Source organism: Nocardia sp. Root136 (genome assembly GCF_001427185.1).
Taxonomy (GTDB): Bacteria; Actinomycetota; Actinomycetes; order Mycobacteriales; family Mycobacteriaceae; genus Nocardia; species Nocardia salmonicida.
Genome location: NZ_LMFE01000003.1, coordinates 111301 through 162343 on the forward strand (window position 1 = coordinate 111301; position 51043 = coordinate 162343).

Consider the following 51043-nt stretch of genomic DNA (forward strand, 5'->3'; position numbering starts at 1 on the left):
GAGGTAGCAGCGAAAACCCCGATCGAGGAAGGAACACAAGGATGACCCTCACTGCTGACGCTTCCACTACCCGACACACCACGGGACGGGTGTCCGACCGTCTGCTGATCGCCGGCGTGGCCGCCGGACCGCTGTTCTTCGCTTCGGCGATCACTCAGATGCTCACTCGTGACGGCTTCGACATAACCCGGCATCCGATCAGCCAACTCGCCACCGGAGACCTCGCCTGGATCCAGATCGCGACCTTCGCGATCGCCGGTGCGGGCGCGCTGGCGCTGGCCGTGGGCCTGGGCCGCACCATGTCAGCGGGGACCGGCAGGCTTGCATTGCCGATCCTGGTAGGAGTGTTCGGGGCGGGGCTGATCGCAGCCGGGGTGTTCACCATGGACCCCGAAAATGGCTTCCCGGCTGGAACTCCGGATGAGCCGGCAGCACAGATGTCTTGGCACAGTATCGCCCATTCAGCCGCTGCCGCAGCGGCTTTCACCGCGCTGGCTATCGCAGCTCTCGTGCTGAGCGTGCGGTACGCCCGCCGCCGGGCGGCGTTGCCCGCGGTAGCGAGCGGGTTGGCCGGGCTCGTTCTGCTGATACCGATCTCGCCCGAGTACATGAGCATCCAGATCGCGGTCAACGGCCTGGTCGCGTTCACCTGGACCACCGCGCTGGCGATCTCCCGGCGCCGCGTCGCCTGACCGATCGCCCCGCGATACCGTCACCACAACCACCTATCGGGAGGACAGAACATGAAATATCTACTGCTCGGCTACACCCCCGCGACCGACTGGGACGCTGAAAATGCCGACAGCCCCTCGGCGGAAGCTTTGGCCGCTTTCGCCACCTATCAGCAGCTCGAGCAAGAACTGATCGCCTCCGGGGAATTGGTCGCCACCGAGGGTCTGGGCCATCCGGTGGTGAGCACCACTATTCGCAAGACCGCCGACGGCGTGATCGCCACCGACGGACCCTTCGCCGAATTGAAGGAGGTTCTGGCCAGCTTCGCTGTCATCGATGTCGCAGGCCACGAGCGCGCTGTCGAGATCACCTCCCGAATCGTCGAGGCCCTCGGCGAACCGATCGAGATCCGCCCGATCATGGGTGCGGAGTTCACCGCGTGACCCCCGCGATCGAGGACCTGCTGAGAGCCGAAGCACCGCAGGTCCTCGGGGCTGTGGTGCGCCGATTCGGGCACTTCGACATCGCCGAAGAGGCGGTGCAGGAGGCGCTGCTGAGCGCGACGCGGTCGTGGCCGGTCGATGGTATTCCGGACAACCCACGCAGCCGCCTCATCCGGATCGCTTACCGGCGGATGATCGATATGCTGCGTGCGGAGCAGGCCCGCCGCCGCCGGGAAATCCACGCGGCGGCCAAGGCCGAGCCGCTGCAGACCGCGCACCCCTCGAATGTCGACGACAGCTTGACCCTGCTGTTGCTGTGTTGTCATCCCGCGCTCAGCCACACCGCCCAAGTAGCCTTGACGCTGCGTGCAGTCGGTGGACTCACAACGGCCGAAATCGCGCACGCCTACGGCACGACCGAAGCCACCATGAGCAGACGGATCAGCCGCGCCAAACAACAACTCGCCAAAGCCGGGGCACGGTTCACCCCACCGGTCGACGCCGACCGCGACAGGCGCTCGGCCGCGGTCCGGCGTGTCCTCTACCTCATCTTCAACGAGGGCTACACCGCCACCACCGGCGGCGAACTGACCCGGGTAGACCTCACCGCCGAAGCCGTCCGGCTGACCAGAATGCTGCTCGACACCGGCCCCAGCGACGCCGAGACGACTGGCTTGCTCGCGCTGATGCTCCTTACCGAATCCCGCCGCGCGGCACGCACGCACGCCGGAGAACTGGTGCCCCTGGACGAGCAGGATCCCGCTCGCTGGAACCGCGATTTGATCGTGGAAGGCACCGCACTCATCGACAGCGTCTGGAATCGCGGACCGGCAGGCCCCTACCAAATCCAGGCCGCCATCGCCGCGCTGCACGCCGCAGGCGAGCCGGGCGGGACCGACTGGCCCCAGATCGCACTGCTCTATCTGTGGCTCGAACGACTCACCCCGACCCCGTCCGTTCAACTCGCGCGGGTCGTGGCCGTCGCCCGCGCACACGGCCCCGCGCGCGGGCTGGCGCTGCTCGACGACCTCAACCGACACCACAACCTGGATTGCAATCCACTCACCCGGCAGCGTGAACACGCTGTTCGCGCTCATCTTCTCCAGCTAACCGGCGACCGCGGCCCCGCGGCCCGGCTTTTCCGCCAAGCCGCCGACCTCACCAGTAACCAGGTCGAACAACGGTACCTACGCGCTAAAGCCGATCACCTCGACTGACTGCAGTGTGCTCAGGTGAAACCACCAGACGGACGCCGCACGTAATGCGAACGCATCCGCCCATGCTTATGGCGCATGCACTCTCATGCCGATTACCGTATAGATGTCGAGCGATGCCGGGTGACGGGAGGGCGAAGTCTGGTGATGGTCCGGGTTGCGAGTCCTGCGCCGCGCATCAGCCATTTGAAAGCCGTGGTCGAAGGCCCCGGTACGATTCCGGCCAGTTGAACTCCGTCGAGCAGGTCGTAGAGCGTTTCGCCTTCGTACATCAGGTGTTCGGCGTTGAAGTGATACCGGTCCACGGCGGTGCACTGGATGAACGCGCCGTTGCCAGGGATCGCGGGGGCGTCCGCTCCGTAGGGATGAAGCTTCAGCGGCCCGACGATGTGACCACTTCCGTAGTAGCGCACGACCATTCTGACCTCACCGTCCGGTGACAGGTCGATGTAGCACTGTCCGGGTATCGGGTCGTAGCGCCAGTCGGGGATGGCATCGAAGAACGCGAAGTTGTAGGCCACGAATTCGTCGAGGCCGACCATGGTCGCGCCGAGAGTCGTCACATCCTTGTACCTGAGATCGTGTGTGTAGAGCTCGTGGTTGTGGCTCATATCCCGGGTCTGCCAGCTCCACCAGTACTTCTTCGCCCAGTCGAGGGTCCAGGCGATATCGAGGCCGTGGTCGGCATAGAACTCGATCTTCTTCTCGTATTCGTCGAACCACGTCTGCGTCATGACGGTCAACGCGGCCTCATCGAGAACTTCGACCGGCTCGGCGCGGTTCGTCAGCACTGTCGGTATCGGCTGCGTCAGGCGCGGCTGTCGCAGCGACAGTTGGAACTGCTCGTCGGTGAACATCACCCTCTCCATCCGGAAGCAGATGCTTCCTGATGAATAATCGTTGTTGTAAAGTGTTGCCGTGTCAAGGAGTTACGGAGGGCAGACGGCTGAGAGCCGCGCCGCCGACCGACGGGCGCGGCTGATCGATGTGGGTGTCGAAATAGTTGGCACGCAAGGTGTTTCCGCCCTGGGCATGAGGTCCGTCTGCCGGGCGGCGGGCCTGAGTCAGCGGTTCTTCTACGAGAGCTTCGCCGACACAGACGTGCTGCTGCACGCGGTGTACCGGGCGGCGCTGTCTCGCCTACAACAAGCTGTTGCGCAAGGGGTGGCATCCGAGGACCTGCACGCGGTGTTCGAGGCCGCCGCCCGCCTGATGGAGGCCGATCCTCGTGTCTGCCGCATCCTGTTGGTCGAGCCGGTGGCGGATGTGCGACTGCGGGGCTATGTGCGAGAAACCATTCCGGCTATCGCGACAGCCGCACTGGGTGATCGGATCGTGGGTTCCCCTGACGATCCCAGTGTCCGCATGCACTTTTCGGCACTCTTCGGCGCCTTGATTTCACTGTTCGTCGAGTGGACGGAAGGCAGTCTCGGCACCGACCGGAATGCCTTCGCCAGCCATGTGACTACCGTCGCGACACAACTCATAAGCGAGATCAGCTCAGCCGAAACAAAGCGCCGATCATGACGCGAGCCTCGTAGATCGCAAGATGGGCGTGTCTCGCGGGCTGGGCGTCTCAGCTGAACGTCCGCTCGCGGGCGCTTATTGCGCAGTCACGAACGTCCACATCTGCCGAATTTCATGCTTAGTGGTCGACATTGAGCCCTCGCCCAAGGAGTTGGCCGACGGCTCGACATGAACACCCGCTCCCGAGGGCGCAGCACCTCACATTCCGGGCAACGTCTGTACTCACCCGAAACAGGATCCGACCAGGGCACACCCGGAACGATGAATCGTGTGGTGGTTCCACAAACGGGAACGCCTCCGGGCGGAGCCGCAGCATGCGCGAGCGGCTCGCCCTCCCTGACGAATCGCACACCGGCATACAGGTTGTCCGGGTCATCGCTGCCCTCGTCCACCGCGTGATAGATAACCGAGTAGACCGCCTCGTACTCCACACACACCGAGCCTATTCGCGAACGCAGCTATCTGCCGATGCATCCACCTTGCGGGATGGGCGAGTGCTGGATACGTTAATGCCGTGATTCTTTCAACTGAGAAGGGCGTCGTGCGCCTCGGGCGGTGATCCCCGTAAGAGCCCAGACACCCTACGCGCGCCGTCGCGCGGGTATTGGGCGGATCGACCGCGACCGGAAGCGCGTGCAGCGCAGGCGTTTGACAGCCATCAGCGAGATCGGGTTCGAATATCGGCCAGGACCGCCCGGACGTACCGACGTCCACCGGATCATGCCCCACATCGACACCATCCCTCTGACCGATCTCATCGATACCTTCGAAATCTGCGCTGGTATGGAGCCTGCGGGTGACGCGTATGGAGGCCTTGTTCCCCTATTCTTCCGGTTCGCGTCGGCGACCGACCACTTCCACGGTTCCTCTTCCCTCAGGGGAGAGAAGACCCCCGTACTTGCCTGCAGTTGCGGGGAATTGGGCTGCTGGCCGCTGCTGACGCGCATAAGCCTCACCGGCGACCTCGTCGTGTGGGACTGCTTCGAACAGCCCTATCGCACCACTCGTGACTACACCGCATTCGGCCCATTCCTGTTCGACCGCGATCAGTACGACAATGCTGTCCAGGTTCTCGACGCCGCAGTCACCGCCCACGACACGCCCGAGTCGCAGCGGACCGTTGGGCAAGCGCATCACCGAGACCGCTCTTGAGAACACCCTGTTTGCCACTCCCGTGCGGTTCGTCCGGCCGGACCGAGGCTCGGCCCGACGCACGATACCCGCAGCTCACCAGTCTCGCCCGGCGATCAGTTCCTCGGAATCCGCCTCCGTGAACCCGTAAGCCGAGGCGATCAAGCAGAAGTCGGCGGCGATCGATTCGCGCGCGACCGTCTCGATTTCGCTACCGGCCGCCTCGAACTCGGCCTGCAAGTCGTTGAACTCCGCCGTCGCTGCTCGGGTAAGCACGTACAGGGTCGCCAGATCAGATGGCCGCTCCGACTCGATCGTCTCGCACAGCCGATGCAAGACCGCCCTGCACTGGTCGAGCACGGCATCGGGATAGTAGGGGTCCTCGTACATCTCTCGCAGGAACGCATGCCCTGCGGTCTGGTGGTTTGTGATCGGCATGGCACTTCTCCGTCTCTCGGCGTGACGCGTCGATCATGTATGACACCACCGACAGTTGCGCGGTCACCGCCGCCCTCTGACCCCGCTGCCCGAACTGACCACGAAGTGTCAGCGACGTGCGCATACGGACGAAGCGCACCTGGCTGCTCACAGCTGCTGACCCCAATCGGGCTGACCAGGTGAACCCGACGTCCCGCCGAAGTACCGTTCCGGCGGGGGCGTTCTCCCCGACTACTGGAGGAGTTTGGCCCGCAGTGCGTCGACGACCTCAGGGCGCAGGCCCAGACCGTCGCGCAGGTACTTGTCGACGGTGCCGTAGTCCGAGTTCAGCTGGGCGATGCCCGCCTCCAGATAGGTGCGGTCCACCACGAGGAACGGGCGGTAGACGGCCGCCGCCTGGGGTCCGCGGGTCGCCGAAATCTGGGCGATCGTAGCCTCGATCGAGGCTGCGGAGTACTCGTTGGTGAGCAGGTAGTCGTTCATGCTCGTGTCCGCGTCGACGCCGACCAGGCTCTGCAGCAGGTACGCCGTCCAGCCGGTGCGGTCTTTGCCCGCGGTGCAATGGATCACGACCGGACCCGGCTGCTCGGCGATGCGAGTCAGACTCTGCGCCAAGCCTTCTCGGGCTGCGGCATCGGTGACGAACATCCGGTTGGCGGTGCGAAGCAATTCGGCTGCCTGCTCGGGACTGGTGATACCGCCCGGGATCTGGCTGACATCGCCGGCCAGGATCGGAATGTTGACATACGACGCGCCCGGCGGGACCCGGTCGGGAGCCTTGGCGATCTCCGAAGCATTGCGCATGTCGATCACATCGGCGATGCCGAGCCCCTTGACCGCCGCCAAGTCGGCGTCGCCGAACGTCAACGCGTTGGACCGGTAGACCGCGCCCTTGCGCACGCGGTGACTGCCCTGTGCCACGTATCCCGCACCGGTGCCCGCTATGTCGCGGAAGTTGTCGGCGCCGGCCAAGCGCGGCGCGTCGGCGGCGACAGGCTGTTGCGGGTTCGCGGCGGTGCAGGAAATCGCGGCGAACAGGCCGCAGCACAGCGCGAGAGCCACGATGGCACGGCGAATAGTTCTGAACATCTGGGGCTCCTCATCGAGAACCGATCAAGCGATTGGTCATACGAGGTAACCACTCAGTAGACATTGAGTCCAGCGAATCGGTGGGTAACGTTCGGTAAACGGAGTAGTCGTCTGAACGACAGGCCGTGCCCGATCGGCCTTTCGGAGAACAGAAATCCGGTGCGAGTCGGCCGTCGACTCGCACCGGATTTCGTTGTCTACCAAGTTACTTCAGCTCTGATCTGGTTCTGATGTACTGCCTACAGAACCGCAGACGGACTCGATACCGATCAGTTGCGGCAGCATCCCGCTGCCTTGTTCCTTCGCGGGCGGCCGTGTTAGCGCGCCATGAAGCTGTCGAGCTGACGTGCGTGCTCACGAACAGTGGCGCTCCATTCGAACTCGCCGCCGTCGCCCGACAACGGACTTGAACGAACCTGCACGTCTTGCATCCCGCCCGTTCCGCCGTCGGCCAGAGCAGCCCAAGACATTGTGATGCCAGCCCGCTCGGCAATGACCAACAGCGTGGCGAGAAACCCGTCAGACAACGCCTGCACAACAGCATTACCAGTACGGCCACGCCAGGCTAGAACGGTCGCCAAAAACACTTCCAGCACAACAGGAGTGACCTCACACGCGTCCGATTCCATCGGGCCGATCCCTGAGGAAACACCGAGTTCCTCCTCGAAGAATCCCACCTGGTTCAAGAACAGCCGTGAAGCGCCGTTCGAGGGATTCCACAGTGTGGTCCCGTCCAGCTCGTAGTACTGACTCATCCGACCGCCTGTCTGCCACTGAACAACTCATGGTCTATCCAATTCGAAGCCGCTCACGGCAACAACTGGGCCGTACACGATCCCAGATTGCCGCACAGTCGTCTCGACTCGGACGTCCGCTTGCCGCGACTCGCGCGTTCGCGAACGCACTGGTCTGCCGAATATCGGATGTGCAGCCGATGTCATTGTCCTGCAGCTGACTACGAGAACGGAAGGATTCTCACCGCTGTGCCCTCACCAGGGCACTCCTCCAGCGTCGTCGAAGAATCCGCCGGTCGGTCCGTCATCGGGCAGGGTCGCGAGGTGAATCGCGATCGCCGCCCCCTGCTGCGGTGTACGGACCCCGCGCAAGCCGTTGAGGTCAGTGGCGGTGAAACCGGGGCAGCCGGAGTTGATCAGGATGTTGGTGTCGCTCAGTTCCTTGACGTATTGGAGAGTGACGGCATTGAGGAAGGTCTTCGACGCCGAGTACGCAGCGGGGACCGGGCCCATGTCGATGCCGGGCGTGGTCTGCAGGGCGAGCGAACCCACGCTACTGGACATGTTGACGATTCGCGGTGAGGCCGAGCCGCGCAGCATGGGCAGCATCGCGTTGGTGACCCGGATGACGCCGATCACGTTGGTTTCCACGACAGCTCGCACGGTCGCAGGATCGACCGCCGTGGGTGTCTGTGGCATACCGCCGGTGATCGCGGCATTGTTGACCAAGACGTCGAGCCCTCCGGCATAGTCGGCGATCAGCTCGGCCGCGGCAGCGACACTCACGTCGTCGTCCACGTCGAGCGGCACGCCGAACGCGTCGGTCCCCGCCGCGCACAGTTTCTCCACCGCAATCTCGCGGCGGTGTCGATCCCTCGCGCCCACCCCGATTCGCCAGCCAAGCGCGCCCAGACCTACCGCGATCTCGTATCCGATTCCTTTGTTCGCGCCGGTCACCAGCGCGATCGTCGGTTCACTCATGCCGTTGATCATGTTGCGAACTCGGGTGGGGCGTCCAAGACCGATCGGGTGGGCGACGATACCGCACGGGTATCGGTAGTGGTGAGCGCCGGATACGATCACCCGGTGGAGACGCGGGAGTTGCGATACTTCGTCGCGGTCGCCGAGGAGTTGCACTTCGGGCGGGCGGCACAACGGCTCGCGATGGCGCAACCGCCGCTCTCGCGGGCGATCCAGCAACTCGAACGGCGACTCGGAGTCGTTCTGCTGCACCGCAATACTCGCGCGATCACGTTGACCGAGGCCGGGTCGGTGCTGCTGCGGGAGGCCCGGATCGCTCTCGAAGCGGTCGAAGCCGCCGAGCGCCGCACCCGCCGCGCCGCTGCCGACCTGCCCGGTGTCGTGCTGGCCACCAAGGCGGGCGCCTCGCGCGAACTGTTGTCGAAGCTGCTGGACGCCTACGCCGCCGATCCCTGCGCTGTCGCAGTCGAGGTGGTGCTCTGCGGACCCGGCGAACCGGAGAGACTGCTACGCAACGGGAGTGCCGACGTTGCTCTGCTCCACCGGCCCTACGACACCACAACCGGATTCGACACCGAGGACTTGCACACCGAACAGCAGATCGTCGTCCTACCCGCGGGACATCCTCTCGCCATCCGACCCCACCTATCGATGGCCGAGGTCGACGCCCTGACCGACCTGCCGCTGCCGCGCTGGCCTCGACCGGATGGAAGTTATCCAGACGGCCCCGGACCACAGGTTCGCGACCACACCCAGTTGACCCAGCTGATCACACTCGGACGGGCCTGCGCGGTTATGCCTGAGTCGCTCCGCGCCCAGCTACGCGACGATCACGCCATCGTGCCGGTGCCGGACGCACCGGCCGTGACGACCGTCATCGCCTGGCCACCACAGAGCAGATCCAAAACCGTCGCCGCACTGGTCCGTACGGCGACACGCCTTTAGCGATAGCAGCCGCAAATTCCGCCTGTTACACGGTCACGAACGTCCACATCTGCCGATTTCAGTGCGGACTGCGGCGCGCGTGCCAGACGGATCGCGACGCTTCGAGCAATGATCTTTCAGGGAAGCGATTCACCAGACTGCCAAGTGATCGGAGAGGGCACCCTCGATTCTGCCGTTATCCGCGCATCATCAACCGAACGGTGCGGCCCGGAATCAGGCCAGAATGACGCATCGTTGCGGAGGGCTTTGAAAGACACGTAGTAGGCATGCCCGGCCGAATCAAGGAACGGCTCCTCATCTTCCGCGAGTGTGCCCGCGTCTCGGGCCACCTCGTACCAGAGGTCGTAATCGAGACGGACGACTAACACCGGCATGAGAACGACGTCGTCATACAACCACGAACCCGTAGCTACGATCTCCCTGCCGTCCATGATGACCAGATGCTACGCAGGGCTTGAGAGACACTCGATTCGGCGCCTGGCCAATGCCCTATTGCCGCCTCTCGTGCAGTTCAGCCCGGCCGGACGAAGGCTAAGCCGAACGCACCTAAATGCCGATGATCGGGCTGGCCCCCGATACACCGCAGGAACTCCGTACAGCGCGAAGCATTCCGGAGCTCCCGCGCGACGCCGTAAATTGGAGGACATACCCGGCTGATTCTGCTTCAGTGGCCAGGTGATCAAGATGCAGGCTGTCGTCGAGGTACCGAACTTCGACTTCGAGCCGCCACAACCATGGCCGGTCTCCTCGGCCGACCCCTATTCATGGGTGCCGATCAATGGTGGTTGCTCAGACGCTGAAGTTGGTTTGTTCGTCAGCGGGCTAACTCTTGGGCTAGAGGTCGCGGAACCGGGTGACCGAGAGGATGTCGTGGCGAACCTCCTGGCCGCGGAGACCCTCTTCCAACCTGGGGGGGTGGCCGTCTAAGCCCGCCCCGCAAAAGACTCTGGTCCGCGTGCTGGTGATGTGCAGCGGAACACCCGGACCTGCCTCATGCCGCTGTTCGAATCGACCATCCGGCAGGTCCGAAAGCCAACGGCCCGAGGTGATCTCGAGCGTTAGAGCGCGCAGGTGCTTGCCGCCGGCTTCGCAGCGAATCGGTCGCCGAGATAGGTCAGGGCCGTCGACAATCCCACCACAGCTTCGGTACCGTGCTCGCCGACCGAATTCTCCACCAGCTGCACCGGAACCCCAGCGGCACAATACTTTCCGGCCAGCGCCCGTGCCGAGCCGATGGGCGCGAACTCGTCAGCGACGGCGTGATGGAGCAGCACCGGCGCGGCGGGTACGCCCGGGCGGAACAAAGGACTGGCCATCCGAACCACCTTGCTCAATTCGGTGTTGTTCGTAATCGATCCAGGCCAAGCTTCCAGCGCCGCCGCATCGAGGAAGGGATACGCGATTGCGGCGTCGAGCAGGCAATCGCCTTGGCTTGCGGCCAACATTCCGCGGCCGGATTCATTGAGGTACTGAGCCACATCGGCTTCCGGATAGGATCGGTTCAACCCCACCAGCCCGACCACAGCCGCCCCGCCGGCGATTCCACCACTGAAGCCGGACATGGTGGCCTCCAGGTCGGCGACGATCCCGCCCAGCGCCACACCTGCCAATCTCAGATCCGGGGCGTAGGTAGTTTGCGCTTGCGCTGCGATAGCGGTGGCCTGTGCCCCGCCGGAATATCCCCACATGCCGATCGGCCCTGCGGGGTCGACATTCGCCGGCGCGAACGCTCTCGCGGCGCGAATGCCGTCCAGGATGCCGTGGACATAGCCGTCGGCACCGAACAGATCGGAGTCGGGCCCCTGATAGTCCGGCACGACCAGAGCCCACCCTTGTTGCAGTGCAAACCGAATCATGCCGGTCTCGGTATACGCGTTGCTCGGGACGCCCTCGATCCCACCGCGCAGCGCGTAGGAGGGTGCGCATTTCGAGCCGACACCGTCTTCGGCGACCTGGTACGACAGGAGCGGACGCGGACCGCCTCCGGTCCATTCTTGTTGCGGTACAAGAACTGTCGCGATGTAGGCGCGGGGTGACCCATGATTGTCGATCGTCTTGTACTGCACCTGCCACGCATCTGCCGGCAGCGGCTGCAGGAACGACTCCGGTTCGATCACTCGAGACGTGAGCACTGTCCCGTTGGGTAGGTCCGCGAGACCACTTGGCTCGGCGTAGAACGAATCCTGTTCCGGCAGTGGCACTGCCATTGCCGATCCTGCGCAAGCCGTTACCAGCGCGAAAACTGCGCCGACTACCGTCGCCCGCAAAGCCGCCACCGTCCGCATCCCACACTCCCACCCCGAGAACCTGTTCTAGTTTGCGTCCGCGAGCGTAGTGCATTCGACGGGATTCGATACCCGAGTTGCGGGGAAGTCCCGCCCACAAGGCCGGGTACGAACCCCTCCCCCAGCGATATCCCGATGGCCGGTCTGGCGCTACACAGAGTCAGCTACATCTTGGTGTATCGCGCCATGGCGAAACTGTAGAGGCCGTAGGTGATGATGCCCAGGCCTGCCGCGATCAACAGGGTCGCTCCGAAAGGCTGTGCCCCCAGGGTTTTGAACGCGCCGTCGAGTCCGCTGGCTTCGTTGGGATCGGATCGACCCACCGCGATGATCACCAGCAATCCGATGGCCGCGACGGCCAATCCCTTCGCGATGTATCCCACCGTGCCCAACCGACGAACCAGGTTGCTCGGGGAGCCGTGCAAGTCATCGAGGAAGCTCTGGGTCGCACCCTTGTACACGTGATAGCCGCCGATCGCGATGATGATCAACCCGGCGGCGACGAGGGCGATCGTACCCACGCTCGACTGCATCATCGCAGCGGTGATTCCCGTGCTCTGCTCGCTGCTGGATTTGCCCGCACCGCGAGCGAATCCGAAAGCGGAGATGGCGAAACCGAGGTAGACCACCGCCAAGGAGAATGCCTTGACGCGATTGACGGCCTCGGATTTCTTGCTGTCGGAGTCCGGTTTGGAGGAGCTGCCGAGTGCCGCTTCGGCGAGCCGCCACAACGCCATCAGCGAGAACGCCACGACTCCGATCCAGAGCGCGAGGACACCGCCCGGCTTGGCGGCCAGTTCGGCCATGGCCCCCGATTGGTCGGCTGTGCCACCCCCGCCGCCGAGGGCGAGCCGGATGGCGATGTAGCCGATGAACAGGTGCACGAGCCCGCTCATGACGAAGCCCGCGCGGGCGAATCGTTCGAAGATGCTGTTCTGGGCCACCTTGGCCACGGTGCTGGACGAGTTGTCGTACGACGATGGAGAGACAGTGTTGTTCGGCATGGTGATATACCCCCGTGTGATGGATCCGTCGAGGTGGTCCGCAACGGTCGGCGCGCGAGATCTACTGTGAGGTCTCGTTCGGGGGAAGCTAGTTCTTGAAGGCGTCTTTGATCTTGGCGGCGGACTGTTTCAGGTTGCCCTTGACCTGTTCGGCCCGACCTTCGGCCTCTAGGCTTCGGTTGCCAGTGGCGCGACCATACGCCCTCTTCATCCGCCCCTTGGTGGCCTCGACGGAATTCGCGATCTTCTTGCTCATGCTCATGGCGGTTTCCTAGCTGTGTGAGATCCAGTCAAGACAGGGATACCCCCGATCGAGGAGAGAGAACACACGTCGACCGGGGAGCCAGGATTACGGGCGCTCGCGGGGCGAGTGGACACCGACAGGTGGCGACTGACCGCATTCTCAGCCAGGGAAGATCGCGGTCTCAGACGCTGCATGTACTCCATCGCCGCGGTGAAACCCGGATCAGTGAAACGTCGCTCCAACTCCTCTGGCGACACGGCCCCGGCGGCCACGGCCTGCCGGTGCGCGGCGCGCGCATCCTCCACGTACAACCGCAGAAACGCCGGGGTCGCGGGCCAGCTCGTGTCACGGTCGAAAAGCATCACCACGGCATCCCCGATGCGCACCTCGGCATGCCCGCTGCGCCCGCGAGCGTCGACGACTCGCCCCAGTTTCTCGGCCCCGAAAGCCCGCGGGGACCTGTTCGACAGCCATGATTCCTCCTGCAGATCGGCCTACGACTCGTCTTCGACCACAGGAACCATGTAGGTCAGCTTCTGTCCTAGATTCACGCCGACGTCACCGGTAATCGACATCTCCGATTTCGCCACGGCGGTGGGTATGGCATGGCCGATCTGGATCGCCAGCAGTTCGACAATTAGTGACATGTCCGCGCTTGCCGCGAGGTTCGGCCGACCGGACCGAGGCTCAGCCCAACGCACGGTAGTGCCGATGAGCGTGTGTCGCGGAATGACCGATTGTGCCGTCCGATTATCGCCAGCAAGCCGTGGACAGCACACCGATAGTGATAGCCATGACCGCATCTTCCGAAGACTCGCCCAGGCTCGTCCTCGAGCGCATGTACCAGGCCGAGGCCGAGTATCTCGCTGCTGGTGGACCCGGCGCAGCTTCGTTTGCCACGCTTGCTCCGTTCTTCGCGCCGGCTGTCGTGCTGTGGCAGGCAGACGCTCTCCCTTACGGGGGAATCTGGCACGGCCATGACGGTCTGGAACGCTTCTTCCTTGCGATGAGCGCGACCTGGGACCGATTCGAATTGGCTGAACAGACGTTCCTGTCCGATTCCAGTCCGCTCGTCGTCCTGACGCACGTGCACGCCCGGTCCCGGGCCAGCGGTCAAGAGCTGGATTTCCCTATCCTGCAGACAATCACCGTGACCGGTGGGCAGATCACCGAGATCCGACCTTTCTACTGGGACACCGCGACAATCGCCGATGCCTGTTTGCCGTCTACAGGCGAGCTCGACAGCACGACGTAACCAAACACACGGAAATGCCGCTGGGCGAAGCGTTCACTCGAGGTGGAGACCGGCTGACCGAATCGCACTCCCCCGCCGACGCCGCGGAGAAACGGCGTCGGCGGAGTTCACGCGGTACGGCTACCGGTCATGATCGGGCTAGCCGTTGAAGACCACAGCTGCGACGAGAGGACCCGTAGTGGTTGTCATGTCCGGCTGGAGGACGCTGATGCGGCTGCCGCACGTCGCGTTCGAAAACAGTTGAACCACAACATCGGTCTGGTTGTCCATCTGCCGTGCCGGAGCCAGCAGTGGGATGCATTTTCCAGCAGGTGGGTCGATCAAGGCGCGCGTCAGTCCCTCGACGTTGAGGTCGCGGTAATCGAACCCGCCGGTAGCGGCACTGGCTGGGCCGCACAGCCCCACCACCACCGCCGTCGTGCTCGCCAGGACAGCAGCGAGAGATCCGTACCGCCGGACACCGCTAGTGATCGTCATGCCTGTTCTCCCATCGGTCGAATGGTCCACGGGGTATTCGAAGACAGCACAACTGGTGACAAGCACTCGGGCCCAAGCGCTGGATAAGTGTCCCACCTGGTATGACGCCGAAGCGGACTCGACCACAACCGGCCGCTGGTCCGGCGCGTCAGCCGAAATCGCTGAGGTGAGTGCGGTCGTGGCGCCCACTAGCCGAACGCACGGTCGTCAGTGCCAGGCGTGGCGGGTGTCGTACCACTGGTCACCGACTGGCTCACCGGCGAGGTTCCAACTCCAGGACTGCACGGGAGTTATTCGTAGATAGAAGCCCGGCCCCACCATGCCCACTCGCTCGACGGGCGGTTCGGCGCGACCGTAGACGCGGAGACCGCGGGCTATGAACGGATCGATCGAGATCACGTCATCGACGACCAGTGCCACCTCGACGTTGCCCGCAGCGACATTGCGTGCCTTGCGCGTCCCGGGGAACGTTGCACCACCGCCGACCCAGAAGCAGGTGCCGTCGAATTCGACAGCGACTGGCACAACGTCGGGCTGTCCATCCGCAGCTCGGGTGGCGAGGCGAGCGAGCGGCTGTGACCGGAGATAGTCGACTTCGGCATCCGTGAAGCTCATGCCATCGGATTATCCCCTATCGACCACGCATTTCGAATCAGTTGAGTTCGCTCAGGACATATCCGTCCTGAAATGCCGCGACCCCGAGCGAATCGGCCGATGTTCTGCGCCTCGTCGAATGCATGACTAATTGATCGGATATCGACGTCACCTTCGTCGGTGAGCCCGCGACCAACCGTTTGTCGGCGATAAACACGGCGGCGTCTGTGTTCATCCCAGCCATAATGGCCGACGTGAAAGAAGTCGAGGTCCTTGTCGCCCATCACGAGCGCGCGACCTTGCGGGTCGGCGATGTGTTCCTGAAGATCGATGCTGATCAGTCGAATACCGATGTCGAGGTCGAGGCAATGGCCATGGCGCCGATCCCGACTCCGGAGGTCTTGTGGCGCAAGCCGCCTGTGCTCGCGCTCGCCGCGATACCGGGGAAGGCGCTCGGTCGCCTCGGTGAGCCGTCGACCGCGTCGTCGGCGGCGTGGGCCGCCGCAGGTGCCGCCGTCCGTATGCTGCACGACGCGCCGCTCCCGCCGTGGCCCGGTCGCAGCGTCGACGAGATCGCGACGGAACTCGACCACGAATGTGCATGGCTTGCCGAGAGCAGGGTGGTTGCCGCCGACGTGGTCGCATACAACCGCCGAGCTGCCGAGGCTGCGCTCCGACCGTGGACACCCGCCTTCACTCATGGCGACCTCCAGGTCGCCCACGTGTTCGTCGACGGTGACGAGGTCACCGGCATCATCGACTGGTCCGAGGCAGCTCGCGGCGATCCCCTGTACGACCTCGCCACCTTGACACTCGGACACGAGGAACACCTCGGCGACGTGGTCGCCGGTTACGGCAGCGACGTAGACCTCGACGTGATCCGCGCGTGGTGGTCGTTGCGCAGTCTGCGCGGGGTCCGCTGGCTGGTCGAGCACGGTTTCGACCCGACCTCGCCAGGCTGCGAGGTCGACGTGCTGAGAACCCAAGCGATGCGAGGCTGACAGGAACGCCCCGCCCTGCAGATTCGATCAGGCACAAAGGTGATGCGCCGAACGTTCGACGACAGTGGGTCGGGTGCGATGCGGAGCAGTTGCTTGCCATGTTACGGCGCTGATCGGATCAGCCCGCGACGGCAATCAGCCGACACCGGGTTCCGTGTTCAGGAGCACCACGAGATCGCGGGGCAGACCGTGGGTATCGTGCAGGTAGTGGTAGTCGTCGTCGGTCAAGGGGCCGGTGAATCGGCGGTGGGACAAGACTTTTCGTCCGCGTTGGAGTAGTAGGTCGAATTTTCGTTCCTCGTCGAGCAGGACGGTGCGCACCTCGTGGGGGTCAACAGATTGCTGGAAATGCCCGAGGGTGTGTTCCACGAGCTCGATCGGTAAGTCGGACAGGGTGCGGGTCGGATCGTCGCGCCACAGCGTGGTCAGGGTGCGGCGGATCAAGCGGCGGAGTATGTGACCGCGGCCGGACGGGGATGGTGTGACGCGATCGCCGAGGACGACGATGCCCGATCGCAGATGGTCCGACAGCAGTCGCAGCGACCGCTCGTCCAGTGGGCCCCAGATTCTGGGCAGGGTGGTGAGCCAGGGCTCGAAAACATCGATCTCGAAGACGGACTGCGTGTTCTGCAGGATTCGCACCAGCCGTTCCACACCAAGGCCGGTGTCGATACCGGGTTGGCGCATCGGTTCGAGACTGCCGTCGGGATGCCGGACGTAGCGCATCATGACGTGGTTCCACACCTCCACCCACCGGTCATCGGATGTCGGTGTGCCCTGCGGTCTTTCGTCTCCCGTCCAGACGAAGATCTCGGAATCGGGCCCGCAGAGTCCGGTCGGGCCGTTGGACCACCAGTTCTCGTCAGTGGTCGGTTCGACCGGCAACCCCAGTTCATCCCACGTGCGCCACGACTCGTGGTCGGGCTCGACCTGGTCGTCACCGCCGTAGACCGTCACGTGCATCCGGCAGGGGTCGATGCCGAAGCCGTCGCGCAGCAGTTCGAATCCCCAACGCAGGCTCCGCGGGCCGCCGTAGTCGCCCAGTGACCAGGACCCGAGCATTTCGAACACGGTGAGGTGGGTGTCGTCGCCGATCTCATCGAGATCGGTGGTGCGCAGGCATCGTTGCAGGCCGGTGAGCCGCTGGCCGAGCGGGTGGGGTCGGCCCATCAGATATGGAGTCAACGGGTGCATCCCGGAGGTGGTGAACAGCACCGGGTCATCCGGCGAGGGAATGAGCGATCCGCCTGGCGTGATTTCATGCCCGCGTTCGCGGAAGAAGTCGAGGAAAGTCTGAACTGTTTGTTCTGTCGTGATCATGGTGGTTGCTCCATCGATGTGAAATCGACCGGAAGCGACCGCACACGGCAAGTCCGGCAACATGACCGACGCAAACCAGCGGACCGTTTCCGGCCGCCGGCGTGGAAGAAAGAGGTCAGGCAGCGACCGGCGAGCTGAGAGCTCGTGCGGTCGCGGCAGCGATTCGTGAAGTGACCTTCATGCTGTGACGGTAGCAACGGGGCTGTGCCGAGCACCACCGATTTATGGGCTGGAGGTAGTCGACGAAATGCGCCCGGCTCGGGCAAGGTGGCTGTATGGGTAACATCCTGACAAGCGCCACCCGCACCGTTGTCGAAGAGCTTCTGCGTCGAATCGGTTCGGGTGACCCGGACGCCACCTCATCGCTTTACGCTCCGGTCGTCGACTGGAAGTTGGATTGGCCGGAGGACGAGCACGGCCGGACCGAGACCCCGTGGATTCGGCATCGGTCCACGCGCGCCGACGTGGCTGAGCACTACCGCGAAATCTCGCGCTACCACGTGCCCGAACAGAACGGAACCGTGATCGAACGGATCTTGATCGACGGCACGGAGGCGGTGGTCCTGGGTGAAATCCGCCAAACCGCTCGACCTACCGGCCGCGCCTACCGTTCCCGTTTCGCGCTGCACCTCACTGTCGAGAACGACCTCATCACCCGCCACCACGTTTACGAAGACAGCATCGCCGTAGCTCAGGCGTTCGACCCACTAGCGGCGGAGCCCGGTGAGAATTCGGACCGGGCAATCTCTTAGCCCGCACTCCGCTACCGCAGCAGATCGACCGAAACCTCATTAACTGCCGTCTACTGACGGGCTCTTGTCGGGGGCATCGCGGGCATCAATCGTGGCACCGGCGGCAGCGGCACCGACGCCGGTGAGGCTTGGAACGCTTGGATCATGAGGGCGGCGAAGCGGCGGGAGGCCGCGATTCGTGCTGCCGGTGTGCCGGCATGGATGCCGTTGTTGGCCATGATCATGAGGATGAGGTCGTCCACCACGATGTCGGGGCGCAGGCGGCCGGTGTCCTTGGCGCGACGGATCAGTTCGGCGGCGCCGGTGAGCGAGGAGTTGCGGATCGCGGCGAAGTCCAGCGCATGCGGATAGGCGGACATGAAGGCCGCGGCGAACCCGTGGTCGCGGGCTTGCAGCTCGCAGAGCTTCTCGACAGTGCGGCAGAAGCCGTGCCAGGGATCGGGGTCGGCGAGCCCTTCGTCCACGAGCGTCCGGCAGGCGAGCATCTGATCGGTGAACGCCTCGGCGACCAGCATCTCCTTGGTCGGGAAATGGCGATACAGGGTGGCGGGGCCGACCTGGGCGCGCCGGGCGATCTCCCGCATCGGCACGTCCAGGCCGTCGATGACGAACACCGCGCGGGCCGCGTCGAGAATGCGTTCGCGGTTGTCGCGGGCATCGGAACGCAGGGTGTGAGGCAAACCAGTGGTCACCGCTCTCACTTTAGCTAAACGGACGGGGGTGTCCGTTACCGTCCCACTGGTCAGTTCCGCTCGAACAGAACATGGAGGCACCGATGAAGGCGGTCATGGTCCAAGCATTCGGAGGTCCCGAGGTCCTCGCGGTGGTCGAACTCCCCGACCCGAAGCCGACAGTCGGACAGGTGGTGATCACGACCGAGGCGATCGGCGTCGGCGGTGTCGACACCCTTCTCCGAAGTGGCGCGCTGGCCGCCTACGGAGCTACGCCAGGTCGCATTCTCGGCCAAGAGGTCGCCGGCACCGTGACAGAGGTCGGCGAGGGTGTCGACACAAGGTGGATCGGTCAGCGCGTGTGGGCGTTCACCGGCGAGGGCGGCGGATACACCGAGCGCGCCGTCGCCTCGGCCGAGACGCTCGTCCCCCTCCCGCAGACCCTGTCGGCTGTCGACGCGGTCACACTCGGCAGCTCGGCCATGGTGGCCCACTTCGCTTTGCGCCATGCGCATTTCGCGCGCGGCGAGTCGGTGCTGGTGCGTGGCGCGGCCGGCGGAATCGGAGTGGCGGCGGTCCAGCTCGCGGCTGGTGGCGGTGCCGGTGCGGTCGCGGTCACGACCTCCTCGCGCGAGCGCGGCGATCGCCTGCGCGAGCTCGGCGCGACACACGTGCTGGACCGCGCAGGTCGGGGCGCGGAGAACGCCCCGGCGGGCTATGACGTCATCATCGACATCGCCTCGGGCGCGGATCTACCATCGTTTCTCACCATGCTCGAGCCGAACGGTCGCATGGTGGCTGTCGGCGTGATGGCAGGCATGCCGCCGGCGGACTTCGGTATGGAAATGGTCAAGGCGTTCAGGAAATCGACGTCGTTCGCGACCTTCAGTGCCGATACCGTGCCTACATCCGACCGGCGGGCCGCGACCGCCGAACTCTTCGCCGCCTCGATTCGCGGCGAGCTGAAAGCAGTTGTGCACGAGACGCTTTCCCTGGAGGAAGCCGTGCTGGCGCACCGGAAAATGGAGGCCGGCGAGGTACTCGGCAGAATCGCACTCACCCCATCGGCGAGCAAGAAGCGCCAATGAGATCGTTTGCTACGTGATGCACCTGAGTGACCGAGCCGCGCTCGCCGCGGAACTAGAGATGGTCACTGATCTGCAACACTGGCTCGCGAGCCAATCTGGAACAGGCGCAAGCACTTTCGCCCGTTGTCATCGTCGATACAATGCGGACGACGACGAACTCCGCCTCTACGGTGGACCGATGGCATCGATCAAACAGATCCAAGTCACCTTCGACTGCGCAGAACCTGAGCGCCTCGCTCGCTTCTGGTCGGCGGTGTTGGGATACGAGCATCGGGGTTCGGCATGCGTTGATCCCTCCGGTGTGGGCCCCCGCCTGTACTTTCAGCGCGTGCCAGAAGGCAAGGTTGTCAAGAATCGGGTGCATCTCGACGTGCGGGTCGGTACCGGGCTCGTGGGGGAAGAGCGCGTCACCGCGCTCGAGACCGAATGCACACGACTGGTCGCGCTCGGTGCGGTACGTGTTCAACTAATTCGTGCCGATGGTGTCAACGAGTCGTGCCTGGTGATGCAGGACATCGAGGGCAACGAGTTCTGTCTCGACTGAGTGGCCGTGAATGCGGCGCTTTCGGGAGATCGTGGAACCGCTTGTCGTAAAAGGACTCTCGACTATTCCCGGCCCACGTTCAGAATACGGCCGAGGCCTTCCAGCACCGCGCGGGCATTCGCGATGCCGATGCGGGCGGCGATGGTGGGCGTGAGTAGTGCGCTGGGTTTGTCGACGAGTCCCATCACCCGGTACAGGGCGGTCGCGACCGCGGTGTCACGTTCGGCGGCGATCAGCACCGGATCGAGCGCCGCGACGGCGGCTCGGACCGGCAACGAGGCACTGGCGCTCACGTGTGGCATGGCGCCGTCGGCGATCACGGTGAGTTGCCAGGCATTGTCGATCTCGGGCTTGACCGCGCTGTAAAACCTTGCGGCAAGGTTGTTTTTACCCCGAGCGAGGCACTCGCGCAGCACGGCCATCTGGATCGCAGCGACGGTCATGCCCTGTCCGTAGACGGGGCTGAAGCTGCACAGGCTGTCGCCGACCGCGAGCAGTCCCTCGGGAAAACGATCGAGCCGCTCATAGCGGCGGCGCAGGTTGGCCTTGTACCGGAAGGTCGAGATGTCGCCCACCAGTTCACCGTTCTTGATGGCATCGAGTACGTCGGGCGGGGCGATCACTGCGGCGAAGTCGAGGAATCCGGCCGCGTCCTTCGGTGGTTCCTCGCCGTCGTGGCCGATCAGGGTGAGGATGTGGCGGTTGCCTTCGACGGCGAACAGGGCGAGGGCACGCGGGGGTAGGTCGCGTACGCCGATCGTGACCAGCTTGTCGTGGGGCAGTGCGTTCGGCGGCAGCTGGATGAGGGCGCTGCGGTAGATGATGTCGATCGTGGTGCCTTCTTCGACCGGGCGGTCGTAGCCGAGCTTGTCCAGCCATGCGGGAACGACACTGGCACGGCCCATCGATGCTACGACCAGGTCCGCGTCGATGGTTTCGCGCGCACCGTCCGAACGGTCCAGGATCGCGACGCCGGTGATCCGCGTGCCGTCGGCGTTGACGACGGGCGCCCCGGCGTCGCACCTGTCGCGAATGGTGACGTTGGGCAGCGCCTCCACTCGCCTGCGGAGCTGATGCTCGAGGTGTGGGCGACTTGCCTGAAAAGCTTTGTGCCCGGTCGAAACTCGCTTGAGGGTGCGGCCGGCCATGGTGAAGCGGACTTCGCGCAGCGCGTCGCATTCGACTACGCCGCTCGTTCGCATGTCGTCGCCGAACCCCGGGAACAGTTCCTCGAGGATGTCCTTGCCCCGCGGCAGCAGCCCGTGTACGTGGCGCCCCTGCGGGACGCCTTTTCGCGCCTCGGAATCCGGGAGCAGGGCATCTCGCTCGATCACCGTCACTCTCGAGTAGGTCTCGCTGAGCACCCGAGCGGCAAGTAGCCCGCCGATGCCCGCACCCAACACGACCGCGTGATCGCCGATTTTCGGCATGCCCGTACCTCCGAACGTCGATGTTCCGAGTCCTATACACGGATCGATTCGCGGATCCGTCACTGAGACTGAAATCGAATATAGTCTCAGTACCGACTCGACCGCAACCGGTCGTGCCGCCCCGGAGCGAGGAGCATGCAGAATGACCGGCATGACCAATGCGACACAGTCGTCCTCGTTGCTCGCGGACACCGCCTTGGCGATGATGGCCGAGACCGGCCTGGACGACCTGACGCTGACCGCGGTCGCTCGCCGGGCGGGCGTCTCACGCGCGACCGCCTACCGCGAGTTCGGAGACAAGAACGGACTCATCGCGGCCGTCAGCAAGATCGAAGTAGCCCGCATGATGAGCGCCGCCTACCAGGAGATCGACATCTTCACTCCGGTCCGGCAGTTGGCGAAAGACGCTGTGGTCTTTGCTATCTGCTACCTGCGCCGACACCCGGTGATCTCCCGGCTGCGCGACCAGGAACCCGGATGGCTGATCAATGTCGCGATCGAGCACGAAGGGTCCGAGCTCAACCTGATCGAGACAGTCGGCGCCTTCATCGCGCCGCTACTGGCGGCTCGCGACGACAGTGCGTCGCTCATGGTCACCCCGGCGCAGGCCGCGGAGATCGCCGTCCGCACCGTGCTGTCGCATGTGCTGATCAAGCGCAGCAGCCTCACCGACGAACAGGTCGGCGACGCGGTGGCCCGCGCCATCAGCCGCTAGCGGATCCCATACTGCGACGGTTTGCGCCATTCGTATCAGAGAATGACGCCCCGCCGGACGGAGTTCAGTGCTGGCAGAGCCATTCGGTGCCGTAGTGCCCGGCGTTGTCTCCGTCCAGGTGGACCCAGTGGCCGTCACCCTCGCAGGGTGCGCCTTCGACCTGTCCCGAGTTCTGCGGGGTGGTCGAGGAGACCTCGACCGTTGCGGGGGTTTCGGCGGGTGCCGTGGTGCCCGGGCCCGCGCCATGGGTTCGGGTTGGTGCAGATCGTTCCCTCGCAGGGCACCCAGGTACCGTCGCCGTTGGGGTTCTGCATGGCGTCGGGGCCGACGTAACTGCCGAGCGGGCAGCCCGGATCTTGGTTCTTCGCGCGATATTCGGCGCCCAGGTTGTTGCCGGTGGAGCCGTCGGCGCCACGTTGTCCCGGGTCGGTGGTCGGCCGCGACGGGACCGAAGTCGCCGAGGCCGGGCAGCCTTGGTCGATGAAGCGGCGGTCGTGGCCGACGGCGGTCGTGCTGCTGGGCGCCGGCGAGGGTGTCGAGTCCGTCGAGCATGCAGCGGAACCCAGATTGAGGGCCGTTCCGGCGAGAAGTGTCAGCGCACGCTTCATCGAAGCTCCGTTTCAGATGGTGTCCGGCGGCAGATATCCGCCAGTGGGGATGTGGTCCTGAAGGATTCGGCTCGGCAAGCCCACCCACTGACTTCACCCGGGCAACGGGGCGCGGTCAGCCGCGCTCGGCCCCGTGCGGCCACACCACATCGACTGGGACACCTCGCTCACGCGCCAGGGCGACGACGGTCCCGGTACCGGCACGCTCGCCGGCCTGGCCGTCCCACACCGCGATCATCCGGTCGGCCTCGCCGACGAGGACCTCGTTGGCGGCCTCGTAGGCTTCGCGGCCCGCAGTGTCGAAGTCCATCACCCGAACCGTCGTGGATCGCTCGATGAGCGTGTCGAACTGCGCCAGAGCGTCCGGCTTCACCTTCGCCTCTCGGTAATCGCGCGACGGCAGCACCACCTCGAGGCGGCCTCCCGCGTCGAGGACGGCTTCGGCGAACACGCTGTCGGCGCCGCGGGCGAGGCACGAGATGCCGACCGGATTAGGGGTGTCGGCGATCAGATCGGCGATTGCCGCGCGAACGATCGGGACCGTGTCGGCGGTGATGTTCGTGTGCCCGGTGACGCCGATTCGCAGTGCGCCATGGCGGCGGACCGGATCACCCGCCAGGCCCTCGATGTATTCGGCTCCCCATCGGTTCAATTCGGTGACGAAGCCGCGCAGCGCTTTCCCGGTGGTGGTGAGCGAATACTCCACGCGTGGTGGAACTTCGGCGAAGGCGTGCCTGGTCACGATGCCGTCTTGTTCCAGCTCGCGCAGTTGGCGGGTGAGTACGCGCGGAGTCACCTCGCCGACCTTGCGGCGTAGTTCGCCGTAGCGCAGGGGCTCGTCGAGGAGGTATTTGACGATGGTCATCTTCCACGCGCCGCCGAGCACGGCGATGCTCACCTCGACGGGGCAGCTCCGCATCGCTCGCACAATCGGAGCCCGAATTTCGTCCTCGTCAGCCATACGCCCGATGGTATCCAACTCGTCCATATGGACAATATTGTGCATACTGTCGATCCAGTCCAGTGGTTGATAGAAACGAGGGTAAGGACGTCGAGCAACGCGAAGGATTCCGGTGAGCATTTCCGAAGTCGATATCGAGCAGCGCGCGAACCGGCGGGTGCTCCGTGTTCATCCCGCGTGGACGATCGTGGCCGTGGCCGCCCTCGCGCTCATCGCAGCGGGGAGCTTCGCCACGATCGCGGGCCTGATCACCGAACCGTTGGTCGAGACGAAGGGGTGGACTCGCACCGGCATCGGTGCGGCCGTGGCGGTGAACATGGTGCTCTACGGGGTGGTCGGGCCGTTCGCGGCGGCCATGATGGACCGCTACGGCATCCGCCGCGTGACGTCGTACGCACTGCTCGCGCTGATCGCGAGTTCAGTTCTCACCGCGTCGTTCACCCCGTCGGTGATCTGGTTCGTTTTATGGTTCGGCTTCGCAATCGGTATCGGAACCGGGTCGATCACCACGGTGTTCGCCGCGACGGTGGCGAACCGGTGGTTCTACCGAAAGATCGGCCTGGCCACCGGAATACTCACCGCGGCAAGCGTATTCGGCCAGTTCGCGATGCTGCCCCTGCTGTCGGTACTGCTCGAACGGTCCGACTGGCGCGCACCCGTTCTCGCGTGCGGCGCCCTGGCGACGGTGGCCCTACTCGGTGTCCTGTTCTTCCTGCGCGAAAGCCCCGCCGCGGTCGGCGCCGTCCGGTACGGCGCGGATCCGGACACCGAACCGGTCGACACGGACCACCGAGTCAACCCGTTCGCCCGCACGATCGCCGCCCTGCTGCGCGCCGTTGGCGATACTCGATTCTGGGTTCTGGCCTCGATGTTCGCGCTGTGCGGGGCCACCACGAACGGCCTGATGTGGAGCCACTTCACGCCGGCCGCGCACGATCACGGCATGGCCGCCACCGCCGCGTCGGGCCTGCTGGCCATCATCGGCGTCGCCAATATTCTCGGCACCGTCTCCGCGGGGTGGCTCACCGACCGGATCGAACCGCGGCTGCTACTCGCGGTATTCTTCCTCGGCCGCGGCCTGTCGCTCGCCCTCCTTCCGGGGCTGTTCACCAGCGGATGGTCGCCGGACCTCGTCGTCTTCGCCGTGGTATTCGGCATCCTCGACGTCGCGACAGTGCCACCGACACTGACCCTGTGCCGCCGCTACTTCGGCGCCGACAGCGCCCTGACCTTCGGCTGGATCAGCGTCTTCCACCAACTCGGCGCGGGCGCGATGGCCCTCACGGGCGGCCTGATCCGCGATATCAACGGCTCCTACACTCCCCTCTGGATCGCCGCTGCCCTTGCCTGCCTCACCGCGGCCGGCCTCGGAACCGCCGGCTCCCGTTTCAGATGAGTCCCGAGGTCCATCAGGTTCACCAGCCTCTCACTGGGCGAATACTCAGTAACATAGGCCACATATAGTCGACTGCTACGCGACTTATGGCCAATAATTGGGATCCTCACACCAGAATGTGCATTAACTTTTTGGGGCTCGCGCCGAAGGTCGGCGCGTGCTGAGGAGGCCATGATGTCCGCAGTCTTCGTCGATGTCGACCGAACGCCGTCGGAGCGTGCGAGGTGGGCGACGAGCGCCTCGATCACCGAGCGGTCGAGATGACCGGCGACAGCGTGGCGACTGCGGTCGCTGATCTGACCAAGAAGACCAAGTTGCTGGTGCGACAGCTGATCTTGCCGGTCGAGGAGCAGCACGGCGGGAATGCGCACGACCTGCCCGGCGACGTGCGGCGCGCGTTGCAGACTGCGGCGAGGACAGCGGGGGTCTTCGCTCCCCAGGTGGGTGCAGCGTTCGGCGGACTCGGCCTGAACATGCGTGATCGCGCGCCCGTCTTCGAGGCTTCCGGGTATTCGCTGTTCGGCCCTATCGCACAGAACTGCGCAGCACCCGACGAAGGCAATATGCACCTGCTCGAACGAGTGGCGTCGCCGGATCAACAGGATCGATACCTGCTGCCCTTGGCATCCGGCCGAGTCCGCTCCTGTTTCGCGATGACAGAGCCGGTGCCCGGCAACGGGTTCGACCCGTCCACCCTGAGCACGACTGCCGAGAAGACCCGGTACGGGTGGGTGATCAACGGCCGGAAATGGTTCGTCACCGGCGCCGACGGCGCCGCGTTCGCCATCGTGGTGGCGCGCACGAGTGGCGAGCCGGATTCCCGGGGCGGCGCGACGATGTTCCTCGTCGACGCGGGTGCACCCGGTTTACGGGTTCAGCATGACCGGGCGACCGTGTTCGCGCGGGAGTCGGAGTTGATCTTCGAGAATCTCGAGGTGAGCGACGATATGGTCCTGGGCGAGGTGGACCGCGGATTCGACTACGCCCAGACCAGACTGTGGAACACCAGGCTGACCAATTGCATGCGCTGGCTCGGCTCAGCGCGGCGCGCTGCCGACATCGCGGTGGCGCGCGCCGCCACCCAGTCGTCGTCCGGGGGCAGGCTGGGCGATCTCGGCATGGTCCAGCAGTTGATCGCCGACAACGAGATCGACATCGCGGCGTCCCGCGGATTGGTGGACCGGGCGTGCCTGTTGCTCGACGCGGGCGAGCCGTCGGCGCAGGCGACCTCGATCGCGAAGACATTCGTTGCCGAGGCGGTGGGGCGGGTGGTCGATCGGTCGCTGCAGATCTGCAGTGCGCCAGGTAATTTCGAGGACGCGCCACTGTCGTGGCTGTATCGCGAGGTTCGGCTGTTCCGCATAGACGACGGCCCCTTGGAGACTCAACGGTGGGCGATCGCACGTCGGGCGCTTCGCGCAGCCGACGGACGGGCTTCATGAGCACCATGTCAATCAGGCAGACTGGGAGAATTGTCAGATTCCGAGATCTCTCTTCGATGCGATAAGTTACTATCTATTCCAGCTCTGAACAGCTAGAGTATCTAGTGCTATCTAGCCTAGATCACTACATATGCTGCACTGATGCAGCATGATGGCCGGGTTAAGTAATGGATCATTTTCAGCATACTCGGTGCAGAAACGCGGAGGTCACACGGTGTCGGCAGTCGAGCTATGCCTGCTACTCCCGAAGCCGTACCGCGCACACAGCCGCCCCGGCGCGATTGTCGACAGTAGAGGCTGATGCCACTGTCTCGATCGCCTCGCCCCGAGGAACCCGACACTCACCTGCGAGTGATCAGTGCCGACCTGGTGGTGGATTTCTGCGGTTGCCGCACCGCTGTGCGGAACTACTTGCGCGACAGGCTATCCCACCCGCATCCCTCTATCGTCGCCATAGAGATCAGCGATGGGTTTCTCCCGATCCGGCGAATGCCCTGCGAGGCGCTATGGCTGGACCCGTGATCGAATCCCGATGAGCTCTCACCAACTGCCGGTCCCTCGATATCGGCACACCGTCTCCCCCACGCAGTGCGCTACCGGTTGCGAGTCGGGCTACTCGCCCGTCATCCGCAGGAACAGCCTTGTCGAAATCGTCGTCGCGGAAGTGAATTCGCGCTCACAGCCAGGAAACGGCCCGGCTTCTACGTCTCGGCGGCGCTGCCGATCGCGGTGCTGGCCCACTCCTGCTGGCCACCGGGGCACATCGCGGTGCGCGTGGCCGTGCTACCGAGCTAGCCGAGCGCCTGTCGTTTCTTGGACGATCAAACTATGGATACTGGGCCACAAACCGAGGCATTTTGATAGCTTCATAGCAGTTCAACTATCACAGCGGTCTGTACGTCATCCGGTCTTCGCGCTGATCGTGTGCGATCCCGGCCGCGGCAAGATCCGCATCCGGGCCGCCACCACCGGGAACACGCCGATCTCCGGAGACAGAAGGAAGACGATGACCACCACCACTCACCGAAATACTGGCTCCGGCAACGAATCCGAACCTCCAAGCGCGAGAGGCCGAATCGATGCCGCTGACCCGATCGAACTGGTCGCCATCGATTCGATGACCGCCGAGATGGTCGGCCACTGGACCTACCTCATGGTCGAAGGCGCCGCCTTCGCCATGCAGGGTCTGCACCCGACCATCCGCGACGTCGTCGACAAGTACTCGGTCTCGCGCACCGATCCGGCGGGACGCGCCATTCGGTCGGTCGACTCGGTGCTGCGCTGGACCTACGGCGGTGCCGAAGCGATCAAGGAAGGCCAACGCCTGCGTTCGCTGCACGAACCGTTGCGGATGAAGAACGCGGACGGGAAATCCATCAGCGCCCTGAATCCCGATGCCTACCAATGGGTTATCGCCACCGCCTACGTCACCACCGCCAAGGCCGGACCACTGCTGATCGGGCGCGAGTTCACCGCCGCGGAATTGGACGAGTTGCTGGCCGACAATATTCGCATCGCGCGGATATTGCAGGTGCCGATGAGGGGTTACCCACAGACCAGGGCCGAGTTCGACACCTATTACGAGCACATGGTCCGCGACGTACTGTGCGCCACCGACGATGTGCGCGAACAGTTCCGGCAGCTGCGTGACGGCGAGATCGAACAGCTGGCGAAGATGCCGTTTCCAGCGGATCGGGTGTTGCGATTGGCGCTGCTGCCCATGCTGCGGTTCAACTATCTGTCCATCGTCGGTCTACTCGACCCGCGACTGCGAGCCATGATCGGCGTCGATTGGAGCCGCGCCGAACAGCGCAGCCTGGAGCGCATTTACACGGTGATCCGGTTCGCCTACCGCGTGCTGCCGGAACGGTTGACCTATTTTCCGATCGCCTACCATGCGCGAAAGCACCACCAGTCCATCGAGCGGATGAAGAAGCGGGAGCTGAAATCGGCCGCGTACAAGGTGCGCCCGAAGCAGTAACCCGCCCCGCCCGCTATCGAATGGCGTGCGGAAACAGCAGCGGAGCGAGGTACTGCCGGGCGAAATCGCGTGCGGCATCGGCATCATGGAGCGGAAGTACCCCACCCGGATTCGAGATGAAGGACATGGTCAGTCTGACGAACAGCTCGGCCACGACGTCGGGGTCGAAGTCGCCGAGCTCGCCGCGTTGCTGCCAGTAGGCGATGAACCGGGCGACACCGATGCGCCCGTGATCGACGAATTCGTCACCGGTCACGAAATCGGCCATCTGCTCGGCCGCGCCCGAGGTGCGCAGGTTTCGCGTCAGCAGCCGTGGCGCGGAAGCTTCACTGACGAAGGCCGAGAACATCTCCGCGAGCGCACCGACCGGGCCCGCCGATTTCCGCATGGCCTCGTAGATGATGTCGCCGACTCGTTCGGCCTCGGCCATCAGCGCGTATCGGACGATCGCCGACTTGGTTCCGAACCTGCGATAGACCGTCGCGACGCCCACTTCGGCGCCGTCGGCGATGTGCACCATCGTCGTTTCTTCGAAGCCGACCTGCACGAAAGACTCACGGGCGGCATCGACGATGCGCCGGGATTTGGCGTCCAGTCGACTCAGCTCGGCCCAGGATTCGGGCAAGGGGGCTGGGTGGTCGTTCACCGCTGACACCCTACCGGCTGATTCGGCCATCTCGAGCGGAGCGCGGCCACCCGTGAGCAGGCGGAGACACGAGAGCTTCACTGCCGATAACCGAGACTGAATGATAGTCTGATCGCAGTACTACTATCACAATGAGGTGGCGAAGTGACTCGGGACGCGAAGATTCGAGAGGTCCTGGACTCTCAACAATCCCCAGCCACGCAGAACTCGATCCGCCCCGAGGTGATGACCGAGTTCCGCAAACACACCGCCAGCGCCCTGTCCGCCGTCTTCGCCGGCGCGGCGTTCGATCAAGTAGCCCTGGTGCCCGTCGCGGCCGCGGTGGATCGAACCGGCAGATTCGCGGACAACTTCGCCAATCGTGGTGTGCGCAGCGGGTTCTCGTCAATCCTTGCCATCTGGGGCCACCCGGAGGATAGAGCCGCCGAGGCAGACTGGCTCAAAACGCGACACCGTGATGTCCACGGCCGCGGCACGGGTGACTATTCCGAGATCCGGTACAGCGCACTGAATCCGGATGCGTGGGTGTGGGTGGGCCTCAGTGGCGTCTACCTCGCGTTGCGAACCTTCACCTACTGCACCGGCACCGTGCTGCGGCCCGCAGAGCAGGAAGCGGCCTATCAACTGCTGCGGGAATCGTTCTCCGACCTGGAACTGCGCGCCGAATCCGGGAAATTGCCCGCGACGCTGGCGGAGGCGACCGCGTATTACGACCGGATGGTCGACACCGAATTGCAGACCAACCCCTTCTTGGTGGAACAGTTCGCCGCGCTCACGAGGCTGCCGCTGCCTACGATCGGGATCTCCGCGCCCGCGCGAGCAGCGCTGTCGCCGATGTGGTTGCTCATTCGGCCGATCGTCGGTCACGTCATTCAAGTCTGCTCGTCCAAGGCGATGGTTCCGGAAATGCAGGCACTCACCGGTTTCCGGCTGCGCCCGCGCCACGATGTGGAATTCGCCGTCTACACGACGGTGTTGCAGGCGGCGTGGCGACTTCTGCCGGACCGGCTACTGCTGGCGCCACTCGCGCACAACCGACTCCAGTACGAGAAACTCGTCCACGTTCATCGCAAGTACGCGCTGGACACTTTCTCGGTCCCCGCGGAGCGCAACGGCGGCTGCCCGATCTGACCACGGTGGGAAACCTGCGAAATAAGGCTTCTCACCTCGTATTTCACGCTCGTGATGAGGTTCCGAATTCAGCTTGACACGCGTGTAAGGCTGGGTTAGCTTCTAGTGGCCCAGATCACAAGTAGCGGTCGGGTCGCTGAATCGCCAACGGGCGATCAGGCGTCGAACATGAGATCGACAGGTTGACCGGCGCTGTTCGCCAGGACAACCGGCCTGGAAAGGCATTCAGAATGGCCAGTAATTCTCGCCGGATCGCCGCGGCTGCGGTGGCCGCAGCGTGTGTGTTCTCCGTTGCTTCGTGCAGTGACGACAGCAGTTCCGAGGCGGGCGGCAGCACGACCGCCATCGCGCCGGGAGTCAAGGCTGCCGGCGCCCCGATCAAGATCGGCTTGTTCAATCCCTCGAAGGGCCCGGCTACCCAGGCGGGTGTGACCACCGGCAGGAACGCCGCGGTCGAGTACATCAACAACCAGATCGGCGGGATCAACGGCCGCCCGATCGAAATCGTCGACTGCGGTATCGATAACACCTCGCCGGAGTCCACGATCTCGTGCGCCAACCAGTTCGTGCAGGCAGGCGTGGTGGCGGCGGTCGACGGCTACAACGCCGAATCGGCCGCGGCGATGCCGATTTTGACGTCAGCGGCAATTCCGCTGATCGGCCAGATTCCCTTCAATACCGCGACCGGTGCGGTTCCCGAGAACCGCGTGTTCTTCGGTCCGCCGCCTGCGGCGTTCCTGGTCGGATTCCTGCAATCACTGAAGCAGGCAGGGAAGAACTCGTTGACCTTGGTCAATTCCGATCTGCCCCAAGCGCATCAGGTGTTCGACGGTCTCCTGACCCCGCTGGGCAAACAGTTGGGAATCGAAGTCAAGAGTGCCTATTACCCGCCGGCGGGACCGAACTTCACCGCCCTCGCGTCCACGATCGCGGACGGTTCTCCCGCCGCGGGCGGTCTGATGACCGCGCCCAACGACAACACCTGCAACAAGCTGGCCCAAGCACTGAAGTCCGTGAAGTATTCGGGCACAGTCTTTCTGGCCGCGTGCACGGAATACGTCGACGTGATGGGCGCACAGGCCGTCGGTGCTCAGTCCTATTCGCCGGTGTGGCTGCCGCCTGCCATCGACTCGGCTCCCGAGCCCGCGAAATCGAATCTGAAGACAGCTGAACAATTCATCGACAACGCCGGTGGAACGGCGGGGTTCTACGCGTACGGCACCTTCGCCACTCTGATCGATCTCGCCAAGGCACTCACCGCCGCTCCGCCTGCCGAATTCACCGGTCCGGCGATCCTCACGGCGCTCAAGGGGCTCGTCGACTACCAGAGTTTCCTCGGCCCGAAACTGAACTGCGGCAAAGCCACGACGCCCAACTGCACCACCGACATGTTGTTGTTCGAGGTGACCGGGGACAAGAAGACGACACCGGTCTCCGGTGGGTACATCACGCCCAGCCCCGAGGTCCTCAAATTGATTCCGGGTGCGGCGTAACCGATCCGGATGACCTCGGCGGACAGGGCGCTCGCACTATCGGCGACCTGTCCGCCGGGGCCTGGGCTATCCACAGAAAACAGGGCACATGGGCCAGTTCTTGCAATTCGTCTTCCTAGGTCTGTCGACCGGCGCGGTATACGCGGTCTTGGCCACATCACTGGTGGGCGTGCACGCCGCGACGGGAATCATCAATTTCGCGCAGGGCGCGTTCGCCCTGTGGGCGGTCTATGTCGTCGCGGCCCTGCGCACCGACGGGATATTCGTCCTGCCGCTCGGCAGTATCGCGCTCGGCAGTGAAGATCACCCAACGCCCATGGTGGCGGCGATCGCACTGGGAATCGCCTCCGCGACGGTGTGGGCGTTGCTGGCGCATCTGGTGGTATTCCGCCCCCTGCGTCACGCGCCGGTGTTGGCGCAGGTGGTTGCCTCGGTCGGACTGATGTTGTTCATCCAGGCATTGGTGGGACTGCGGTTCGATACCGAAAACCTTTTCGCCACACCGATTCTGCCGGAGAGCACGGTGACGGTGGCCGGTGCGCTGGTCAACGTGTCCGATCTCGTGTTGGCCGCGATCGCGATCGCGATCGCCGTCGGTCTGCGGGCCTATTTCACGCTCACCACTGTCGGCATCGCGACTCGCGCGGGCTCGGAAGACGAACTCGCCGCACGCCTGACCGGGTATTCGCCCGACCGGCTGGCCGCGATCGTCTGGGCACTGACCGGCGCCGCGTGCGGACTGATCGGGGTGCTCGCGGCCTTCACCATCGGATTGAACGAGACGAGCTACACGTTCTATGTGATCCCTGCGCTGGCGGCGGCGCTGGTCGGGCGACTGTCGTCCTTCGGCGTTGCCTGTGCGGCGGGATTGACGTTGGGGTCGTTCCAGGCGGTCATCCTCTGGGTCGACACCAAGGACATGTGGCCGAATTGGGCGCAGTCCGGGCTCTCCGACGCCGTGCCGTTCGTCATCGTTGTCGTGGCGTTGTTCCTGCTCGGTGGCCGGATACCGGCTCGCGGGTCACTCGGGGCGGTGAAGATGCCCGCCGTGCGAATCCCCCGGGTCAAGATCACCCCGACCGTCGCGGTGCTGGCAGTCGCGGTCCTCGCGATCGTCATGACGACCGGGACGTGGCGCTACGGCGTCGTGACCTCGATCATTCTGTCTCTGATCGCTCTGTCACTGGTTTTGCTGACCGGGTACCTCGGTCAGATCTCGCTGGCCAGTATGGCTTTCGCCGGCACGGCGGGCTTCGCCCTGTCGAAATTGTCCACCGAATGGGACGTTCCCTTTCCGCTCGGCATCATCGCCGCCGCCTTGGCGGCCACCGCGTTGGGCATCCTGGTCGCGGTGCCGGCGTTGCGTATCCGCGGCGCCCAATTGGCGGTGGTGACCTTGGCTGCCGCATTGGCCATTCAAAGCTTCGTCTTCAACAACCCCTCGTTGACTCCCGCGCAGGGCAACATCATCACCGACCCCACCCTGTTCGGTATCGACCTGGGGGTTCGTGACGGCACCAACCTTGTCACGCTGCCCTTTTCGCTGATGGTCCTGGTGGTCGTCGCGATCTGCACATTGGCGGTGATGCGGATCATGGCGGGTGCGACCGGTCGGGCGATGTTGGCCGTGCGGTCCAACGAGCGGGCAGCGGCATCGGTCGGAATCGACGTCGCCGCAACGAAATTGCTCGGCTTCGCTGTCTCGGCGTTCCTGGCCGGCATCGGCGGTTGCCTGATCGGCTACAGCAGGGGCCAGCTCTCGGCGGGTTCGTTCACCGTAATGATCGGCCTGACGCTGTTGGCGATGACGTACGTCGGCGGCATCACCTCCGTGTCGGGCGCGTTCATCGCAGGCACCCTCGGCCCACTGGGAGTCGGCTACGTATTCCTCAACCAGACTCTCGAATTCGGCGAATACTACGAAGTCATCGCCGCGACTGTGTTGTTGCTGATGGCCGTGCTCAACCCGGTCGGCGTCGCGGGGGCGATGACCTCGGCATTCGAGTGGCTCAGCGCGACGATCCCACGCCGGAGCGGCCGTGACATCACCGGCGACGAGGCCGCTGAGCCGGGAAAGAAGGCAGTAACGCATGTCCGATAGCGTGCAACCTCTGTTGCGGACCCACGGATTGTCGGTTCGCTACGGCGGTGTAGCGGCCAACACCGACATCGACATCGCCGTCGGCTCCGGCGAAATCGTGGGTCTGATCGGACCCAACGGCGCGGGAAAGACGACGTTCGTCGACGCGGTTACCGGGTTCACCCCCTACACCGGAAACGTCACCCTCGAAGGCACCGCACTCGACCGACTCGGCACGCATCGACGACGACGCGCCGGATTGGCCCGAACCTGGCAGGCGGGTGAGCTTTTCGGCGACCTCACGGTGGCGCAGAATCTCGCCGTCGCGATCCAGCCGACCGGTCTGCGCATGCTGTTCGCCGACATCGTCGGCGGTTCGGCGCCGCCGAGCGAAACCATCGACGCAGCACTGGAATTGGTGGGTGTACCCGGCGTCGCGGACCAGCGCCCCGGCGAATTGACCCTGGGCCAGCAGAAATTGGTCGGGGTGGCGCGCGCGCTGGTCGGCGGTTCGAAGGTGGTGCTCCTCGATGAGCCCGCCGCTGGACTCGACACTCACGAGAGCCAGGACTTCGGTCGGCATCTGCGGCGCATCGCGACCGCGGGTGTCGGTGTGTTGCTCATCGACCACGACATGTCTCTGGTTCTCGACACCTGTTCGCGGCTCTACGTGCTGGACTTCGGTGTCGTCATCGCCGCCGGCGAGCCTGCCCGAATCCGGGAGGACCCACGGGTGATCGCGGCGTATCTCGGCACCGCCCGCACCGACGACGACGCGGCCCGACCGGTAGGAGACAGCAAATGACCACATCGGCAATGCCGGAAAGGCCGCTGATCGAGGTGAAGCCCGCCCTGAACATCGAAGGGCTCACCGTCGGATACGGTGGCGTGCCCGCCGTACGCGATCTGAACGCCCAGGTGCGAGCGGGTGAGATCCTCGCACTCCTGGGGCCGAACGGGGCAGGCAAGACCACCACTCTGCTCGCGTCGGTCGGAGCGCTGCCTGCACTGTCCGGCATCATCACCGCGCTCGGCGAACCGCTGGACCGCCGGGTGGAAGCCAACGCGCGCCGCGGCGTCATCCTGGTCCCCGACAGCCGGGGCGTCTTCCACCGCTTGTCGGTCGACGACAACCTGCGCCTGGCCCGCCGCAAGCACGGCCCCTCCGTCGATGACGTCTTCGACTACTTCCCCGCGCTGCGGTCGATGCGGTCGCGCCGATGCGGCACTCTCTCCGGCGGCGAACAACAGATGCTCGCGTTGGCGAAAGCACTGCTGTGCGCACCCAAGATCCTGCTCGTCGACGAACTCAGCCTCGGGCTGTCGCCGATCGCCGTGGAGGGCCTGCTCCCCCGGCTGCGTCAGATCGCCGACGACCAGCACATGGCCGTGGTGCTGGTCGAACAACACATCGAACTGGCGTTGTCCATCGCCGATACGGCCGTCGTGCTCCATCACGGCAGGGCCGTATTGTCCGGCTCCGCGGCTGAGCTCCGTGGTCGCCGAGATATGGTCGAGGCGGCCTACTTCGGTAATGCCGAAGGTTGACACCGCCACGAACGGAACGTGGGACAGCATCGAGGAGGAAGGTTGGCCGGAACCGGGCACCCTGATCGCCGCGCGAAGGCGCCCGCGCGCCGCAGCACCCGCAATCGCCCGAGCGACTCCGTGCTCCTGGATGCGGCGTGCGCGGTGATCGCCGAGGTGGGTGTCGATCGAGCCACGATGGATACCATCGCTCAGCGCGCCGATACCTCCAGAGTGACCCTCTATGCCCACTTCGGCTCCCGCGACGCACTCGTCGACGCTGTTATCGAACGCGAGCTCGCCGCGTTGACCACCTGGATGTTCGAGATCTATGACAACGGCGAGACGATGAGCTACGGGCAGCGGGCCCGCTATTCGATCGAGTCGCTCTTCGATTACGCCCGCCGCCACCCCGAAGGATTCCGCGTCCTGCTCGACAACCGATACGACGACAGCCACCCCGGGCGTCGGTTGTCCGCCGCTCTCGAACCGCGTATCGCCGAACGATTGCGAGCCAACTACGCCGAGCGTGGAACTCCCATCGACGGCGGCGCGGACACACTCGCCACGATGCTCCTCGGCATCAGCTTGGACGTTGCCTACCGCGCCGTCATCCTCGCGGGAGCCGACATCAGCACGGCCTGCGATCTGGCGATCACAGCGTCACTGGCGGTTCTGCGAGCCGTCGACCCCGAGCAACTGCGGGCGATCGACACCCCCGCGCCGACTACGCCATAACGGCTGGAGCGCGGCGGCGAGGCGAACGCCTCACCTGCCGCGGTCATCGGCCCCGTTCGATCAGACGAGGGCCCGCTGCTTCCTGATGCGGTTGCGCACGTCGCGCATCATCGCGTTGGTGCCGGCGAACCTGACGAACTTCGGGATGAAGCGGTTGACGAAGCCGACGAACTGGAAAAGGTGCTCGAATCGGCGCTGATCCGAGGTGCTCCATTCGACCGCCATCTGCTCGCGGAAATGCGGCGGCAGAAAGCCCGCGGTGAGGAACCGCAGAAGGCTGCCGAACATCACCCGGATGGACCAGTGGACCATCCGCAGGTGCAGCAGATCGTCGATGTAGGCGCGGAATTCGTCGTCGCACACCACCCCCGTGCACGCCTCCAGCCAGTAGTCGTCGAACTCGGCGCGCGTCTTCGGCCACATATCGGGGTGTACCTGGAGCGTGGTACCGAAGGTGTCCGAGCCCTGGTAGAACGCTTCGAGTTCGTCGTCGGTCATCTTGCCGCACAGCAGTTGGTGGGTGTCCTCGAAACCGATGTAGATCGCCGCGGCCACATACATCTGCAAGTTTCGGTCGAAGGCGTTGTATTTCACCTTCGAATCCGGCCGCGACCTCACTTGGCGGTGCGCGACATTGACCGCCTGCCGCATGGCCAGCTTGTCCTCGTCGGTGCCGAGCACGGCCACCGCGAGGTAGGCGGAGGTGGTCCGCAGCCGCTTCCACGGATGCACCATGAGCGCACCGGATTCGACCTGACTTTCCATCACACCCGCCGCGACTCCCTGGTGCGCGAATTGCATCGCCACGTTCGCCGCCGCACCCGCGAACATCCAGAAGTCCAAGGCATCGGCCAACTGAGCGGGCCGTTTGCGCGGGGACCGGTGGGTGTCGGGAATATGGAGGCGAACCCGATCGAGAGTCAGCGCATGCTCCGGCGCCGTGAATTCCACCGCCGGGGTGGCCGACCCACGCCACACCGGGGCCGCGCCTTCGTCGACGTAGGAATCACTGTGTGGGTCTACGTAATTGGGTTCGCCAGGCTTGATTGCCGTGCTCATCGTCATCCTTTCCCAGATGTGCCGCGCGACCGAGCAGCCGAGGCGACGCACAGCAGCCCGACGCACCTCGCGAACGCGGTTCGGTGCCAAGGGTACACCGACATACCCTTTATGTTACTGGCTATTCCGCAACTGAAGAAACGTGATCCAGGAACCGGAAGAGCGATTACACGTGATTGACAGCGTCGCTCGCGATCAATAAGTTGATGACCATTCAACCTTGCTGCGAAGCGGGCATGCACCGCGGCGCCGGGTGGACACGACCGGGAGTTCACTCCCGGAGCACACGACTCGCGGCGTGGGATGTCCAGGCCCTCTTGTCCCCACTGCCGCGAGTCCTGTGTCCCCGCACTTCACGAACCAGCCCGCCGATCGCTCGTCGCGTCCGGCGGGCACTCGCCTATCGGCGCGCTCTCAGAGACGTTCGATGATGGTGGCGTTGGCCAAGCCGCCCGCCTCGCACATGGTCTGGAGTCCGTAGCGACCGCCGGTCTGTTCCAGATGATTGACCATCGTCGCGAGCAAACGGGTCCCGGAAGCACCGAGTGGGTGACCGAGCGCGATGGCGCCGCCACGCGGATTGACCCTGGCCGGGTCGGCGCCGAGCTCGTGCTGCCAGACGAGCGGGACCGGGGCGAACGCCTCGTTCACCTCGAAGGTATCGATGTCGTCGACAGTGAGGGAGACCCGTTCGAGCGCCTTGCGGGTCGCGGGGACGACGGCGGTGAGCATGAGTGTGGGATCGTCGCCGACAACGGCGAAGGAGTGGAAGCGGGCGCGGGGGGTCAACCCCAGTTTCGCCGCCATCGCCTCGCTCATGATGAGCGCCGCCGACGCGCCGTCGGTGAGCGGCGAGGAATTGCCCGCGGTCACCGACCAGTCGATCTCCGGAAACCGGTCGAGGAGAGCGGAATCCGTGAAGGCGGGGCGCAGGTTCGCCAAACCTTCGACAGTGGTGCCGGTCCGAATCGTCTCGTCGGCCACGAGGTCTCCGGCGGCAACGAGCTCAGCGTCGAAGCCGCCCGATGCCGCGGTGGCGGCTGCCAGCCGATGCGAGCGCGCCGCGAACTCGTCGAGGACCGCGCGGTCCAGCTTCCAGCGGGCAGCGATGATCTCGGCCGCGATCCCCTGTCCGATCAGGCCGGCCGGGTAGCGAGCGGCGAGCGGGCCGCGCAGAGAGTCTTTGCCCTGGGTGTTGGAGAACATCGGGGTGCGGCTCATCGACTCGACGCCACAGGCTATCGCTACGTCGTACGCGCCGGCGAGCACACCCTGGGCGGCGAAATGCACGGCCTGCTGGCTCGAACCACACTGTCGATCAACCGTGGTGCCGGGCACCGACTCCGGGAATCCCGCCGCCAGCACCGCGGTCCTGGCGATGTTGTTGGCCTGTTCGCCACTCTGGGTGACGCAGCCGGCGATCACATCGTCGACGAGGGCCGGGTCGATCCCGGTGCGCGCGACCAACTCCGCCAACACACCGGCCAGCAGCGTGGCCGGATGTACCGACGACAGTCCGCCGCCGGACTTACCCCGACCCGACGGTGTACGAACCACATCGACGATGACAGCTGACATCATGAACCTCCTGCACAGTCGCCGACCATACGACGACATCCCTCGAGTAAGTTAATATTCATTCTTATCACTTGTCGTCGAATCATGGCCAATACCAGCCATTAGCCCCCTATTGACAAATTATGTTACCGTCGATTCCGCAGCATCACGGGTTGGGGGCATGATGCGCGGACCGCATCGGCACCGGCACGCACCCCTCAGTGGCGTCCGGTGCCGATGCGGTGGCCCCTCCACTCGCCATCGGTCACGTCGGACGACCCGCGAGCCGGGGCGCCGCGGGCGCGACCTGCGACGGCCTACGATTCGACGCCCTATAGGCAATCCCGAATCTATGAGATATGTTACCGGTAATTCTCATCACAGCGTTGAGAATGAGTAGTAACTTGATCTTCGATGGTCGGCCTCCCGTGCCACAGAAGCGTCGTGCTTCTGGAACGACTCGCCGGAAGGCGATCGCTCTTCGGGTCCACCCCTGAAGAACGCTCGACAACAACATCGCACCGCCAACGACGGCGGCCGACAGGCCTGACGTCGTCCAAGGTCCCGAGGAAGGACACCGGTACCACCATGTTGCGACGGCTGGACAGGTTTCTCAGCTATGAGATGAAGGTGTCCGAATTCCTCGGCACCCTCATCATCATCGGCATCCCCTACGGACTGGTGGGAGTCATCTGGACATTCACCCACACCAGTCATCTGAGTGACCTTCACGGGGTCGACCTGATCGTCTCGTTCATCGGATCGATCATCTGTTGGCCGGTCCTCATCTTCGCGAATGTGACGATGACCTGATGATGGCGCTGGTCTGGGTCATCGACATCGTCGTGATCATCGTCAAGATCCTGGGCGGGCGGACACAGGTAAATCCTGTTCTCCGATTCGGCATGTGGATCGCGCTGCTCTGCGTCATCGCCCTGTGTCTGGCGGCCGTCGGCGCACTCGTCGTCCTCCTCGAACACTGGCTGAGCTCGCTCTGAGCAGCCGGGAACACAATCCCCCGCAGCAAGAAAGGATCGGTGCAGCGTGACGCCGCAACCGGCCACCGAACCGTCCGAGATCGGACGGCTCATCGACAGCGCCACCGGGCTCTGGCGACGGCATCCCCAGCAGTCGCTCGAGACCCTAGGCAGGCAGGTCCTGCTCGGCAGGGCAACGATCGCGCAGCTGTTCCTGTCGCTCGTGCAACGGCGATTTCCGTTCCAGGAGTTCATCAAGCAGTGCGCGTTCATGGCCAACGTCTCGGCGTTGCCGACCGTGTTCGTCGCGATTCCGGTCGCGGTGGTGGTCTCGATCCAGGTCGGCGCGCTGGTCAATCAGGTCGGCGCCACCACCTTCATCGGCGCGGTCGCCGGGCTCGGCATCATCCGCCAGGGCGCACCACTGGTCACCTCACTGATGATCGCGGGCGCGGTCGGCTCGGCCATCTGCGCCGATCTGGGCTCCCGCACGATCAGGGAGGAGATCGACGCGATGAAGGTGATGGGCGTGGACCCGGTGCGCCGACTGGTCGTCCCGCGACTGGTCGCCGCCGTCCTGGTGAGCATGCTGTTGTGTGGGTTCATCGTGTTCGTCGGCTTCGCCACCGCCTACATGTTCAACGTCTATGCCCAACAGGGCACACCGGGATCGTTCATCAGCTCGTTCGCCTCGTTCGCGGTCGCGAACGACCTCGTGGCCGCGCTGTTCAAGGCGGCGATCTTCGGCCTGCTCACCGCGATCATCGCCTGCGACATCGGCCTACACACCAAAGGCGGTCCGGGCGGTGTCGCGAATTCGGTGAACTCGGCGGTGGTCACCTCGATCCTGATGCTGTTCGCCACCAACATCATCGTCACCCAGCTGTACAACATCTTCTTCCCCGCGAAGGTCGTGTGAGATGGCCGCCGAGTACATCCCACCGGCACTGCGTCCGGTCCGCGCGATCAAAGCGACCGCCAAGATCCCCGTCCACGCCAATCAGCGCCTCGGTCACCAGGCCATCGTGTTCTTCCAAGCGCTGATCGCCATCCCGTTCACGCTGCGCCACTACCGCAAGGAAGTCGCCCGTTTGGTCGCCGATGTCGGCTGGGGTAACGGCTCGCTCATCGTCGGCGGCGGCACAGTGGGCGTGGTCATCGCGCTGTGCGCGTTCGGCGGCATCACCGTGGGAGTCGAGTCCTATACCGCGTTGAACCTGCTCACTATGGGACCGCTGACCGGGGCCATCTCCGGCTTCGCCACCACCCGTGAGATCGCGCCGATCCTGGGCACGCTCGCCTTCGCCATCCAGTCCGGTTGCCGATTCACCGCGCAGCTCGGCTCGATGCGGATCTCCGAAGAGATCGACGCGCTGGAATCCATCGCGATCCGGCCGCTGCCCTACCTGGTGACCACCCGGATGATCGCGGCCACGATCACCATCATCCCCCTGTACACACTCGGCCTCGCGGTCGCCTACATCGCGACCAAGCTGTCGGTGCTGTTCCTCGGCGGGACGACCGCAGGCACCTATGACCACTACTTCTTCCAGTTCCTGATCGGCGGAGACGTGTTCTTCTCGATCTTCAAAGTGGTGGTGTTCGTCCTCATCGCGGCGTTCATCCAGTGCTACTACGGCTTCGTCGCCTCCGGCGGCCCCGAAGGCGTCGGCGTCGCGGCGGGCCAGGCCATCAAGATGGTCATCGTCGTCATGGTCTTCACCAATCTGTTTCTCACCCTTGCGATCTGGGGCATCGACCCCGGATTCCGGATCTCGGGATAGGTCGATCGAATGATTCTCGATCTCAGCGGCCGCGGCCCCAAACCCCTGCAGCTCACGCTCGCGGGACTGGCGGTGATCACCGCGTTCGCGGTCGCTCTGTATCTGCTCGCACTGCGCTACAACGGCGAGTTCGAGGACACGGTGGTGGTCGGTGCCGACCTCACCAGTACCGGCGACGGGCTACCTCAGCGCGCCGACGTGAAGTACCGCGGCATGCTGGTCGGCTCGGTCGGCTCGGTGGAGATGGTCGCCAAGGGCGAACGCCAGCACGCCACCTTGGAACTGAAGCCGGGTCTGGCGCAGACGATTCCGAACACGGTCACCGTGCGCGTCATCCCCGACAACATCTTCGGCGTCTCCTCGCTCCAGCTCGTGGACAACGAGGGGACCGCCGAGGGGTTGCGCGAGGGTGCGACCATCCGCGAGGACACCAGCCAGGCCACGATCCAGCTGCAGACCACGCTCAACACCCTGCGCGATGTGCTCGACACCATCCAGCCCGAGAAGCTCGGCCGGGTGCTGGCCACCCTGTCCGCAGCGCTCGATCCGAGCAGTCGCGTACCGGGTTCGACGGTGGAGCGCCTCGACACCTGGCTCACCACCATCCACCAGATCCCCGAAATCGGTCACCTGCTCGGCAATTTCGGTCAGGCGGCGACAGCGCTGAGCCAGTCGGCACCGGAACTGGTCGGCGTACTGGCCGATTCGGTGACGACTGCGCGCACGCTCAACGAGCACCGCACCCAAATGGTGGAGCTGCTCACACAGGGCAACTCCACCATCGAATCGGTCAACGCCCTGTTCGCCGCGAATCCCGATTCGGGCAAAGAATTGGTCTCCGGCCTGGACCAGCTACTCGGTGGCATCGCCAAGGATCCCAGCGCACTGCAGTTGACAGCGGCCAACCTCAACAACTCGTTGCGCAGGCTGCAGCAAACGTTCAACTTCGGCCCCAGCAAGCAGATGACCTGGCGTATGGATGTGACGTTCACGCCGTTCCAGCAGTACACCGCCAAGGACTGCCCGCACTACGGCGACATGGCCGGACCCCGATGCGGTGGCCCGACCGTGCCAGAAGTCGCACCGCCGCAAGAGTATCCGGCACAGATGCTGCCGAAGCGACTCGAGTCCGCCGGCCCGGCACCGGCACTGCCGATTCCCGGGCTACCCACACTGCCGAGCATCACCGTGCCGACTGTTCCCGGCCTGCCGACGATTCCGGGTCTGCCTGCCATTCCGGGCCTGCCCGCTATCCCGGGAATCACCGCACCCGCCGCATCTCGCGATCCCGCGCCCGCCGCCACCCCGGCGGCGCAGTCTCGGCTGGGCGGCATCGCCGCGGTGGCGGCACTGGTCGGCGGTAAACCGACGTTCAGTCAGCTGCTCCTGCTCGGGTCGATCCTGGGCAACATTGCCATCGTCCCCGACGCCGAAGGTGGTGTCCAACAGTGAAATCCAGCAAAGCACTGCTCGGGTTCAGCTTCTTCGCCGTCTTGGCGACGCTGCTCACCTACACGATCTGGTCGACCCTGCAACGCAGCGTCCCCGGCAACACCACGAGCTATTCGGCGGTCTTCACCGATGTTCTCGGATTGCGCATCGGCGACGACGTCCGGATGGCGGGTGTGCGAGTCGGCCGGATCGACAAGATCGATTTCACCGACAACTACATCGCCAAGGTCGACTTCCAGATCGAGGCGCGCCAGCACCTGACCGACACCACCAAAGCCCTGGTGCGATACCAGAATCTGATCGGTCAGCGCTACCTGGCGCTGGCGCCGGGCACCGGCGAGGGCACCGTTGTCCCGGCCGGCTCGCAGATCCCGCTCGAGCGCACCGAGCCGTCGTTCGACGTCTCGGCGCTGTTGTCCGGATTCGAGCCACTGTTCAGTGTGCTGCAACCCGACCAGATCAATTCGCTGTCGGAAACGCTCATCCAGGCATTGCAGGGCAACGAGGTGTCGCTGGCGGCGCTGATCACCCAGGCTGCCCAGTTGGCCAGCACTTTCGGTGAACGCGATCAGATCATCGGCGATGTGCTGAGCAATCTCAGCTCGGTGATGGCAGGTCTGGCCAACCGCAGCGACGAGCTGGAGACCCTGATCACGCAGACTCGCAGTTTGATGGACGGGCTCTACACCGAGGGCGAATCGTTGAAGAGTTCGGTCGAACGGGTGGCGGGCGCGACGAACGGCCTTGTCTCGCTCATCGAGCAGGTCAAGCCCGGATTGGCCGACGCGCAACGCAACGCCACTACCGGCGTGATGATGTTGCTCTACAACGGCGCCGCCCTCGATCGCGCTGCGGTCGAATTCCCGGACTTCCTCAACGGCGTCGCCAGGTTCACCCAATACGGCACCTACGGCAATGCCTACATCTGCCGCCTCGACGTCTCCCTGTGGGGCGTTCTCCTGCCCGAGGGCTTGTTCTCGCAGGTCGGCGGCACCTCACAATCGGAAGTGTGCCGATGATCAAACCACGCGTTCCAGCATTTCTGCGGGACAACCGGCACCTGCGGCTCGGCCTGATCGCGGCCCTCGCGGTACTGATATTGCTCGGCGGTTCAAGTCTGATCAACCAGGTCCAACTCGGCGACAAGACCGTTCACGCCGAGTTCGCCCAGGCCGCGGGCCTTCGGCCCGGCGCGACAGTCGATGTCTCCGGCATCGAGGTCGGTGAGGTCCAGGCGGTGAAGCTGGTCAACGACCGGGTGGAGGTGGCGCTGCGCATCCGCAAGGACATCCGCCTCGGCGCCAACGCCCACGCGGCGATCAAGATGTCGACCATCCTCGGCAGGCTGCACATCGTGCTGCGGCCCGGCGACGGAAAAGAGCTCCCCGACAACCGGATCCGGGTCGACAACACCGAGGTTCCGTACAACCTGAGCAAGGTCATCCAGGATCCGCAGTACACCTCCTCGTTCGAGCGGATCGAACGGATCGACCCGAACAAACTGCGCACCGCGCTCGATGTGTTCAGTGCCCAGCTGGGCGATTCACCCGCCATGGCGGTGCAGGCCCTCGACAGCATCGGCGCGCTCGCCCAGGTGATCAACAGCAGGCGCGACGAGGTCGACACCCTGCTCAAGAGCATGGATCAGGTCTCCCAACTGGTCTCGGACAACCGCAACAGCGTGCTGGTGTTGCTCACCAGGGGCGAAGCGATCGGGGCCGCTGTGCAGAAGCGCCAGACCCTGCTCACCCAGCTGCTCGACAACGTCGCCGACATGTCGAGGCTGCTGCAGGACATGGGCATCGAGAACAACGGTGAACTCGGACCGCTGATCGCGAACCTCAACACGATGTCCGACGGCCTGACCAAGAACAAGGAGAACCTGGACCGGATCTACGAGTACGCCCCGATCACGTTGCGCCAGTTCAACAATCTGCTCGGCAACGGCCCCTACGGCGAGATCTGGGCACCGTGGATTCTTCCGGACAACTGGCTGTGCTTCGCACAGGCCGTACAGGGGTGCAACTGATGAGGACCACACGCACGAGCAAGCTCGCGGCGGTCTGCTTGGCCGCGACACTCGCCTCGGGCTGCGCCCTGCTGCCCGACAGCCTGACCGGACTGGGTAACCAGGTGCTGGGCGCGCAGAAGCGCATCAGCGCCGACTTCGAGAACGTGGCCGGACTGTACGCGGGCAACGAGGTCTCCGTGCTCGGTGTGCCGGTCGGTGTGGTCGATTCGGTGACGCCGCGCGGCAGCTATGTCGAGGTGGTGATGTCGGTCGACCGTGATGTTCGCATTCCCGCCGAGGCGATGGCGGCGCTGGTGTCGCCGCAGCTGATCACCAACCGCCATGTCGAGCTCGCCCCGGCCTATACCGGCTCGGGGCCCGAGCTCGCCGATGGTGCGCATCTCCCGCTGGCTCGCACCAGGACCCCCGTCGAGCTGGACCGGATCCTGTCCAACTTCGATCAGCTGGGCGAGGCGCTCAAGGGCGACAGCCAGAGCGGGCCCATGGCGAGTCGGGTGCTCTTCCCGCTGCTCGACGGCAACGGCGACCGGTTGCGCGAAACGCTCGACGAACTGTCGGCGGCCTTCGAGCTGACTTTCGCCAACAAGGATCAGATCGCCAACACCGTCATCGAACTCGGCGAGATCACCCAGATCATCGCCGACAACGATCAGACCGTCCGCGATTTCAGCGGTCGCATCACCGAGTTGGTCGCGCTGTTCGGACAGCAGTCCCCCGGTCTGCAGGCGGTGCTGACCCAGCTCGACGACTTCATCACCAATACCTCCTCGGTGGTCGGCCAGAATCAGGACCAGCTCGCGGGCGCACTCACCAAGTTCGTCGCGATCGCAGCCCAGATGCGGGCCAATGCCCGCAATCTGACCGAGATCATCGATGTCGGTCCGCTGATGTTCCAGAACTTCGACAACGCGATCAGCCGAGAACACCAGGCGCTGCGTCTGCACGGCCTGCTCGACAAGATCGTGCTCGACAGCGAGGTGGTCTCGCTGTTCTGCGAGCGCGTCCAGATGCGTCTGGACGGCTGCCGCACCGGCAAAATCTCCGATATGGGCCCGGACTTCGGGCTGACCGCCGCGCTGTTGGGACTGACGAAATGACTTTGCGCACCACGTTGGCCGCGGCCTTCTGCGCCGCCGCCGTGGCCGCATCGAGCAGCGGCTGCTCGATGACCGTGGCCGAACTGCCGATGCCCGAACCGGGCATCGGCGGGCCCGGCTATACCTTGCACGCCACTTTCCGGGACGCGCTCAACCTGCCCAACCGCGCCCACGTGAAGATCGGCGGCACCGATATCGGTGTCGTCACCGCAATTTCGACGACGTCGTTCCTCGCCGATGTCGAGATGCTGATCCGCACCGACATCCAACTGCCGCAGGGCACCACCGTGGAGCTGCGCCAGGCGACCCCGCTCGGTGACATCTTCGTCGCCATGACCCTGCCCACCGCCGAGGCCGCTGGGCCACCGCTGCGCGAGGGCGCGACCATCGGCGCCGAGCTCACCGCATCGGCCGCCTCGGTCGAGCAGTTGATGATGTCGGTGTCGATGCTGATCAACGGCGGCGGACTCAATCAGGCAGCCAAGGTCACCTCCGAACTCAATTCCATCTTCGCGGGCAAGGCGCCCCAACTGCAGCACTTGATCGGGGAAATGACCTCGGTCATCGCCGCGCTCAACGCACGTACCGGCGACCTCGACGCGACGCTCACCGGGTTGTCGGTATTGACCGGCGAATTGGCTCGGCGCAAGGCCGAACTCGGTGCCGCGGCCGACGACTTCCCGCAACTGATCGGGCTGTTCGCCGAGAACAACCAGGCCATCGTCGACCTGATCAACAAGGTGGCGGTGACGATGGACGCCCTCGGCGACTTCAGCGCGACGAACGGGCCGCAGTTCGTCAGCCTGTTCCAGAGCATCCAGAATCTGATGTCCGGATTCGCGCAGATGGGCGATGACCTCACCGGCACGCTCGATGGCCTCCACAAGATCTACCCCTCGGTCATGGACAGCGTGCAAGGACCGACGCTGGCCGTCGGAGCGATCCTGTCCTACCTCGATATCGGTGCGATCACCGATCCGGCCGGCAGCCGCTGGCCCGACGGCACCGATGTGCCCGCGTTCATCGGCAGCATCACCGACGTGATCGCCAAGGTGACCGGCCGCCTCAACAGCACACCGCAGCAGCCGAACCAAGAGGGGCCCCGATGAATTCACCGTTGTGGGAGTGGCTGGTTCGCCGTCGCATCGCGGTCGCCAATGCCGGCCTGGTCGTCGTCCTACTGCTGGGCAGCGGGTACCTGGGCGGTGCGGTCCTGCGGATCGACCCGACGAACAAGCGCTACGCCGTCACCGTCGAACTGGCCATCTCGGGTGGACTCACCAAGGGCAGCGACGTGACGTTCCGTGGCGTTCGGGTCGGCCGGGTCGATGACGTGCGGGTCGCCGGCGACGGGATCGCGGCCGTGGCCGAGATCGAGGAGGGCACCCGGATTCCGCTCGGCGGCACGGTCGCCGTCGCCCGTTTGTCGGCCGCGGGTGAGCAGTACCTGGATTTCCGACCCGAGACCGATACCGGGCCGTATCTGCGCGACGGCTCCGTCATCGCCCGGGCGGACACCGGCGTGCCCGTGCAGGTGCAGTCGGTGCTGTTGAACATGTCGGGCCTGGTCAGCGGATTGAACCCCGAACGCCTCAATGTGATCGTCAACGAACTCGACAAAGCGCTCGCGGGCGGTCCGGACGGCTTGCGCAACATGATCTCCGGGATCAGCCGCGCGATGGCAGGGCTCAACGATCTGCTACCGCAGACCGAGCATCTGCTGCGCAATCTCGAGGTCATCGCCTCGACGACCGCGAACGCGCAACCCGACCTGGGAACTCTGACCAACGCGGGTAGCGCCCTGTTCCAGCAGTTCTCCGCCGCCGATGCCGAATTGCGGCACCTGCTCCAGGAAGGGCCGGGGCAGCTAGCCACGCTCGGGGGCTTCATTTCCCGCACCCAGAACCCGATCACGGACCTGGTGACGAACTTCGTCGCGATCACCCGGGCGGCGAAATTGCGTCAGCCCGCGATCGAGCTGCTGTTTCCGACGTTGAGCCGCTTCTCCGAGGCAGTCGGCATCCCGGCTCACGACAACGCCTTCTACACCCTCGTCGACCCGTGGCCGCGACCGACCTGCGACTACGACACTGTCCCGATTCTGCCCACGCAGGCCACCGCCGATACCAGGGTGCGGCTCTACAACTACTGCGTCACCGACAATCCCGCGCTGCAGGTCCGTGGGTCGGCGAACGCGCCACGGCCCGCCGGACCCGACAACGGTGCGGGACCGCCGCCCGGTGTGACCGGCGACGAATTGTCCCAGCCCTCGGTGCCCGCACCAAGATAAGGAGCACGAAAAGCAATGACCAACGACGAAACATCCACCAGCACAGCACCATCGGAAGGGCTCGCCACGGTCGATGCGAAGTCGGCCACCAAGGACAAGTGGTGGGCGATGGACCGCAAGACTCTCGGCCTGCGCGGCGCCACCGCGATCGTCCTCGGCGCCTCGCTGGCGACCTCGGTGTTCCTGTTCGTGGAGAACAAGAGCAACACCGATCTTCTCGAGGCCCAACAGCAGGCCCTCGAGGCCGCGTGCCACTACGCGCCCGCGTTGGCCGACTACGACAGCAAGAACCTCGACACCTACTTCAAGGCTGTCCTCGCGGGAGCGACGGGTGACTGGAAGAAGCAGTTCGAATCCACCAGCACCGAGCTGCGCGACGCCCTCACCCAGGGCGAGGTCGTCTCGAAGGTCACCGACACCCAGTGCGCGCTGCGCTCCGGCGACGAGAACTCCGCCCAGGCGATCGTGGTGATCGGGACGACCATCTCCAGCCTGGGCACCGAACACAAGGCCAAGCCGAGTCAACTGTCGATGGTGTTCGACCTGCGCAACGATGACGGCCGCTGGCTCGTCGAGAAGGTGAACTCCCCGTTGACCTCGCCGCCCACCCCATGACTCGGTCCGGCGGATCGACCTCACTCCCCCAGGCGATAGCATGACAGGCAAGATCATCGGGAACTCACTGTCCCCGCGTGGAACAAAGGGTAGGACGACGAGCAACCAGGCAGACGAATCCCCCGCGGATGCGCCGACCCGCCAGGTCAGGCGCAGGCCGAAGAATCGTCGTGCCCAGATCGCGGCAGAATCGGCCGCCGCCTTCGGCGCGCACGGGTACCACGGTGTGAGCATGGACGACATCGCGCGGCGCCTCGATATCAGTTCCACCGCGCTGTATCGGCACTTTCCGAGCAAATACGCGTTGTTCCGGGAAGAACTTCTGCGGTTGTCCGGGATAGCCGTCGGCGCGGTCGAGCTACCCGGCGAGGCCGTCGACTGGACGCCACGCCAGCGCGTGGATCATGTGCTCGACGCCATCATCGGCTTGACCATCGCCAATCGGCCGACCGTGGCGCTGGCCCGCTGGGAGCGCCGCTATCTCGAGCCGGCCGATCTTCAGGAGTTCACCGATCAGTTCGCCGTGGCCATCGCCACGCTGCGCAAGCTGATCGGCGAGGTAAGACCCGAGTTGGACGGTCGAGACCGGGCAGTTCGCGCGGTCTCGATCTTCGCTGTGGTGAGCAGCATCGGCGACCACCACGCCACCGTACCGGCGAAAGCTCTCGCCCGGCTGCTCCATACGACCAGCTGGACGCTGATCGATGCTGATCTCAGCGGACTCGACAGCACGAAGCCTGCCGATCCCGAGAGCGAGCACACGCAGCCGTTCAAGCATGATCTGCTGCTGGGCAAGGCCGTCGAGCTGTTCCACGAGCGCGGTTATCCGAATGTCAGTATGGAAGATATCGCCGCCGCCGCGGATCTGTCGGCCGCATCGGCGGTGTATCGCTACTACCGCAGCAAGAGCGACCTGTTGGTAGCGGCCTTCCGGCGCGCCGCTGACCGGGTGTCGGGAGCGATCGCGCCCGCGGTGGCCGCTGCGGATACTCCCGCTGAGGCACTCGGCACCCTGATCGACCTCTATGTCTCCGGTTCTTTCGCCGAGCGCGCGCTGACCTTCGTCTATTACGCCGAGTTCAGCCATGTCGACCAACCCGATCAGGTAACCCTGCGCCATCTTCAACAATTGATCATCACCGAATGGGCGAAGTTGGTCGTAGAGGCCAGACCGGACCTGTCCATCGGCGAGGCCCGAATCCTCGTGCACGCGGCGTTCAGCCTCGTGGTCGACCTCGGGCGCACCTTCGGCGACCACGGAATCAGTCCACAGGAGACTGTGATCCGCTTGCTCGAGACCATTCTGCTCGGTCAGCCCCTACCGCGGTAGGCACCGACTCACGCCGTAATTCAGGGAGCGTCCGACCATGACCGGTCGGACGCTCCCTCCATTCTGCGTCTCAGAGACCGTAGGTCTTGCCGATGATGTCACGCTGGATCTCGCTCGTGCCACCGAAGATCGTCGAGACCAGAGCACCACGGACATGCTTTTCCATGTCGAACTCGCGGGCGTACCCGTAGCCGCCCATCATCTGCATCCCGGCCAACGCGACCTGTTTGGAGGTTTCGGTGGCCTTGAGCTTGGCCATCGACGCCTCCCGGGCGAAGGTCTTGGTCGGGTTC

54 protein-coding genes are annotated in these 51043 nt (G+C 64.7%); 33 read left to right on the forward strand and 21 right to left on the reverse strand.

Annotation, left to right across the window (positions count from 1 at the left end; translation table 11 throughout):
* Window positions 1-41: 41 nt before the first annotated feature.
* Genes ASD42_RS15495 through ASD42_RS15505 form a run of 3 tightly spaced genes read left to right on the forward strand, consistent with a single transcriptional unit; the run spans window position 42 to window position 2332 of the window.
* Window positions 42-692 (forward strand): DUF998 domain-containing protein, encoded by a 651-nt coding sequence (locus ASD42_RS15495; RefSeq protein WP_056817181.1) that lies wholly within the window; start codon window positions 42-44, stop codon window positions 690-692.
* A gap of 51 nt (window positions 693-743) precedes the next feature.
* On the forward strand, window positions 744-1115 hold the full coding sequence (locus tag ASD42_RS15500) for a YciI family protein (protein ID WP_056817183.1): 372 nt from the start codon (window positions 744-746) through the stop codon (window positions 1113-1115).
* The gene (locus tag ASD42_RS15505; RefSeq protein WP_056817184.1) at window positions 1112-2332 is read left to right on the forward strand and encodes an RNA polymerase sigma factor; all 1221 of its coding nucleotides are present in this window, start codon (window positions 1112-1114) and stop codon (window positions 2330-2332) included. Before ASD42_RS15500 ends, ASD42_RS15505 begins: the two co-directional genes overlap by 4 nt.
* A 92-nt stretch (window positions 2333-2424) precedes the next feature.
* Here the strand turns inward: ASD42_RS15505 and ASD42_RS15510 are convergent, their stop codons facing one another.
* Entirely contained in the window at window positions 2425-3186 is a 762-nt protein-coding gene (locus tag ASD42_RS15510) for a hypothetical protein (protein WP_056817317.1), read from the reverse strand.
* 61 nt (window positions 3187-3247) lie between these two features.
* Between ASD42_RS15510 and ASD42_RS15515 the strand changes: the two genes are divergently transcribed.
* Together ASD42_RS15515 and ASD42_RS15520 are read left to right on the forward strand one after the other, a co-directional pair.
* On the forward strand, window positions 3248-3856 hold the full coding sequence (locus ASD42_RS15515; protein WP_084787158.1) for a TetR/AcrR family transcriptional regulator: 609 nt from the start codon (window positions 3248-3250) through the stop codon (window positions 3854-3856).
* A gap of 648 nt (window positions 3857-4504) precedes the next feature.
* Window positions 4505-5008 (forward strand): hypothetical protein, encoded by a 504-nt coding sequence (locus ASD42_RS15520; protein WP_218019075.1) that lies wholly within the window; start codon window positions 4505-4507, stop codon window positions 5006-5008.
* A 75-nt stretch (window positions 5009-5083) separates the two neighbouring features.
* Here the strand turns inward: ASD42_RS15520 and ASD42_RS15525 are convergent, their stop codons facing one another.
* The 4 genes from ASD42_RS15525 to ASD42_RS15540 form a co-directional block, all read right to left on the reverse strand.
* On the reverse strand, window positions 5084-5425 hold the full coding sequence (locus ASD42_RS15525; protein ID WP_056817189.1) for a DUF5713 family protein: 342 nt from the start codon (window positions 5423-5425) through the stop codon (window positions 5084-5086).
* A 231-nt stretch (window positions 5426-5656) separates the two neighbouring features.
* Window positions 5657-6514: a tyrosine-protein phosphatase gene (locus ASD42_RS15530; RefSeq protein ID WP_056817192.1), complete on the reverse strand. Its 858-nt coding sequence runs from the start codon at window positions 6512-6514 to the stop codon at window positions 5657-5659.
* Between the two features lie 317 nt (window positions 6515-6831).
* Complete coding sequence (locus ASD42_RS15535; protein WP_056817196.1) at window positions 6832-7269, reverse strand: DUF6086 family protein; 438 nt, start codon at window positions 7267-7269, stop codon at window positions 6832-6834.
* A gap of 234 nt (window positions 7270-7503) precedes the next feature.
* Window positions 7504-8229 carry an SDR family NAD(P)-dependent oxidoreductase gene (locus ASD42_RS15540; RefSeq protein WP_056817321.1) on the reverse strand — a complete coding sequence of 242 codons (726 nt, stop codon included), beginning with the start codon at window positions 8227-8229 and terminating at the stop codon, window positions 7504-7506.
* A gap of 105 nt (window positions 8230-8334) precedes the next feature.
* On the opposite strand from ASD42_RS15540, the gene ASD42_RS15545 reads away from it, so the two are divergent.
* Window positions 8335-9174 (forward strand): LysR family transcriptional regulator, encoded by an 840-nt coding sequence (locus tag ASD42_RS15545; protein ID WP_056817324.1) that lies wholly within the window; start codon window positions 8335-8337, stop codon window positions 9172-9174.
* A 116-nt stretch (window positions 9175-9290) separates the two neighbouring features.
* Here ASD42_RS15545 and ASD42_RS15550 read toward each other — a convergent pair whose 3' ends face one another.
* The 5 genes from ASD42_RS15550 to ASD42_RS34410 form a co-directional block, all read right to left on the reverse strand.
* Window positions 9291-9605 carry a hypothetical protein gene (locus ASD42_RS15550; RefSeq protein ID WP_056817199.1) on the reverse strand — a complete coding sequence of 105 codons (315 nt, stop codon included), beginning with the start codon at window positions 9603-9605 and terminating at the stop codon, window positions 9291-9293.
* Window positions 9606-10232: 627 nt separating this feature from the next.
* Complete coding sequence (locus ASD42_RS15560; RefSeq protein WP_235569583.1) at window positions 10233-11381, reverse strand: lipase family protein; 1149 nt, start codon at window positions 11379-11381, stop codon at window positions 10233-10235.
* A 242-nt stretch (window positions 11382-11623) separates the two neighbouring features.
* Window positions 11624-12463 carry a DUF1206 domain-containing protein gene (locus ASD42_RS15565; RefSeq protein ID WP_056817205.1) on the reverse strand — a complete coding sequence of 280 codons (840 nt, stop codon included), beginning with the start codon at window positions 12461-12463 and terminating at the stop codon, window positions 11624-11626.
* 88 nt (window positions 12464-12551) lie between these two features.
* Window positions 12552-12719 (reverse strand): CsbD family protein, encoded by a 168-nt coding sequence (locus tag ASD42_RS33825; protein ID WP_174551946.1) that lies wholly within the window; start codon window positions 12717-12719, stop codon window positions 12552-12554.
* A 482-nt stretch (window positions 12720-13201) separates the two neighbouring features.
* Entirely contained in the window at window positions 13202-13354 is a 153-nt protein-coding gene (locus ASD42_RS34410; RefSeq protein ID WP_156677477.1) for a hypothetical protein, read from the reverse strand.
* A 146-nt stretch (window positions 13355-13500) separates the two neighbouring features.
* Between ASD42_RS34410 and ASD42_RS15575 the strand changes: the two genes are divergently transcribed.
* Window positions 13501-13962 (forward strand): nuclear transport factor 2 family protein, encoded by a 462-nt coding sequence (locus ASD42_RS15575; protein ID WP_200950462.1) that lies wholly within the window; start codon window positions 13501-13503, stop codon window positions 13960-13962.
* A gap of 138 nt (window positions 13963-14100) precedes the next feature.
* On the opposite strand, the gene ASD42_RS15580 is transcribed toward ASD42_RS15575, so the two are convergent.
* On the reverse strand, window positions 14101-14439 hold the full coding sequence (locus tag ASD42_RS15580; RefSeq protein WP_056817211.1) for a hypothetical protein: 339 nt from the start codon (window positions 14437-14439) through the stop codon (window positions 14101-14103).
* Window positions 14440-14646: 207 nt separating this feature from the next.
* Window positions 14647-15054 (reverse strand): PPOX class F420-dependent oxidoreductase, encoded by a 408-nt coding sequence (locus ASD42_RS15585; RefSeq protein WP_056817213.1) that lies wholly within the window; start codon window positions 15052-15054, stop codon window positions 14647-14649.
* A 224-nt stretch (window positions 15055-15278) separates the two neighbouring features.
* Between ASD42_RS15585 and ASD42_RS15595 the strand changes: the two genes are divergently transcribed.
* On the forward strand, window positions 15279-16034 hold the full coding sequence (locus ASD42_RS15595) for a phosphotransferase family protein (protein WP_200950463.1): 756 nt from the start codon (window positions 15279-15281) through the stop codon (window positions 16032-16034).
* Between the two features lie 135 nt (window positions 16035-16169).
* Here ASD42_RS15595 and ASD42_RS15600 read toward each other — a convergent pair whose 3' ends face one another.
* On the reverse strand, window positions 16170-17354 hold the full coding sequence (locus tag ASD42_RS15600; RefSeq protein WP_056817218.1) for an alanine--tRNA ligase-related protein: 1185 nt from the start codon (window positions 17352-17354) through the stop codon (window positions 16170-16172).
* A gap of 275 nt (window positions 17355-17629) precedes the next feature.
* Between ASD42_RS15600 and ASD42_RS15605 the strand changes: the two genes are divergently transcribed.
* Complete coding sequence (locus tag ASD42_RS15605) at window positions 17630-18106, forward strand: nuclear transport factor 2 family protein (protein ID WP_131817233.1); 477 nt, start codon at window positions 17630-17632, stop codon at window positions 18104-18106.
* Window positions 18107-18156: 50 nt separating this feature from the next.
* Here ASD42_RS15605 and ASD42_RS15610 read toward each other — a convergent pair whose 3' ends face one another.
* Window positions 18157-18798, reverse strand: a complete 642-nt coding sequence (locus tag ASD42_RS15610) for a TetR/AcrR family transcriptional regulator (protein WP_235569584.1) — start codon at window positions 18796-18798, stop codon at window positions 18157-18159.
* A gap of 83 nt (window positions 18799-18881) precedes the next feature.
* Here ASD42_RS15610 and ASD42_RS15615 point away from each other — a divergent pair, with 83 nt between their 5' ends.
* Both ASD42_RS15615 and ASD42_RS15620 read left to right on the forward strand, forming a co-directional pair.
* A complete protein-coding gene (locus ASD42_RS15615) occupies window positions 18882-19865 on the forward strand; it encodes a zinc-binding dehydrogenase (protein WP_056817339.1) in 984 nt (327 codons plus the stop codon).
* 178 nt (window positions 19866-20043) lie between these two features.
* Window positions 20044-20409: a VOC family protein gene (locus ASD42_RS15620; protein ID WP_056817342.1), complete on the forward strand. Its 366-nt coding sequence runs from the start codon at window positions 20044-20046 to the stop codon at window positions 20407-20409.
* A gap of 62 nt (window positions 20410-20471) precedes the next feature.
* On the opposite strand, the gene ASD42_RS15625 is transcribed toward ASD42_RS15620, so the two are convergent.
* On the reverse strand, window positions 20472-21992 hold the full coding sequence (locus tag ASD42_RS15625; RefSeq protein ID WP_156677478.1) for an FAD-dependent oxidoreductase: 1521 nt from the start codon (window positions 21990-21992) through the stop codon (window positions 20472-20474).
* Here ASD42_RS15625 and ASD42_RS15630 point away from each other — a divergent pair.
* Window positions 21991-22554, forward strand: a complete 564-nt coding sequence (locus ASD42_RS15630) for a TetR/AcrR family transcriptional regulator (protein WP_063893653.1) — start codon at window positions 21991-21993, stop codon at window positions 22552-22554. The two genes, ASD42_RS15625 and ASD42_RS15630, sit on opposite strands and share 2 nt — an antisense overlap.
* 134 nt (window positions 22555-22688) lie before the next feature.
* On the opposite strand, the gene ASD42_RS35850 is transcribed toward ASD42_RS15630, so the two are convergent.
* Together ASD42_RS35850 and ASD42_RS35285 are read right to left on the reverse strand one after the other, a co-directional pair.
* Window positions 22689-23162: an acid shock protein gene (locus ASD42_RS35850; RefSeq protein ID WP_056817228.1), complete on the reverse strand. Its 474-nt coding sequence runs from the start codon at window positions 23160-23162 to the stop codon at window positions 22689-22691.
* 115 nt (window positions 23163-23277) lie between these two features.
* The gene (locus ASD42_RS35285) at window positions 23278-24123 is read right to left on the reverse strand and encodes a winged helix-turn-helix transcriptional regulator (RefSeq protein WP_235569590.1); all 846 of its coding nucleotides are present in this window, start codon (window positions 24121-24123) and stop codon (window positions 23278-23280) included.
* A gap of 112 nt (window positions 24124-24235) precedes the next feature.
* Here ASD42_RS35285 and ASD42_RS15645 point away from each other — a divergent pair, with 112 nt between their 5' ends.
* The 3 genes from ASD42_RS15645 (at window position 24236) to ASD42_RS15655 (ending at window position 28942) form a co-directional block, all read left to right on the forward strand.
* A complete protein-coding gene (locus ASD42_RS15645) occupies window positions 24236-25519 on the forward strand; it encodes an MFS transporter (RefSeq protein WP_063893651.1) in 1284 nt (427 codons plus the stop codon).
* A 260-nt stretch (window positions 25520-25779) separates the two neighbouring features.
* Window positions 25780-26961 (forward strand): acyl-CoA dehydrogenase family protein, encoded by a 1182-nt coding sequence (locus tag ASD42_RS15650; RefSeq protein ID WP_056817347.1) that lies wholly within the window; start codon window positions 25780-25782, stop codon window positions 26959-26961.
* A 1006-nt stretch (window positions 26962-27967) separates the two neighbouring features.
* A complete protein-coding gene (locus ASD42_RS15655; RefSeq protein WP_084787165.1) occupies window positions 27968-28942 on the forward strand; it encodes an oxygenase MpaB family protein in 975 nt (324 codons plus the stop codon).
* Between the two features lie 13 nt (window positions 28943-28955).
* On the opposite strand, the gene ASD42_RS15660 is transcribed toward ASD42_RS15655, so the two are convergent.
* Window positions 28956-29588, reverse strand: coding sequence for a TetR/AcrR family transcriptional regulator (locus ASD42_RS15660; RefSeq protein WP_063816066.1), 633 nt, complete (start codon window positions 29586-29588; stop codon window positions 28956-28958).
* Between the two features lie 144 nt (window positions 29589-29732).
* Here ASD42_RS15660 and ASD42_RS15665 point away from each other — a divergent pair, with 144 nt between their 5' ends.
* From ASD42_RS15665 to ASD42_RS15690, 6 genes are all read left to right on the forward strand, one after another.
* Window positions 29733-30719: an oxygenase MpaB family protein gene (locus tag ASD42_RS15665; protein ID WP_235569591.1), complete on the forward strand. Its 987-nt coding sequence runs from the start codon at window positions 29733-29735 to the stop codon at window positions 30717-30719.
* Between the two features lie 230 nt (window positions 30720-30949).
* Window positions 30950-32212, forward strand: a complete 1263-nt coding sequence (locus tag ASD42_RS15670) for an ABC transporter substrate-binding protein (RefSeq protein WP_174551948.1) — start codon at window positions 30950-30952, stop codon at window positions 32210-32212.
* An 88-nt stretch (window positions 32213-32300) separates the two neighbouring features.
* The gene (locus ASD42_RS15675; protein WP_056817234.1) at window positions 32301-34313 is read left to right on the forward strand and encodes an ABC transporter permease; all 2013 of its coding nucleotides are present in this window, start codon (window positions 32301-32303) and stop codon (window positions 34311-34313) included.
* The gene (locus ASD42_RS15680) at window positions 34303-35097 is read left to right on the forward strand and encodes an ABC transporter ATP-binding protein (protein WP_056817236.1); all 795 of its coding nucleotides are present in this window, start codon (window positions 34303-34305) and stop codon (window positions 35095-35097) included. The genes ASD42_RS15675 and ASD42_RS15680 overlap by 11 nt, the downstream gene beginning before the upstream one ends.
* A gap of 11 nt (window positions 35098-35108) precedes the next feature.
* Complete coding sequence (locus ASD42_RS15685; RefSeq protein WP_056817238.1) at window positions 35109-35840, forward strand: ABC transporter ATP-binding protein; 732 nt, start codon at window positions 35109-35111, stop codon at window positions 35838-35840.
* A 42-nt stretch (window positions 35841-35882) separates the two neighbouring features.
* Window positions 35883-36557, forward strand: coding sequence for a TetR/AcrR family transcriptional regulator (locus ASD42_RS15690; RefSeq protein WP_056817241.1), 675 nt, complete (start codon window positions 35883-35885; stop codon window positions 36555-36557).
* Between the two features lie 60 nt (window positions 36558-36617).
* Here ASD42_RS15690 and ASD42_RS15695 read toward each other — a convergent pair whose 3' ends face one another.
* Both ASD42_RS15695 and ASD42_RS15700 read right to left on the reverse strand, forming a co-directional pair.
* Entirely contained in the window at window positions 36618-37616 is a 999-nt protein-coding gene (locus ASD42_RS15695) for an oxygenase MpaB family protein (protein ID WP_084465412.1), read from the reverse strand.
* A 414-nt stretch (window positions 37617-38030) separates the two neighbouring features.
* Window positions 38031-39197, reverse strand: coding sequence for a thiolase family protein (locus ASD42_RS15700; protein WP_056817244.1), 1167 nt, complete (start codon window positions 39195-39197; stop codon window positions 38031-38033).
* A gap of 564 nt (window positions 39198-39761) precedes the next feature.
* On the opposite strand from ASD42_RS15700, the gene ASD42_RS15705 reads away from it, so the two are divergent.
* From ASD42_RS15705 to ASD42_RS15760, 12 genes are read left to right on the forward strand one after another with little or no spacing between them, the layout of a single operon-like run.
* The gene (locus tag ASD42_RS15705) at window positions 39762-39986 is read left to right on the forward strand and encodes a hypothetical protein (protein WP_056817250.1); all 225 of its coding nucleotides are present in this window, start codon (window positions 39762-39764) and stop codon (window positions 39984-39986) included.
* Window positions 39986-40171 (forward strand): hypothetical protein, encoded by a 186-nt coding sequence (locus tag ASD42_RS15710; RefSeq protein ID WP_056817253.1) that lies wholly within the window; start codon window positions 39986-39988, stop codon window positions 40169-40171. Before ASD42_RS15705 ends, ASD42_RS15710 begins: the two co-directional genes overlap by 1 nt.
* 46 nt (window positions 40172-40217) lie before the next feature.
* Entirely contained in the window at window positions 40218-41069 is an 852-nt protein-coding gene (locus tag ASD42_RS15715) for an MlaE family ABC transporter permease (protein WP_056817255.1), read from the forward strand.
* Window position 41070: 1 nt separating this feature from the next.
* Window positions 41071-41934 (forward strand): ABC transporter permease, encoded by an 864-nt coding sequence (locus tag ASD42_RS15720; RefSeq protein ID WP_056817257.1) that lies wholly within the window; start codon window positions 41071-41073, stop codon window positions 41932-41934.
* Window positions 41935-41943: 9 nt separating this feature from the next.
* Window positions 41944-43386, forward strand: coding sequence for an MCE family protein (locus ASD42_RS15725; RefSeq protein ID WP_056817261.1), 1443 nt, complete (start codon window positions 41944-41946; stop codon window positions 43384-43386).
* Entirely contained in the window at window positions 43383-44405 is a 1023-nt protein-coding gene (locus ASD42_RS15730; RefSeq protein WP_056817264.1) for an MCE family protein, read from the forward strand. The genes ASD42_RS15725 and ASD42_RS15730 overlap by 4 nt, the downstream gene beginning before the upstream one ends.
* The gene (locus ASD42_RS15735) at window positions 44402-45415 is read left to right on the forward strand and encodes an MlaD family protein (protein ID WP_056817360.1); all 1014 of its coding nucleotides are present in this window, start codon (window positions 44402-44404) and stop codon (window positions 45413-45415) included. Before ASD42_RS15730 ends, ASD42_RS15735 begins: the two co-directional genes overlap by 4 nt.
* Window positions 45415-46515 (forward strand): MCE family protein, encoded by a 1101-nt coding sequence (locus ASD42_RS15740; protein WP_056817266.1) that lies wholly within the window; start codon window positions 45415-45417, stop codon window positions 46513-46515. The genes ASD42_RS15735 and ASD42_RS15740 overlap by 1 nt, the downstream gene beginning before the upstream one ends.
* Window positions 46512-47624 carry an MCE family protein gene (locus ASD42_RS15745; RefSeq protein ID WP_056817269.1) on the forward strand — a complete coding sequence of 371 codons (1113 nt, stop codon included), beginning with the start codon at window positions 46512-46514 and terminating at the stop codon, window positions 47622-47624. Before ASD42_RS15740 ends, ASD42_RS15745 begins: the two co-directional genes overlap by 4 nt.
* On the forward strand, window positions 47621-48805 hold the full coding sequence (locus tag ASD42_RS15750) for an MCE family protein (RefSeq protein WP_056817271.1): 1185 nt from the start codon (window positions 47621-47623) through the stop codon (window positions 48803-48805). Before ASD42_RS15745 ends, ASD42_RS15750 begins: the two co-directional genes overlap by 4 nt.
* Window positions 48806-48820: 15 nt before the next feature.
* Window positions 48821-49420 carry a hypothetical protein gene (locus tag ASD42_RS15755; protein WP_084787161.1) on the forward strand — a complete coding sequence of 200 codons (600 nt, stop codon included), beginning with the start codon at window positions 48821-48823 and terminating at the stop codon, window positions 49418-49420.
* Between the two features lie 40 nt (window positions 49421-49460).
* A complete protein-coding gene (locus tag ASD42_RS15760) occupies window positions 49461-50750 on the forward strand; it encodes a TetR/AcrR family transcriptional regulator (RefSeq protein ID WP_082844220.1) in 1290 nt (429 codons plus the stop codon).
* 70 nt (window positions 50751-50820) lie between these two features.
* On the opposite strand, the gene ASD42_RS15765 is transcribed toward ASD42_RS15760, so the two are convergent.
* The coding region (locus ASD42_RS15765; RefSeq protein ID WP_162256203.1) for an acyl-CoA dehydrogenase family protein at window positions 50821-51043 on the reverse strand (223 nt) is incomplete at its 5' end.

Bases quoted from the DNA above. Each gene is read 5' to 3' on its own strand.
- ASD42_RS15495 (WP_056817181.1), top strand. From the start codon at position 42: ATGACCCTCACTGCTGACGCTTCCACTACCCGACACACCACGGGACGG.
- ASD42_RS15500 (WP_056817183.1), top strand. From the start codon at position 744: ATGAAATATCTACTGCTCGGCTACACCCCCGCGACCGACTGGGACGCT.
- ASD42_RS15510 (WP_056817317.1), bottom strand. From the start codon at position 3,186: ATGTTCACCGACGAGCAGTTCCAACTGTCGCTGCGACAGCCGCGCCTG.
- ASD42_RS15525 (WP_056817189.1), bottom strand. From the start codon at position 5,425: ATGCCGATCACAAACCACCAGACCGCAGGGCATGCGTTCCTGCGAGAG.
- ASD42_RS15530 (WP_056817192.1), bottom strand. From the start codon at position 6,514: ATGTTCAGAACTATTCGCCGTGCCATCGTGGCTCTCGCGCTGTGCTGC.
- ASD42_RS15535 (WP_056817196.1), bottom strand. From the start codon at position 7,269: ATGAGTCAGTACTACGAGCTGGACGGGACCACACTGTGGAATCCCTCG.
- ASD42_RS15540 (WP_056817321.1), bottom strand. From the start codon at position 8,229: ATGAGTGAACCGACGATCGCGCTGGTGACCGGCGCGAACAAAGGAATC.
- ASD42_RS15550 (WP_056817199.1), bottom strand. From the start codon at position 9,605: ATGGACGGCAGGGAGATCGTAGCTACGGGTTCGTGGTTGTATGACGAC.
- ASD42_RS15560 (WP_235569583.1), bottom strand. From the start codon at position 11,381: ATGGCAGTGCCACTGCCGGAACAGGATTCGTTCTACGCCGAGCCAAGT.
- ASD42_RS15565 (WP_056817205.1), bottom strand. From the start codon at position 12,463: ATGCCGAACAACACTGTCTCTCCATCGTCGTACGACAACTCGTCCAGC.
- ASD42_RS33825 (WP_174551946.1), bottom strand. From the start codon at position 12,719: ATGAGCAAGAAGATCGCGAATTCCGTCGAGGCCACCAAGGGGCGGATG.
- ASD42_RS34410 (WP_156677477.1), bottom strand. From the start codon at position 13,354: ATGTCACTAATTGTCGAACTGCTGGCGATCCAGATCGGCCATGCCATA.
- ASD42_RS15575 (WP_200950462.1), top strand. From the start codon at position 13,501: ATGACCGCATCTTCCGAAGACTCGCCCAGGCTCGTCCTCGAGCGCATG.
- ASD42_RS15580 (WP_056817211.1), bottom strand. From the start codon at position 14,439: ATGACGATCACTAGCGGTGTCCGGCGGTACGGATCTCTCGCTGCTGTC.
- ASD42_RS15585 (WP_056817213.1), bottom strand. From the start codon at position 15,054: ATGAGCTTCACGGATGCCGAAGTCGACTATCTCCGGTCACAGCCGCTC.
- ASD42_RS15595 (WP_200950463.1), top strand. From the start codon at position 15,279: ATGGCCGACGTGAAAGAAGTCGAGGTCCTTGTCGCCCATCACGAGCGC.
- ASD42_RS15600 (WP_056817218.1), bottom strand. From the start codon at position 17,354: ATGATCACGACAGAACAAACAGTTCAGACTTTCCTCGACTTCTTCCGC.
- ASD42_RS15605 (WP_131817233.1), top strand. From the start codon at position 17,630: ATGGGTAACATCCTGACAAGCGCCACCCGCACCGTTGTCGAAGAGCTT.
- ASD42_RS15615 (WP_056817339.1), top strand. From the start codon at position 18,882: ATGAAGGCGGTCATGGTCCAAGCATTCGGAGGTCCCGAGGTCCTCGCG.
- ASD42_RS15620 (WP_056817342.1), top strand. From the start codon at position 20,044: ATGGCATCGATCAAACAGATCCAAGTCACCTTCGACTGCGCAGAACCT.
- ASD42_RS15630 (WP_063893653.1), top strand. From the start codon at position 21,991: ATGACCAATGCGACACAGTCGTCCTCGTTGCTCGCGGACACCGCCTTG.
- ASD42_RS15625 (WP_156677478.1), bottom strand. From the start codon at position 21,992: ATGCCGGTCATTCTGCATGCTCCTCGCTCCGGGGCGGCACGACCGGTT.
- ASD42_RS35850 (WP_056817228.1), bottom strand. From the start codon at position 23,162: ATGAAGCGTGCGCTGACACTTCTCGCCGGAACGGCCCTCAATCTGGGT.
- ASD42_RS35285 (WP_235569590.1), bottom strand. From the start codon at position 24,123: ATGGCTGACGAGGACGAAATTCGGGCTCCGATTGTGCGAGCGATGCGG.
- ASD42_RS15650 (WP_056817347.1), top strand. From the start codon at position 25,780: ATGACCGGCGACAGCGTGGCGACTGCGGTCGCTGATCTGACCAAGAAG.
- ASD42_RS15655 (WP_084787165.1), top strand. From the start codon at position 27,968: ATGACCACCACCACTCACCGAAATACTGGCTCCGGCAACGAATCCGAA.
- ASD42_RS15670 (WP_174551948.1), top strand. From the start codon at position 30,950: ATGGCCAGTAATTCTCGCCGGATCGCCGCGGCTGCGGTGGCCGCAGCG.
- ASD42_RS15675 (WP_056817234.1), top strand. From the start codon at position 32,301: ATGGGCCAGTTCTTGCAATTCGTCTTCCTAGGTCTGTCGACCGGCGCG.
- ASD42_RS15680 (WP_056817236.1), top strand. From the start codon at position 34,303: ATGTCCGATAGCGTGCAACCTCTGTTGCGGACCCACGGATTGTCGGTT.
- ASD42_RS15685 (WP_056817238.1), top strand. From the start codon at position 35,109: ATGCCGGAAAGGCCGCTGATCGAGGTGAAGCCCGCCCTGAACATCGAA.
- ASD42_RS15695 (WP_084465412.1), bottom strand. From the start codon at position 37,616: ATGAGCACGGCAATCAAGCCTGGCGAACCCAATTACGTAGACCCACAC.
- ASD42_RS15700 (WP_056817244.1), bottom strand. From the start codon at position 39,197: ATGATGTCAGCTGTCATCGTCGATGTGGTTCGTACACCGTCGGGTCGG.
- ASD42_RS15705 (WP_056817250.1), top strand. From the start codon at position 39,762: ATGTTGCGACGGCTGGACAGGTTTCTCAGCTATGAGATGAAGGTGTCC.
- ASD42_RS15710 (WP_056817253.1), top strand. From the start codon at position 39,986: ATGATGGCGCTGGTCTGGGTCATCGACATCGTCGTGATCATCGTCAAG.
- ASD42_RS15720 (WP_056817257.1), top strand. From the start codon at position 41,071: ATGGCCGCCGAGTACATCCCACCGGCACTGCGTCCGGTCCGCGCGATC.
- ASD42_RS15725 (WP_056817261.1), top strand. From the start codon at position 41,944: ATGATTCTCGATCTCAGCGGCCGCGGCCCCAAACCCCTGCAGCTCACG.
- ASD42_RS15735 (WP_056817360.1), top strand. From the start codon at position 44,402: ATGATCAAACCACGCGTTCCAGCATTTCTGCGGGACAACCGGCACCTG.
- ASD42_RS15740 (WP_056817266.1), top strand. From the start codon at position 45,415: ATGAGGACCACACGCACGAGCAAGCTCGCGGCGGTCTGCTTGGCCGCG.
- ASD42_RS15745 (WP_056817269.1), top strand. From the start codon at position 46,512: ATGACTTTGCGCACCACGTTGGCCGCGGCCTTCTGCGCCGCCGCCGTG.
- ASD42_RS15750 (WP_056817271.1), top strand. From the start codon at position 47,621: ATGAATTCACCGTTGTGGGAGTGGCTGGTTCGCCGTCGCATCGCGGTC.
- ASD42_RS15755 (WP_084787161.1), top strand. From the start codon at position 48,821: ATGACCAACGACGAAACATCCACCAGCACAGCACCATCGGAAGGGCTC.
- ASD42_RS15760 (WP_082844220.1), top strand. From the start codon at position 49,461: ATGACAGGCAAGATCATCGGGAACTCACTGTCCCCGCGTGGAACAAAG.